The 55307-nt window shown below is 66.9% G+C and carries 62 protein-coding genes and 1 tRNA gene (2 of these 63 only partly in view); 19 read left to right on the top strand and 44 right to left on the bottom strand.

Features of this window, described 5'->3' with window-relative positions; genetic code table 11:
- The 10 genes from EH231_RS11900 to EH231_RS11945 all read right to left on the bottom strand — a co-directional run.
- A protein-coding gene (locus tag EH231_RS11900) for a DUF4185 domain-containing protein (protein WP_090435070.1) crosses the window boundary here: on the bottom strand, positions 1–505 show its start. It extends 1130 nt beyond the left edge of the window; only the first 505 of its 1635 coding nucleotides appear in the window; its start codon is at positions 503–505; the stop codon falls past the left edge of the window.
- Between the two features lie 9 nt (positions 506–514).
- The gene (locus EH231_RS11905) at positions 515–829 is read right to left on the bottom strand and encodes a hypothetical protein (RefSeq protein ID WP_090435067.1); all 315 of its coding nucleotides are present in this window, start codon (positions 827–829) and stop codon (positions 515–517) included.
- 125 nt (positions 830–954) lie between these two features.
- Positions 955–1536 carry an NADPH-dependent FMN reductase gene (locus EH231_RS11910; protein ID WP_090435064.1) on the bottom strand — a complete coding sequence of 194 codons (582 nt, stop codon included), beginning with the start codon at positions 1534–1536 and terminating at the stop codon, positions 955–957.
- Between the two features lie 6 nt (positions 1537–1542).
- Positions 1543–2529, bottom strand: coding sequence for a cyclase family protein (locus EH231_RS11915; protein ID WP_124712477.1), 987 nt, complete (start codon positions 2527–2529; stop codon positions 1543–1545).
- Between the two features lie 14 nt (positions 2530–2543).
- Positions 2544–3401, bottom strand: a complete 858-nt coding sequence (locus EH231_RS11920) for a coniferyl-alcohol dehydrogenase (RefSeq protein WP_090435062.1) — start codon at positions 3399–3401, stop codon at positions 2544–2546.
- 14 nt (positions 3402–3415) lie between these two features.
- Positions 3416–4723 carry an LLM class flavin-dependent oxidoreductase gene (locus EH231_RS11925; RefSeq protein WP_090435058.1) on the bottom strand — a complete coding sequence of 436 codons (1308 nt, stop codon included), beginning with the start codon at positions 4721–4723 and terminating at the stop codon, positions 3416–3418.
- Complete coding sequence (locus EH231_RS11930; RefSeq protein ID WP_124712478.1) at positions 4720–6534, bottom strand: FAD-binding protein; 1815 nt, start codon at positions 6532–6534, stop codon at positions 4720–4722. The genes EH231_RS11925 and EH231_RS11930 overlap by 4 nt, the downstream gene beginning before the upstream one ends.
- The gene (locus EH231_RS11935; protein ID WP_241177936.1) at positions 6531–7454 is read right to left on the bottom strand and encodes a 3-carboxyethylcatechol 2,3-dioxygenase; all 924 of its coding nucleotides are present in this window, start codon (positions 7452–7454) and stop codon (positions 6531–6533) included. Before EH231_RS11935 ends, EH231_RS11930 begins: the two co-directional genes overlap by 4 nt.
- Entirely contained in the window at positions 7411–9093 is a 1683-nt protein-coding gene (locus EH231_RS11940) for a bifunctional 3-(3-hydroxy-phenyl)propionate/3-hydroxycinnamic acid hydroxylase (protein WP_124712480.1), read from the bottom strand. Before EH231_RS11940 ends, EH231_RS11935 begins: the two co-directional genes overlap by 44 nt.
- On the bottom strand, positions 9090–10001 hold the full coding sequence (locus EH231_RS11945; RefSeq protein WP_124712481.1) for an alpha/beta fold hydrolase: 912 nt from the start codon (positions 9999–10001) through the stop codon (positions 9090–9092). The genes EH231_RS11940 and EH231_RS11945 overlap by 4 nt, the downstream gene beginning before the upstream one ends.
- A gap of 130 nt (positions 10002–10131) precedes the next feature.
- Here EH231_RS11945 and EH231_RS11950 point away from each other — a divergent pair, with 130 nt between their 5' ends.
- The 3 genes from EH231_RS11950 to EH231_RS11960 are packed head-to-tail and all read left to right on the top strand — an operon-like array spanning position 10132 to position 13060.
- Positions 10132–10857: an IclR family transcriptional regulator gene (locus EH231_RS11950; protein ID WP_090435043.1), complete on the top strand. Its 726-nt coding sequence runs from the start codon at positions 10132–10134 to the stop codon at positions 10855–10857.
- A gap of 14 nt (positions 10858–10871) precedes the next feature.
- Entirely contained in the window at positions 10872–12485 is a 1614-nt protein-coding gene (locus tag EH231_RS11955) for an FAD-dependent oxidoreductase (protein ID WP_090435040.1), read from the top strand.
- Between the two features lie 17 nt (positions 12486–12502).
- On the top strand, positions 12503–13060 hold the full coding sequence (locus EH231_RS11960) for a TetR/AcrR family transcriptional regulator (protein WP_241177938.1): 558 nt from the start codon (positions 12503–12505) through the stop codon (positions 13058–13060).
- Here the strand turns inward: EH231_RS11960 and meaB are convergent.
- Together meaB and EH231_RS11970 are read right to left on the bottom strand one after the other, a co-directional pair.
- Positions 13049–13930, bottom strand: coding sequence for a methylmalonyl Co-A mutase-associated GTPase MeaB (meaB, locus tag EH231_RS11965; protein ID WP_090435303.1), 882 nt, complete (start codon positions 13928–13930; stop codon positions 13049–13051). The two genes, EH231_RS11960 and meaB, sit on opposite strands and share 12 nt — an antisense overlap.
- A gap of 11 nt (positions 13931–13941) precedes the next feature.
- Positions 13942–15102: a thiolase family protein gene (locus EH231_RS11970; protein ID WP_090435034.1), complete on the bottom strand. Its 1161-nt coding sequence runs from the start codon at positions 15100–15102 to the stop codon at positions 13942–13944.
- 79 nt (positions 15103–15181) lie between these two features.
- Here EH231_RS11970 and EH231_RS11975 point away from each other — a divergent pair, with 79 nt between their 5' ends.
- Together EH231_RS11975 and EH231_RS11980 are read left to right on the top strand one after the other, a co-directional pair.
- Entirely contained in the window at positions 15182–15946 is a 765-nt protein-coding gene (locus EH231_RS11975) for an SDR family NAD(P)-dependent oxidoreductase (protein WP_090435031.1), read from the top strand.
- Between the two features lie 12 nt (positions 15947–15958).
- Positions 15959–16699 carry an SDR family NAD(P)-dependent oxidoreductase gene (locus EH231_RS11980; RefSeq protein WP_124712482.1) on the top strand — a complete coding sequence of 247 codons (741 nt, stop codon included), beginning with the start codon at positions 15959–15961 and terminating at the stop codon, positions 16697–16699.
- An 88-nt stretch (positions 16700–16787) separates the two neighbouring features.
- Here the strand turns inward: EH231_RS11980 and EH231_RS11985 are convergent, their stop codons facing one another.
- From EH231_RS11985 to EH231_RS12000, 4 genes are read right to left on the bottom strand one after another with little or no spacing between them, the layout of a single operon-like run.
- A complete protein-coding gene (locus EH231_RS11985) occupies positions 16788–17552 on the bottom strand; it encodes an enoyl-CoA hydratase/isomerase family protein (protein ID WP_090435024.1) in 765 nt (254 codons plus the stop codon).
- Between the two features lie 4 nt (positions 17553–17556).
- Positions 17557–18645 carry an acyl-CoA dehydrogenase family protein gene (locus tag EH231_RS11990; protein WP_090435021.1) on the bottom strand — a complete coding sequence of 363 codons (1089 nt, stop codon included), beginning with the start codon at positions 18643–18645 and terminating at the stop codon, positions 17557–17559.
- Complete coding sequence (locus EH231_RS11995) at positions 18632–19462, bottom strand: acyl-CoA dehydrogenase family protein (RefSeq protein WP_090435018.1); 831 nt, start codon at positions 19460–19462, stop codon at positions 18632–18634. The genes EH231_RS11990 and EH231_RS11995 overlap by 14 nt, the downstream gene beginning before the upstream one ends.
- Positions 19440–20810, bottom strand: coding sequence for a class I adenylate-forming enzyme family protein (locus EH231_RS12000; RefSeq protein ID WP_090435016.1), 1371 nt, complete (start codon positions 20808–20810; stop codon positions 19440–19442). Before EH231_RS12000 ends, EH231_RS11995 begins: the two co-directional genes overlap by 23 nt.
- A gap of 143 nt (positions 20811–20953) precedes the next feature.
- Here EH231_RS12000 and EH231_RS12005 point away from each other — a divergent pair, with 143 nt between their 5' ends.
- Entirely contained in the window at positions 20954–21265 is a 312-nt protein-coding gene (locus EH231_RS12005) for a 2Fe-2S iron-sulfur cluster-binding protein (protein WP_044522194.1), read from the top strand.
- On the opposite strand, the gene EH231_RS12010 is transcribed toward EH231_RS12005, so the two are convergent.
- From EH231_RS12010 to EH231_RS12025, 4 genes are read right to left on the bottom strand one after another with little or no spacing between them, the layout of a single operon-like run.
- Positions 21250–22335 carry a CaiB/BaiF CoA transferase family protein gene (locus tag EH231_RS12010; RefSeq protein WP_090435010.1) on the bottom strand — a complete coding sequence of 362 codons (1086 nt, stop codon included), beginning with the start codon at positions 22333–22335 and terminating at the stop codon, positions 21250–21252. The genes EH231_RS12005 and EH231_RS12010 overlap by 16 nt on opposite strands.
- 28 nt (positions 22336–22363) lie before the next feature.
- The gene (locus EH231_RS12015; RefSeq protein WP_090435007.1) at positions 22364–23320 is read right to left on the bottom strand and encodes an LLM class F420-dependent oxidoreductase; all 957 of its coding nucleotides are present in this window, start codon (positions 23318–23320) and stop codon (positions 22364–22366) included.
- Complete coding sequence (locus EH231_RS12020) at positions 23317–23718, bottom strand: cobalamin B12-binding domain-containing protein (RefSeq protein WP_044522188.1); 402 nt, start codon at positions 23716–23718, stop codon at positions 23317–23319. Before EH231_RS12020 ends, EH231_RS12015 begins: the two co-directional genes overlap by 4 nt.
- 2 nt (positions 23719–23720) lie before the next feature.
- Positions 23721–25322: a methylmalonyl-CoA mutase family protein gene (locus tag EH231_RS12025; RefSeq protein WP_124712483.1), complete on the bottom strand. Its 1602-nt coding sequence runs from the start codon at positions 25320–25322 to the stop codon at positions 23721–23723.
- Between the two features lie 267 nt (positions 25323–25589).
- Here EH231_RS12025 and EH231_RS12030 point away from each other — a divergent pair, with 267 nt between their 5' ends.
- From EH231_RS12030 to EH231_RS12040, 3 genes are read left to right on the top strand one after another with little or no spacing between them, the layout of a single operon-like run.
- Positions 25590–26438 (top strand): SDR family oxidoreductase, encoded by an 849-nt coding sequence (locus tag EH231_RS12030; RefSeq protein WP_090435001.1) that lies wholly within the window; start codon positions 25590–25592, stop codon positions 26436–26438.
- A complete protein-coding gene (locus tag EH231_RS12035) occupies positions 26435–27949 on the top strand; it encodes a class I adenylate-forming enzyme family protein (RefSeq protein ID WP_090434998.1) in 1515 nt (504 codons plus the stop codon). Before EH231_RS12030 ends, EH231_RS12035 begins: the two co-directional genes overlap by 4 nt.
- Complete coding sequence (locus EH231_RS12040) at positions 27946–28257, top strand: hypothetical protein (protein ID WP_090434996.1); 312 nt, start codon at positions 27946–27948, stop codon at positions 28255–28257. Before EH231_RS12035 ends, EH231_RS12040 begins: the two co-directional genes overlap by 4 nt.
- 13 nt (positions 28258–28270) lie before the next feature.
- Here the strand turns inward: EH231_RS12040 and EH231_RS12045 are convergent, their stop codons facing one another.
- Entirely contained in the window at positions 28271–28906 is a 636-nt protein-coding gene (locus EH231_RS12045; protein WP_124712484.1) for a TetR/AcrR family transcriptional regulator, read from the bottom strand.
- Between the two features lie 90 nt (positions 28907–28996).
- Between EH231_RS12045 and EH231_RS12050 the strand changes: the two genes are divergently transcribed.
- Positions 28997–29431, top strand: coding sequence for a nitroreductase family deazaflavin-dependent oxidoreductase (locus EH231_RS12050; protein ID WP_234927234.1), 435 nt, complete (start codon positions 28997–28999; stop codon positions 29429–29431).
- A 47-nt stretch (positions 29432–29478) separates the two neighbouring features.
- On the opposite strand, the gene EH231_RS12055 is transcribed toward EH231_RS12050, so the two are convergent.
- The 8 genes from EH231_RS12055 to EH231_RS12090 form a co-directional block, all read right to left on the bottom strand.
- Complete coding sequence (locus tag EH231_RS12055; protein ID WP_124712485.1) at positions 29479–30216, bottom strand: SDR family NAD(P)-dependent oxidoreductase; 738 nt, start codon at positions 30214–30216, stop codon at positions 29479–29481.
- Between the two features lie 70 nt (positions 30217–30286).
- Entirely contained in the window at positions 30287–31366 is a 1080-nt protein-coding gene (locus EH231_RS12060; protein ID WP_124712486.1) for a phosphotransferase, read from the bottom strand.
- Positions 31363–32565 carry a cytochrome P450 gene (locus EH231_RS12065; protein WP_124712487.1) on the bottom strand — a complete coding sequence of 401 codons (1203 nt, stop codon included), beginning with the start codon at positions 32563–32565 and terminating at the stop codon, positions 31363–31365. Before EH231_RS12065 ends, EH231_RS12060 begins: the two co-directional genes overlap by 4 nt.
- Positions 32566–32679: 114 nt before the next feature.
- Positions 32680–33666, bottom strand: a complete 987-nt coding sequence (locus EH231_RS12070) for a LacI family DNA-binding transcriptional regulator (protein WP_090434978.1) — start codon at positions 33664–33666, stop codon at positions 32680–32682.
- Positions 33663–35000, bottom strand: coding sequence for an MFS transporter (locus EH231_RS12075; protein ID WP_420891962.1), 1338 nt, complete (start codon positions 34998–35000; stop codon positions 33663–33665). Before EH231_RS12075 ends, EH231_RS12070 begins: the two co-directional genes overlap by 4 nt.
- An 82-nt stretch (positions 35001–35082) precedes the next feature.
- Positions 35083–35616 (bottom strand): alkyl hydroperoxide reductase AhpD, encoded by a 534-nt coding sequence (gene ahpD / locus EH231_RS12080; protein ID WP_090434975.1) that lies wholly within the window; start codon positions 35614–35616, stop codon positions 35083–35085.
- Positions 35617–35618: 2 nt separating this feature from the next.
- On the bottom strand, positions 35619–36206 hold the full coding sequence (locus EH231_RS12085) for a peroxiredoxin (protein ID WP_090434971.1): 588 nt from the start codon (positions 36204–36206) through the stop codon (positions 35619–35621).
- 119 nt (positions 36207–36325) lie between these two features.
- Positions 36326–36988 (bottom strand): nucleoside/nucleotide kinase family protein, encoded by a 663-nt coding sequence (locus EH231_RS12090; protein ID WP_090434969.1) that lies wholly within the window; start codon positions 36986–36988, stop codon positions 36326–36328.
- Between the two features lie 100 nt (positions 36989–37088).
- Between EH231_RS12090 and EH231_RS12095 the strand changes: the two genes are divergently transcribed.
- From EH231_RS12095 to EH231_RS12105, 3 genes are all read left to right on the top strand, one after another.
- Positions 37089–38522, top strand: coding sequence for a neutral zinc metallopeptidase (locus EH231_RS12095; RefSeq protein ID WP_090434965.1), 1434 nt, complete (start codon positions 37089–37091; stop codon positions 38520–38522).
- Positions 38523–38549: 27 nt separating this feature from the next.
- Entirely contained in the window at positions 38550–39095 is a 546-nt protein-coding gene (locus EH231_RS34250) for a DUF4333 domain-containing protein (RefSeq protein WP_241177940.1), read from the top strand.
- A gap of 92 nt (positions 39096–39187) precedes the next feature.
- The gene (locus tag EH231_RS12105) at positions 39188–41020 is read left to right on the top strand and encodes a fatty acyl-AMP ligase (protein ID WP_090434959.1); all 1833 of its coding nucleotides are present in this window, start codon (positions 39188–39190) and stop codon (positions 41018–41020) included.
- 95 nt (positions 41021–41115) lie between these two features.
- On the opposite strand, the gene EH231_RS12110 is transcribed toward EH231_RS12105, so the two are convergent.
- Both EH231_RS12110 and EH231_RS12115 read right to left on the bottom strand, forming a co-directional pair.
- Positions 41116–41484: a SpoIIAA family protein gene (locus EH231_RS12110; protein ID WP_090434956.1), complete on the bottom strand. Its 369-nt coding sequence runs from the start codon at positions 41482–41484 to the stop codon at positions 41116–41118.
- A gap of 55 nt (positions 41485–41539) precedes the next feature.
- Positions 41540–41959: a hypothetical protein gene (locus EH231_RS12115; protein WP_170856513.1), complete on the bottom strand. Its 420-nt coding sequence runs from the start codon at positions 41957–41959 to the stop codon at positions 41540–41542.
- 146 nt (positions 41960–42105) lie between these two features.
- Between EH231_RS12115 and EH231_RS12120 the strand changes: the two genes are divergently transcribed.
- The gene (locus tag EH231_RS12120) at positions 42106–42855 is read left to right on the top strand and encodes a potassium channel family protein (protein ID WP_234927236.1); all 750 of its coding nucleotides are present in this window, start codon (positions 42106–42108) and stop codon (positions 42853–42855) included.
- 26 nt (positions 42856–42881) lie between these two features.
- On the opposite strand, the gene EH231_RS12125 is transcribed toward EH231_RS12120, so the two are convergent.
- Positions 42882–42965, bottom strand: a tRNA-Leu gene (locus tag EH231_RS12125).
- An 89-nt stretch (positions 42966–43054) separates the two neighbouring features.
- Between EH231_RS12125 and EH231_RS12130 the strand changes: the two genes are divergently transcribed.
- Entirely contained in the window at positions 43055–43795 is a 741-nt protein-coding gene (locus EH231_RS12130) for a hypothetical protein (RefSeq protein ID WP_170856512.1), read from the top strand.
- 14 nt (positions 43796–43809) lie between these two features.
- Here the strand turns inward: EH231_RS12130 and EH231_RS12135 are convergent, their stop codons facing one another.
- The gene (locus EH231_RS12135) at positions 43810–44505 is read right to left on the bottom strand and encodes a DUF6882 domain-containing protein (protein ID WP_124712488.1); all 696 of its coding nucleotides are present in this window, start codon (positions 44503–44505) and stop codon (positions 43810–43812) included.
- A 79-nt stretch (positions 44506–44584) separates the two neighbouring features.
- Between EH231_RS12135 and EH231_RS12140 the strand changes: the two genes are divergently transcribed.
- The gene (locus tag EH231_RS12140; protein WP_090434942.1) at positions 44585–44968 is read left to right on the top strand and encodes a hypothetical protein; all 384 of its coding nucleotides are present in this window, start codon (positions 44585–44587) and stop codon (positions 44966–44968) included.
- Entirely contained in the window at positions 44965–45327 is a 363-nt protein-coding gene (locus EH231_RS12145) for a DUF3817 domain-containing protein (protein WP_090434939.1), read from the top strand. The genes EH231_RS12140 and EH231_RS12145 overlap by 4 nt, the downstream gene beginning before the upstream one ends.
- A 22-nt stretch (positions 45328–45349) precedes the next feature.
- Here the strand turns inward: EH231_RS12145 and rdgB are convergent, their stop codons facing one another.
- From rdgB to clpS, 11 genes are all read right to left on the bottom strand, one after another.
- Positions 45350–45955: an RdgB/HAM1 family non-canonical purine NTP pyrophosphatase gene (rdgB, locus tag EH231_RS12150; RefSeq protein WP_090434936.1), complete on the bottom strand. Its 606-nt coding sequence runs from the start codon at positions 45953–45955 to the stop codon at positions 45350–45352.
- Positions 45956–46735, bottom strand: a complete 780-nt coding sequence (gene rph, locus EH231_RS12155; protein ID WP_003880216.1) for a ribonuclease PH — start codon at positions 46733–46735, stop codon at positions 45956–45958.
- Positions 46736–46752: 17 nt separating this feature from the next.
- Positions 46753–47520: a cyclic nucleotide-degrading phosphodiesterase gene (locus EH231_RS12160; protein WP_044524100.1), complete on the bottom strand. Its 768-nt coding sequence runs from the start codon at positions 47518–47520 to the stop codon at positions 46753–46755.
- A gap of 64 nt (positions 47521–47584) precedes the next feature.
- The gene (gene murI / locus EH231_RS12165) at positions 47585–48409 is read right to left on the bottom strand and encodes a glutamate racemase (RefSeq protein WP_090434933.1); all 825 of its coding nucleotides are present in this window, start codon (positions 48407–48409) and stop codon (positions 47585–47587) included.
- Positions 48410–48413: 4 nt separating this feature from the next.
- Positions 48414–49088: a rhomboid family intramembrane serine protease gene (locus tag EH231_RS12170; protein WP_090434930.1), complete on the bottom strand. Its 675-nt coding sequence runs from the start codon at positions 49086–49088 to the stop codon at positions 48414–48416.
- 10 nt (positions 49089–49098) lie between these two features.
- The gene (locus EH231_RS12175) at positions 49099–50070 is read right to left on the bottom strand and encodes a cysteine synthase (RefSeq protein WP_090434928.1); all 972 of its coding nucleotides are present in this window, start codon (positions 50068–50070) and stop codon (positions 49099–49101) included.
- A gap of 6 nt (positions 50071–50076) precedes the next feature.
- A complete protein-coding gene (locus EH231_RS12180) occupies positions 50077–50352 on the bottom strand; it encodes a MoaD/ThiS family protein (RefSeq protein ID WP_075923712.1) in 276 nt (91 codons plus the stop codon).
- Positions 50353–50382: 30 nt separating this feature from the next.
- Positions 50383–50796 carry a M67 family metallopeptidase gene (locus EH231_RS12185; RefSeq protein WP_090434925.1) on the bottom strand — a complete coding sequence of 138 codons (414 nt, stop codon included), beginning with the start codon at positions 50794–50796 and terminating at the stop codon, positions 50383–50385.
- Positions 50797–50808: 12 nt separating this feature from the next.
- The gene (locus EH231_RS12190; protein WP_090434922.1) at positions 50809–51828 is read right to left on the bottom strand and encodes a P1 family peptidase; all 1020 of its coding nucleotides are present in this window, start codon (positions 51826–51828) and stop codon (positions 50809–50811) included.
- 5 nt (positions 51829–51833) lie between these two features.
- Positions 51834–52412: an oxidative stress transcriptional regulator AosR gene (gene aosR / locus EH231_RS12195; RefSeq protein WP_090434919.1), complete on the bottom strand. Its 579-nt coding sequence runs from the start codon at positions 52410–52412 to the stop codon at positions 51834–51836.
- A 6-nt stretch (positions 52413–52418) separates the two neighbouring features.
- Positions 52419–52733: an ATP-dependent Clp protease adapter ClpS gene (clpS, locus tag EH231_RS12200; protein ID WP_090434916.1), complete on the bottom strand. Its 315-nt coding sequence runs from the start codon at positions 52731–52733 to the stop codon at positions 52419–52421.
- A 65-nt stretch (positions 52734–52798) separates the two neighbouring features.
- Here clpS and EH231_RS12205 point away from each other — a divergent pair, with 65 nt between their 5' ends.
- Positions 52799–54109, top strand: a complete 1311-nt coding sequence (locus EH231_RS12205) for a nicotinate phosphoribosyltransferase (protein WP_124712489.1) — start codon at positions 52799–52801, stop codon at positions 54107–54109.
- On the top strand, positions 54106–55307 hold the 5' portion of the coding sequence (locus EH231_RS12210; protein WP_124712490.1) for an ATP-dependent DNA helicase. The gene runs 895 nt beyond the window's last position; the window shows 1202 of its 2097 coding nt (coding positions 1–1202); its start codon is at positions 54106–54108; its stop codon lies beyond the right edge, outside the window. The genes EH231_RS12205 and EH231_RS12210 overlap by 4 nt, the downstream gene beginning before the upstream one ends.

Genomic DNA, 55307 nt, shown 5'->3' on the forward strand with positions numbered 1-55307 from the left:
CTCCAGCAGTGACCCCTGTAGCGGTCGAAATCGCCTGTGCCAGATCACCGTCCACCGTAGCGCCAGCGGTGAGAATCCTTGCGATCCGCGCCTGCAGGTCGGTGACCTTGTCAGAAACTTTCTGCGCTGCCTCGGAATCCAGATGCGTTGTGTCCGGTGGTATTACCTGATTCGTATCGGCGTTAATCTGTACTGCAGGCGCCTCGGCGGCGTAGTTCAGCAAGTCCCGAACGTTGTTCGCCACCGTCTCAGCTTCAGTTTCGCAGCGGTCCATTGCGTTTGCCGCTGTCGTTAGTTGTTCAGAAGTGGCTTCGTGAAGTGCAGCCACCATCAACATCGAATTCATCGCGGTACTGGCCGCCTGGCCCTGCCACGTCGAGAGTGTGCCCAGGGAGCGGTAGAACTCTGAGGAATTTTTGTGGTTGCCCGCCATGTCACGCGTGCCCTTTGTCAGCTCAGCAATCTCTGGCGCGAGGAAGAGCAGCTCTCGAAGCGTCAGCGACACTGCAACGCCTCACAGGTCAGAACTGGCATCTTCAATCCCTGCGGCGCAACCGCCATCAGTTTGCTCATAACCGATCGCAGCTTCGCGGTGGCCTTCTGCATGCTTTGTGAACTGCGCCCCAAAGTGGATGCCGTCGTCCACCCAGGCAGTCAGCAACTCCGGCAACGCCGCGGCGGCCAGACCAGATCCCAGTGCAGCCTGACCTACCCGTGCCGATGCGCCCCGATGCGTCTCTGCGAAACCAGCGGCGTGGCTGTCTAACCCCTGCGCCGTAGCGTGCAGGTCCGCCGGATTCACCTGCAACGGTTCATTCGGCTCCGACATCGAAATATCCCCCGTTTAGCAACTAGATGCAGCCGAAGAATACACCCGCTGAGGACTCCGGTTACGCAGTTGTTTGAGGCCGAGAGTGCAGCATCGGATATGTCACATCCGGAGCCGGAGCGGAATTACCGCACATCTCCGCCTGCCCGGCCGAACGTGAGCAGCTGGGTGGCCAGCATGTCGAGTTGACCGCGCACCGTACCGTCGGCCAATTCACCTGTTTCGGACCAGATCTTGTCCGCGGAGTTGATCGCCACCCCCAGCGGGGTGGGCCAGGCCCGCAACGCGTGACCGATGGACCGCAGCTGCCCCAGTGTTCCCACCGCGGCCTGCCAGCCGTAGGCGCAACTGATGCAGCCCCACGGGGTGTTGTCCAGGTAGACCCGCGGGTCCTCCCGCAGATCCTCGATGTAGTCCAACGCGTTCTTGACCAGACCGGAGATCGCACCGTGATAGCCCGGCGAACCCACCACCACGGCGTCGGCGTCGCGGAGCGCGGAGACGAACTCCAGGGCCGCGGGCGTGCGCTCCAACGAATGCGGTGCATACATCGGCAGTTCCAGGTCAGGCCCGGCGAACATCCGGGTCCGGCCGCCCTGCCGTTCCACGGACTCCAGGCAGTACCGGACGGCGCGCTCGGTCGAAGAGTGGGCGCGTAGGGTGCCGCCGAGCCCGACCACGAACGGCACCTTCTCAGTTGGCGTCATCTTTCCTCACTTGATCGCAATGGGATTCACCGGCGAACCGACAGCACCGGTGATGCGCAGCGGCGGGGCGATGAGCTGGAACTCGTAGACGCCGTCGGCCGCGCAATCGGCCGCCAGTGCGCCGAGGTCCCAGTACTCACCGAGCATCAGGCCCATGTCCCGCAGACACAGCATGTGCATCGGCAGGAATGTGCCTTCGACACCGTTGGCCGGGTCGGGGTCCTCGACCATCAGGTTGTCCGCCGCCACCGCCGCCACCTGGTGGTCGTGCAGCCACGACGCGCAACGCCAATCCAGCCCCGATCCCGGTTCGGCCCCGTCACCGTTCGTCAAAAATCTTGTCCACCAACCGGTGTGCACCACCACGATGTCACCGGGCGTGACGGTAACGCCCTGCGCCCTGGCCACCTCGTCGAGCTCGGCCGGCGTGATCGGATTGCCCGGTTCCAGGAACTGCTCGGCGCCGCGGTGACGGACCACATCCAGCAGTACGCCGCGAGAGGTGATGCCCTTGCCGTCCACTTTGTCGATACCGCAGTGGAAGGCGCCGAAGCTGGTGACCGAATCCGCCGGGAATCCGTTGTAGAGCTTGTCCTCGTAGTAGACGTGCGACAACGCATCCCACTGAGTGGCGGCCTGCAGCGGCATCACGATCATGTCGTCGTTGAAGCGGAACGGGTTGTCCACGAAGAACTCGCTGACCTGGTGGGCCACCGAGTTACGCAGCCACTGCGGGCCGTACTGCGCCAGTGTGTTGGCGTCGCCGCCGTCCACCGTCATCACATGGGTCGGGTTCTGCCGGAACTGGAACGCCCCCTGCGGGCCGGCCGAGGAGAAGTCCCCGCCGAGCGAGAACACCTTGCCCTTGGTGACCAGTGACGCACCCTGCACGACCTTGTCGGGGGTGATCAGGTTGAGCGTGCCCAGTTCGTCGGCATCGCCCCAGCGGCCCCAGTTGCGCACATCGTCGGCGACCTTGCGAAAGTCGCTCATCGTCCCGGCCAAGCTCAGCTCCTCTGCACCGAGTCGTCGGCGGTGTCGCCGACCGTTCCGTCTACAGCATCGACCAGAGCCGCCTCCCGCTGGGCCAGAATGCCGCCATCGGCCCAGATCACCTGCCCGGTCACGTAACTGGCGGCCGGGCTGCCCAGGAACGCCAGCAGCGACGCCTGTTCGGCGGCCTCGGAGTTGCGGCCGAGCGGGGTGGTGAACGAATCGAGGTACTGCTGACCGTAGGCCGAGCGCAGCTGGTCGAGGATGGGGGTATCTGTGACGCCCGGCCCCGTGCAGTTGATCCGGATGCCGCGGGCACCGAGTTCGGTGGCCCGCCACATCACGTAGAGAATCGTCGCCTCCTTGGACAGCCGGTAGCCACCGTCGGCCAGAGCATCGGGATGGTCGGCGCACCACCGCAACCCTTCGTCGACCGATCGCGTCCGGATCAATCCCGCTGTGGTGGCACGGTTTTCGCGGTAGGCCGACGCTGCCAGCGAGGACACCGAGGTGATCGATCCGCCCGGCGCGATGCGCTGTTCCACCGCCTCGGTGAACTGTCGCGTTCCCAGGAAGTTGATGCGCACCACGAGCAGTGGATTGCCGATGCCGGAGGACACGCCGGCCACATTGAACAGGGCGTCGACCGACCCGTCGACCGCGCCGGCGGCACGGTCGACGGACTTCGGGTCCGCCAGGTCGAGTTCGATGAACTCATCGGGCAGGTGATCAGGTGGCCGGATGTCCAGGCCCGTCACCCGGGCACCGAGCTCACCCAGGGCACGGGTGACCTCGGCGCCGATGCCCGACCCGCAGCCGGTGACCACGACGTGTTTGCCGTCGTAGCGCACCAACTCGCTCAGTAGGGTCACGTGTGCGGCTCCGCTCAACCCGAGGTTTCCCGAGCCGTCTTCTCGGCCTGGGCCGCCTTGACCCGGCCCTCGTTGATCTCGGCCATCGCCTCGGGAATCTCACCTGCGGTGAATTTGTCGCGACCGGTGGGCAGCCCACCGAAGGCGTAGGTCTCGTCGAACAACGGGGCGTCCGACGGACGGCGGCGCGACTCGACCTTCTCGATCACCGGCTCCAGGCGCTTGGCCTTGTCCGCCACCGCCTTTGCGTCCCGCTCGATGAACTCGGGCAGGATCTCCTTGCCCATGATCTCGATTGACTCCATGGTGCCCTCGTGGCTGCGCGGGTTGAGCAGCAGGATGATCTCGTCGACCCCGCTCGCCTCGTAACCGCGCAGGAATTCGCGCACGGTGTCGGGCGAACCGATGGCGCCGCGGCCGGGACCATAGGCCAGCGACGGGTCCTCCTTGACCGCCTGCTCGTACCGCTCCCACACCTTGGTGCGGCCGGGGGTGTGCATGCCGGTCAGGTAGTAGTGCATGATGCCGAACGAGAAGAAGCCGCCGCCGATGCCGAGCCGCTTGAGCGCCTCTTCGTCGGACTTGGCCACCATCATCGACAGGTCGCCGCCGATGGCCAGGATGTTGGGGTTGATCGCCGGCGTGATCGGAGCACCCTGTTCTTCGAATTCCTTGTAGTACCCGTCAACCCGCTCCTTGAGCGCCTCGGGACCGGTGTAGGCGAAGCTCAGCGCACCGATGGCCTTCTGGGCCGCCATCTGCACCGACGACGGGCGCGTGCACGCCACCCAGACCGGCGGGTGCGGTGACTGCAGTGGCTTGGGGATCACATTGCGGGCAGGCAACTCGACGTGCTCGCCCTTGAACCCGGTGAACGGGGCTTCGGTCATACAGCGGATGGACACCTCGAGGGCTTCCTCCCACATGGTCCGCTTGTCGGCGGGATCGATGTTGAAACCGCCGAGCTCGGCGACCGAGGATCCCTCACCCGTGCCGAACTCCACTCGACCGCGCGACAAGTGGTCCAGGGTGGCAACCCGCTCGGCGATCCGCGCGGGGTGGTTGATCGGCGGCGGCAGGTGCATGACACCGAAGCCGAGCCGAATATCCTTCGTCCGCTGGCTGGCCGCGGCCAGGAACATCTCCGGTGCGGTGGCGTGGCAGTACTCCTCCAGGAAGTGATGCTCGGTCAGCCAGACAGTCGAAAAGCCGGCCTTGTCGGCGGCCTCCACTTCGTCCAGGCCGTCCTGGAACATCTGGAGTTCATCGTCGTCGGACCACGGGCGCGGCAGCGCGAACTCGTAGAACAGCGAGATCTTCATCGATTTCCTCCTGAGGGGTTACTGACGGTGTCCTGGATTTGTTGGTTGGCTGCTTGTGAAACTGGTTGCGCGACAGCCTGTTGGGCACTCCGGTCAGCGATGTGTCTGGCCGCCACGTACCCGAATGTCATCGCAGGCCCGATCGTCGCGCCCGCACCGGCGTAACTGCGGCCCATGACCGCCGCCGAGACGTTGCCCACCGCATAGAGCCCATCGACGGTGGTCTCGTCGGCGCGCAGCACCCGGGCGTGTTCATCGGTGCGCAGGCCGCCCGAGGTGCCCAGGTCGCCGAGGATGATCTGGAACGCGTAGTACGGCGGCTTGCCGAGCGGGCGCAGATTCGGGTTCGGCAGGGTCGGGTCGCCGTAGTAGTTGTCGTACGCGCTGTCACCGCGGTTGAAGTCGTCGTCGTGCCCGCCGTGCGCCAGCTGATTGAACCGCTCGGCAGTGGCCCGCAGGTTCTGCGCGGGCACACCGATCTTTCCGGCCAGCTCCTCCCAGCTGTGCGCCTCGACCACGACACCCGAATCCAGCCAGGCCCGTGGCACCTGGCGCCCGGTGGGCACCGGAGCGAACGGAATCTTGGGGATGGGCAGGTGCCCGGCCACGACGTACCGGTGGAACGAGTCGATGTCGGTGACCAGCCAGCACGGGATGTGCCCGATGCCGGACTGCTGGCCCTCGATCATGGCGTGGGCGAAGTCCATGTAAGGGGCGGCTTCGTTGATGAACCGCTTGCCGTCGCCGTTGACGACGAACTGCGACGGCATCATGCGCTCGTTCAGCATGAACTGCAGCCGGCCGTCGGGCCAGCAGATCGCCGGGAACCACCACGCCTCATCCAGCAGTTCAATGGCGCCGCCGGCCTTTTGACCGGCCCGGATGCCGTCACCGGTGGCAGCCGGATTGCCGAAGCTCCAGTCCTTTTCGAGCACCGGCAGATGTTCCTTGCGCCACGCCATGTCATGGTCGAACCCGCCCGAGGCCAGGATCACGCCCCCGGTGGCCCGGATCCGCAGCGGCTTGCCGTCACGCTCGACGACGGCGCCGAGTACCGCGCCGTCCGCACCGGTGATCAGCGAGGTCATCGGCGCATCCAGCCACAGCGGGATGTCGTGCTGCTTGAGCGCCAGCCGCATCCGCGCGGCCAGCGACTGGCCGATGGCGGCCATCCGGTCACCGAGCACCCGGGCCCGCACCATCCGCCAGATCAGCTTGAGCAGCACGGCCTTGCCGCGCCAGTTCTGCCGGATCTGGTAGAAGAGCCGAAGATCCTTGGGGGCGAACCAGATTCCCTTGGGCGCCAGGGCCAGCGGGGCGAGCAGCTCCTGCTCGTGCTCACCGAGCTTGCGCAGGTCGATGGCCGGGACGTTGATGGTGCTCCCCTGCGCCGAGCCGCCGGGCAGTTCCGGGTAGTAGTCGGCGTAGCCGGGTTTCCAGACGAACTCGAACCAATCACTGTTGTGCTCGAGGAAGTCCATCATCTCCGGCGCGGCCTCGACATACTTGCGGAGCCGGGCGTCGCTGACCGTGCCTTCGGTGATCTGCTTGAGGTAGTCGAAAACCCCGTCCGGTGAGGGCACATAGCCGGCACGACGCTGCGACGGCGCCCCGGGTACCCAGATCCCGCCGCCCGACAACGCGGTGGAACCGCCGAAGTGGGAGGACTTTTCGATCACGAGGGTATCGAGACCGGCCGCGTCGGCTGCCAACGCAGCCGTCATGCCGCCGCCGCCGGAGCCGACGACGAGCACGTCGACCGTTTTGTCGAACGTCTGCTCGGCGGTGTGTGCACTGGTGTCTGAGGTCATGCTGCGATTCCTACCGCCGTCCTGATTGCGAATCCTGCGATCAATTCCGGTGCCGCCCGGTAGAAGTGATTCCCCGTCCGGTACGGCCCGTTGACTGCCAGCGCCGCGAATGCGGCCACCCAGGTGCGGATCTCGTGCGCCGAATTGCCCCCTTCGGCGGCGATGAAGGCGTTGGACCAGCTGTCCAGATCCGTCAGCCGGCCCTCGTCGAAGATCTCCAGCAGACTGTGGTCCCAGTCGGGATTCAGCGGCCGAAGCGCACTCTGCCCATGGGCGAAGTCGTGGGCGGCCTGGCTCACCGCGGACTGCCGGGCCATGCGCTGTTCAGCGGTCATCGGGACTCCGTGCACGATCCGGTCCAGGGCAGCCGGCGGTGCGGTGGCCAGCGTCGGCACCGGTGGGTCGTGCGACAGCCCACCGGAACCCAACACCAGCACCCGCTTGTCGAGGGTTGCCAGGTAGGCGCCCACCGCCGCCCCCAGCGCGCGGGACCGCGACAGCGGACCCAGCGGGGTGGCAACGGAATTGATGAAGATCGGCACGATGGGACGCGCGGTCGCCTCGCCGAACAACTCCTGCAGCGGCTGCACGGTGCCATGGTCGACGTCCATGCTCGTCGAGACGGCGACGTCCACCCCGGACTCCCACACCGCCTCCGCGCACTGCTGGGCGATGTCACCGGCAACGTTCAGCGCACCCAGGTATGTCCCGTAATCCCCCACTCCCGTTGCGGCGGTACCGATGCAGAACGGGGGCATCAGCCGGTAGAAGAACCCGTTGTAGTGGTCGGGCGAGAAGGTGACGACCAGTTCGGGGTCGTAGTCGGCAACAAACGCGCGAGCACTCCCGACCGCTGTTCTGATCTCGTCGAGGAGATCAGCCGACGGTCCCGGAAGATTCAGCAGTGGGCTGTGGGACATACAGCACAGGGCTACTGGCATCGTTCGCACCTCCCTCCAGCACATGCAGTACGTCGAACAGGGCATTGCTCAGTTCCGGGGCACGCTGGGCGATGTCGGCACCGGCTATGCAGCGGTCCGGGCGCAGCACCAGCACAGATTCCGCGTGCACGTCGAACCAGGCTTTGAGCGCACCCGTGCGGTCACCGACGATCACCACGGAGCCGTCGTCGCTGTCCGCGTCGTGCCCGGTCCAGAACAACTGGGTCTGCGGGCGGGCCGCGATGAACTTCGCCCCCAGGGCTTTCCAGCGCTGATAGGCCCGCTCGCCGAGCAACGCGCGTGGATTGTTGTTCCAGCACAGCACCGCGAAGTTCAGCCCGATCACATCGTCGAGCAACACGTTCGACTGCTCGCGGGTGTCCACCCGCGGCTGGATGAACAACGTGCCGGCCGGAGCATCGGGTGTCGGCGGCTTCGGATGGTAGACCGCACCCTGGTCGTACCGCGGCATCGGCTTGAACCGCATCTCCAGCACGTAGCGCTTGAGCGCCGGAACCACCGACGCACCGCGAATCAGCTTGTCCCGCACCACCGCGATCTTGCGGTTGGTGGGCGAGATGACCCGCCCCACCAACGTCGACAGGTCGATCATGGCCCTGGCGTGCTTGCGGCGCTCGGTGTCGTAGGTGTCCAGGAGTGCGTCGCCGGCCTGCCCGTTGACCACCGCGGCCAGCTTCCAGCCGAGGTTGGCCGCGTCCCGGATGCCGCTGTTGTAGCCCTGGCCCTGCCACACCGGCATCAGATGCGCGGCATCGCCGGCCAGCAGGAACCGGTCCTTCCGGAAGTTCCCGGCGATACGGGAATGGTGGGTGTAGACCCGGCGACGGATCACGTCGACCTTGTCGGGATGCGGTACGAACGGAGCGAGCAGCCGCGCGACGAATTCGGGATCCTCGGCCTGCTCGTCGGTTTCGTCGGCGTGGATCATGAACTCGAACCGGCGGATGCCGTGCGCGATCGAGATGGAGGCGTACGGCCGATCCGGGTCGGCACCGACCTCGCTGTTCGGATGTCCCAACGGATCGTTGGCCAGATCGACCACCACCCAGCGGGTCGGCGAAGTGGTGCCGTCGAACGACACCCCCATCAGGCGGCGGGTGGCGCTCCGGCCGCCATCGCACCCCACCACATAGCGCGCCCGCACCGCGGGCACGTCCGGACCGAACTCGACCGTCACTCCGTCAGCCGTCTCGACCGCCGCTTCCATCCGGCGACCCCAGGCCACCTGCACATGCTCGAACCGGTCCATCCCGACCAGCAACTGCGCGTCGACCAGCGGCTGGACGAAGCCGTTGCGCTTGGGCCAGCCGAATCGTGCGTCCGGAGGCGCCATTTCGGCCAGCAGCCGGCGGTGACCGTCGTAGAACCGCAGGATCTGGTTGGGCACGGTGTGCGGCAGGACCGCCTCGACCAGTCCGATGGACTGGAACGTCCGCAGCGATTCGTCGTCGAGTCCGACTCCCCGGGGGTAGTCGATGAGGGTGTCGCGTTCTTCCACCACGAGCGTTCGGACACCCTGGATGCCAAGAACATTCGCCAGGGTCAGGCCGACCGGCCCGGCCCCGACGATGATGACGTCGACCTCTTGGTCGGTCACGCCGGCTTCCCCAGCAGGAATTCCAGATGCAACCGGTTGAACGTCTCAGGGTCTTCGTATTGCGGCCAGTGCCCGCAGTCCGGCATCACCTCGAACCGGGCACCGGGGATCATCGACGCGATGCGCCGGCCCTCGCTGACGTCGGCGGTCGGGTCATCACTGGTCCACAGCACCAGAGTGGGCGCAGTGATCGCTCCGTATTCCTTCTCCCCCAGCAGGTTCCGCGCGCGGATCTCCGGGTCCTGCAGTGCCATGATGTCGCTCATCGCGGCGACGAAACCGGGCTGGCGGTACACCGCCTGGCGACTCGCCACGATGTCGTCGTAATCCTTCGTCTTGTCGGCCATCAGCCACTTGATCCTGGCCTGCACGGTCTCCCAGCTCGGGTTCTCCGCGGCCGCCATGGACAGCGTGATGATCCGCTTCATCACCTCGGGGTCGGCCTGTGAACCACCGGCGGTGTTGAGCACCAACCGATCGACGCGGTCCGGGTGATCGGCGGCGGCCCGCGCGGCCACCCAGCCGCCCAGCGATTCACCCGAGATATGGGCACGCTGCGCACCGATCGTGTCGAGGAAGGCGATCAGATGGTCGACGTAGTGCGCGACCTCCAGCGGATGGCCGGGCTTGTCGGTGTAGCCGTGCCCGAGCATGTCGATCGACCACGTCGAGAAATGCTCGGCATGAGATTCCAGATTGCGCACATAGGCCTCGGCATGTCCGCCCGACCCGTGCAGCAGAACCAGCACGGGCAGCTTCGGGTCACCGGCATGCAGGTAGCGGGTGCGGATGCCGCCCACATCGAGGTAACCCTGCGAGAACGCCACGCCCTGCAGGTCAGCCCAGACGCTCTCGTGCTTGGTGGCCGAAACGGAACCGGATGCCGGCCCGGCGGCAGTGCTTGTCATGTTCCCCTCTCCGACGGTAAAGAGAATGATATTCTCCAAATTTGTAAGCACTTTGCTCATATAGCGCACATCAGAGTGCATTATTATCAGAGCATCACTCTCGCGGTTCTATCTGTCAAGGAGGGGCGCGATGCCGGCCAAGGCAACCCAGCCGCAGGCACAAACGAAGACCGACAGCACCCCCAACGGGGTGCCGGGTTCACAGACGCTGGCGCGCGGATTGAGCGCGCTCGCGGCCATCGCCGCGGCCCCGACCGGGCTCACCGTGCAACAGGTCGCCGACCACGTCGGCGCCCATCGCACGATTGCCTACCGGCTGCTGGCCACCCTGAGCCAGTTCCGGTACGTGACAAAGGGTGAGGACGGCCGCTACCGGCCGGGTGCCGGGCTGGCGGCGCTCGGTTCGTCCTTCGACAACAACATGCGCCAGCTCAGCGTCCCGACCCTGCGCGCACTTGCCGACGAGCTCGGCAGCACGGTGTCGTTGCTGGTGGCCGAGGGCGATCAGCAGGTGGCGGTCGCGGTGATCGTCCCGACGCAGGTGTTCTACCAGCTGTCCTTCCACGAGGGCAGCCGCCATCCGCTCGAGCGCGGCGCCGCCGGAGTGGCACTGCTGGCGAGCATGCCGCCGCGTCCCGGCGAACGCGAACTGGTCCGCGAGACCCGCGAACAGGGTTGGGTGATCACCCACGGCGAGATCGAACCGGACACCTATGGCCTTGCGGTGCCCGTGCGCCGGCGTCTGCCGTCGCCGCCCACCTGCATCAATCTCATCTCGCACCGCGAAGACGTCGTGCTGAGCGGCAAGGACGCGGTGGTCCGGGCAGCAAACGAACTATCAGCAATTCTGTACTGAAAGGCGATGCGCACATGACGGATTGGGACAACGAGGTCGACGTCGTCGTACTGGGCAGCGGTGGCGCAGGGCTCACCGCCGCGCTGACCGCGTCGGTCAACGGCGCCTCGGTCGCGATCTACGAGAAGGCGCCCACGGTCGGCGGCACGACCGCGGTCTCCGGCGGCATCGTCTGGATCCCGGCCCACGACCGCAGCGCCGACGGGCCACTGCCGGTCGCCGACGCGATCGACTACCTGCAGGCCCAATCGTTGGGCTACATGGATGCCGATCTGGTCGACACCTTCGTGCGGACCGGCCCGGCAATGCTCGACTTCGTCGAGGAACACAGCGAGCTGCGTTTCGCCGTCGCCGAGGGCTTTCCCGATTACAAGCCCGAGCTCCCCGGCGGGCGCCCGGGCGGCGGCCGCTCGCTGAGCGCGGGCCCGGTGGATCAGGGCAAGCTCGGCGCCTGGCGAGACCGGATCACCTCGTTCCCAGCGGATTTCAGCAACGTCGGCATCGACGCGGAGACTCGCGCCCGCATTCACGCCGTCTACGACGATCCCGACGCCGACCTCTGTGTCGCCGGCACCGCACTGATCGCCGGTCTGCTGCGCGGCCTGCTCGATCGCGACATCCAGCCGGTCACCGAGGCCCGCGCGATCGAACTGGTCGGTGACGCCGACAGTATCGCCGGGGTGCGGATCAGTGTCGATGGCGCCGACGTGACCGTGCGCGCCCGCAGCGGCGTCGTGCTGGCCACCGGCGGATTCGAGTGGGACGCGAAACTGGTCGAGGCCTACCTGCGCGGCCCCATGCGCGGCGCGGTGTCCCCGCCCAACAACACCGGCGACGGGCTGCGGATGGCGATGGCACACGGCGCCGACCTGGCCAACATGGGTGAGGCGTGGTGGGTTCCGATCGTGCAGATCCCCGGTGACACCATCGACGGTCATCCCCGTAGCCGCAGCGTGCGACTGGAACGCACCCGGCCGCGCAGCGTCATCGTCAACCGGGCGGGCAAGCGCTTCCTCAACGAGGCAGGCGAATACAACTCGATGGCGGGCGCCTTCCAGTACCTCGACCCCAAGATCGGCTACGCCAACGACCCGGCCTGGATCGTGTTCGACTCCGTGCACCTGCAGCGCTACGGCTTCCTCGGCGTCGAACCCGGCGACGCGGTGCCGGACTGGTTCTGCGAATCGGCCACCCTCGCCGAACTCGGCGCCAAGACCGGTATCGACGCCCAGGGCCTGGCCCAGACCCTGAACCTGTGGAATGACAATGTCTCCCGCGAGGTCGACCCGGACTTCGGCCGCGGATCCAGCGCGTACGACGGTTACTGGGGCGACAACTCGGCCGCCACCCCGGCAGGCCAGACGCTCGGGCCCCTCGACACCGCGCCGTTCTACGCGGTTCCCGTCAAGATCGGCGCGATGGGCACCAAAGGCGGCCCGCGCACCGACCGCGACGGCCGGGTCCTGCACGTCAACGGCGCCCCGATCCCCGGCCTGTTCGCCGCGGGCAACGCCATGGGCGGGGTGACGGGCAAGGCCTACGGCGGGGCCGGCGGCACCCTCGGTCCCGCAATGGTGTTCGGTTACCGCAGCGGCTATGCCGCGGCTACGGGCAAGTCGGTGAGCTGATCGGCTACGGTCGAGACGTGCTCGGGAACCCGCGCAGCGCAGCTCAGACCCGCATTCTCGATGCGGCGCTTGAGCTGATCGCCGAGCACGGGGTCAGCGGCACGTCGTTGCAGATGATCGCCGACGCACTCGGCGTCACGAAAGCCGCTGTCTACCACCAGTTCAAGACCAAGGAAGCCATCGTCATCGCGCTCACCGAGCGTGAACTCGGCCAGCTCGAGGATGCGCTGGAGGCGGCCGAGGCCGAGGGCTCGCCCACCCGGGCTCGGGAAGTCCTGCTCACCCGGGTGATCGACATGGCTGTATCGCGTCGACGTGCCGCCAGCACACTGCAGTTCGATCCGGTCGTGGTGCGACTGCTCGCCGAACACGAACCGTTTCAGCAGTTCATCGACCGGCTCTACTCAGCCATGCTCGGTGACCAGTCCGGCGACGGGGCACGGGTCCATGCGGCGGTGTTGTCCGGCGTGATCAGCGTCGCGGTGATGCACCCGCTGGTGACCGACCTCGACGATGACACCCTGCGCGCCGAGTTGCTGCAGACTATGCGACGCGTCCTGGCCCTACCCGGCTGAATCCGCGATCAATTGCGCCGCAGCACTGTACGGATCGGTGGTGCCGTCGGCCACGGCGGCAGCCAACCCGTCCAGCTCACCGTGATTGCGAAGCAAGGTCTGGGCTAGCGACAGGATCTGGGTCCTGGCCCGCGCGGCGCGGCGCGCCGGGGTGTCGGATCGGTGGTGAGCGTCGATGGCATCGACCAGATCGGCCAGCCCCTCCCCTTGAGCCGCAACGAGTTTGAGCACCGGAACAGTCGCCTCGGCCCGAAGGTCACGCGCAGTCTGATCGGCACCCTCGCGGTCGGCCTTGTTCACCACCACCAGGTCGGCGACCTCCAGCAGTCCGGCCTTGGCGGCCTGCACGGCGTCACCGGCACCGGGGTTGAGGATCACCACGGTCGGGTCGGCGATGGCGGCGATCTCGATCTCGGACTGCCCTACGCCCACCGTCTCCAGCACGATCAGGTCGTAGGCCAGCGCGGCCAGCAGCCGGATCGCCGCGGGTACCGCGGCAGCCAGCCCACCCAGATGCCCACGGGTCGCCACCGATCGGATCAGCACATCGGGATCGTTGATGTGGGCGGCCATCCGGATCCGGTCCCCGAGTAACGCACCGCCGCTGTACGGCGACGACGGATCCACCGCCAGCACCGCGACCCGCAGACCGCGCTCTCGGTAGGCGCCGACGAGCGCGCCGACCGTCGTCGACTTTCCGGCTCCCGGCGGCCCGGTGACCCCGATGACGCGCGGAGATGCCGGGCCGAGCACCGCGAGAACCTCGTCGCGACGGTCGCTTTCGACCAGGCTCAGCAATCGCCCGACGGCACGCTGGGACCCGCCGCGCGCCGCGGTGATGAGCTCCTCGATGCTGGGTGGGCTGGTCATCACAGTCGACATTACGGTGCAGGCACCTCGATGACCGTCGCCGAGCCCATACCGCCCCCGGCACACATGGCGGCCACGCCGATACCGCCACCGCGCCGGCGCAACTCATGGACCATCGTGGCCAGCATGCGCGCCCCGGTGGCGGCCACCGGATGGCCCAGCGAGCAACCGCTGCCGCTGACGTTGACGATCTCCGGGTTGATGTCGAGCAGCTTGATAGTGGCCACGCACATCGACGCAAAGGCCTCGTTGATCTCGAACAGATCCACGTCCGACAACGAAAGGCCTGCCCGGCCAAGTGCTTTGGTGATGGCTTCGACGGGGGCCAGCCCGGTCGAGGCCGGGTCGACGCCCACCGAGGACCAGGACTTGATGGTCGCCAGGGCCGGCAGCCCGAGCTTGTCGCTGGCGATGGTCAGCAGTGCGGCCGCGTCGTTGGCGCCGCACGCATTTCCCGCGGTGATCGAGAACCCGTCGATCTCTGGATGCAGCGGCTTGAGCGCCGCCAGTTTCTCCAGTGTGGTGTCACGACGCGGATGCTCGTCGGTATCGAACAGCCCATGGGGAGTTTGGATGGGGACGATCTCCTCCTTGAACCTGCCCTCGTCGATCGCCGCGACCGCCTTGAGGTGCGAGCCCAATGCCCACTGGTCCATCTCCTCGCGGCTCACCCCGGCCTTTACCGCGGCGTTCCAACCGACTGTGATCGACATGTCCATATTGGGTGCGTCCGGCCGGTCGGGATGCGTCGGCGGGAACCAGTTGACCCACTCGGCGTCCTTGGCACTGCTTGTCGCGCGGACGAACCGCGGTGAGGTTGAGGCCGAGTTCACCCCGCCGGCCAGGATCAGCCGGTCCATCCCGGCGCGGATGCTGGCGGCCGCACTCTGCACGGCCGCCTGACCGGCCGCGCAGTGCCGATTGATCGACGCTCCCGGGACCGTCGTGAGACCGGCGGTGATCGCGGCGTGGCGGGCGATGACGCCTCCACCGTAGAGACCTTCGCCCAGGATCACGTCGTCGACTGGGACCGTGCCGCGCCCGGCCAGGTCATCGACCGCAGCGCGCACCACATGGTCAGCGAGCGCGTAGGCGTCCGTATCGCGCAACGTGCCCTTCTTCGCTGTGCCGATAGGAGTACGCAGCGCGGACACGATGACGGCTTCAGGCATTGATCTGCTCCCTGGTTCACCCGGTAAGAGAATGCTATTCTCGCAGTCAGAGAGTCTCAGTTGCAAGAAGGGGAACCGTATGCAAATCGCCGGTAGTTCCGCGATCGTCGTCGGCGGTGCGGGTGGCCTGGGTGAGGCGACCGTCCGCCGCCTGCAGGCGGCGGGAGCCAAGGTGGTCGTCGCGGACCTCGCCGACGAGAAGGGCGCCAGCCTGGAGAAAGAGCTGGGTGTGCGCTATGTGAGCACCGACGCCACCTCCGAGGAGTCGGTACTCGCTGCCATCGCCGAGGCCGAAGCGCTTGCCCCGCTCCGCATCTCCGTGGACACCCACGGCGGGCCCGCCGCCGGCGGCCGATTGGTCGGCAAGGACGGGTCCCCGCTGGACCTCGACGGGTTCAAGAAAACCATCGAGTTCTATCTGACCGCGGTGTTCAACGTGATGCGCTTGTCCGCCGCGGCGATCGCCAAGACCGAACCGCTGGAGGAAGGCGGTCGTGGCGTCATCGTCAACACAGCTTCGATCGCCGGGTTCGAGGGCCAGATCGGCCAGCTGCCGTACTCGGCGGCCAAGGGCGGCGTGCTCGGCATGACACTCGTCGCCGCACGCGACCTGTCGCCTCTGGGCATCCGGGTCTGCACCATCGCCCCCGGCACCATCAACACACCCGCCTACGGCAAGGCCGCCGATCAGCTCGAGCAGTACTGGGGTCCGCAGGTGCCGTTCCCCAAGCGCATGGGCCGCTCGGTCGAGTACGCCCAGTTGGCTCAGAGCATCATCGAAAACGACTATCTCAACGGCGAAATCATCCGCCTGGATGGGGCATTGCGCTTCCCGCCCAAGTAATAGTCTTTCGCGATGAACCTGACCGGAAAGGTCGCCTTCGTCGCCGGTGCCAGCCGCGGCATCGGCGCGACGATCGCTGCCGCACTGGCCGCCGAAGGTGCCGCGGTGGCCGTGGCCGCGCGCTCCGAACAGCCGGGCAAGCTGCCCGGCACCATCGGCTCGGTGGCGGCGGACATCAACGATGCGGGCGGGCGGGCGATACCGGTCGCCTGTGATGTCACCGACGAGGATTCGGTCAACAAGGCTGTCGCCGCGGCGGTTTCGGAGTTCGGCGGTATCGACATCCTGGTCGCCAACGCCGGTGTGCTGTGGCTCGGCCCGGTCGAGACGACACCGCTCAAACGATGGCAACTGTGCCTGGACGTCAACCTCACCGGAGTGTTCCTGGTGACCAAGGCCGTCATCCCGCACGTTCGCGAACGCGGCGGCGGTTCGCTCATCGCGATCACCACCACCGGAGTCGACATGGTCGAGCACGGTGCCAACGCCTACTGGGTGTCCAAAGCCGCGGCCGAACGTCTCTATCTCGGCCTGGCCGCCGATCTGCGTGATGACAACATCGCGGTCAACTGCCTCAGCCCATCACGCGTGGTATTGACCGAGGGATGGCAGGCCGGCGGCAGCGGGCTGCAGATCCCGCCGGAGATGGTCGAGCCGCCCGAGGCGATGGGACTCGCGGCGGTACGCCTGGCCGGTCAAGATGCCGGCGGCGTCACCGGTACCGTGCAGCGCTCCGAGGCCCTCACCTTCTAGTTGCACCGAGTTGCCCCGCGAGCGACCGTGTCTGTACGCCAACACGCCGTAAATTGCGTACATTAGCGGTCGCTCGCGGGGCAGAACATCAGTTCTTGGCGATCAGGCCGTCCACGATCCGATTGAAATCGGCAGTGCCGAACGAGACGTACTCGGCGAGGTTGGCGTAGTCCAGCGACGCCATCACCTGTTGCTCCAGCTGGATGTTCATCAACCGCTTGGTGGCTTCGACCGCCTGCTTGGGCAGATCGATCAGCTTCTTCGCACACGCGATCGCCTCGGCCAGCGGGTCCTCGACCACATGATTGGCCAATCCCAGTTCGACTGCCCGCTGAGCCTTGATCCGCACGCCGGTGAGCGCAAACTCCTTGGCCTGCAACAGGCTGATCTGCGAACCCCACACCAGCGGGCCACCGTCGGCGGCGACCAGCCCGATCTGTACGTGCGGATCGGCGAAGTGTGCGTTCTCGGCCATGTAGACGACGTCCGACAGCGCGGCCAGGCTGCAGCCCAGCCCGACGGCCGGGCCGTTCACCGCGGCGACGACCGGGATGCGGCAGCGCACCATGCCGATGACGAGGTCGCGTCCGTGCTTGATCGTCTTCTGGCGCAAGGCTTCATCACGCCGCAACTCGTCGAGATAGTTGAAGTCGCCGCCCGCGGAGAACGCCCGGCCGGCACCGGTGATCACCGCGGCACGCGCGTCGGCGTCCTCGTTGAGCGCCTCCCACAACCGCGCGAGCCCGACGTGCAAGTTGTCGTTGACCGCATTGAGCGCATCGGGGCGGTTCAGCGTGATGATGCGCAGCGCGCCGTCGGCCCGCACATCGATTTCGTCTGGCATTCCGTACATGTATCTAGACTCCCAGCCCGAGGATTCGTGACGCGATGATGTTCTTCTGGATCTGCGATGTGCCACCCATGACGCTCTGGGCGCGGCTGTAGAGATACGCGCTCAGCAGCTCGGGATCGCTGGTACCGGTCACCGCCAGCGCGGCATGCCCGACGGATTGCTCGACCCAGGTCATCAGCAGCTTGTCCAACGAGCCCTCCGGGCCGTGCTTGAGCCCGTCGAGTTGTTCGGACAGCCGCCGTCGCACATGCAGCCGCAGCATCTCGGCCTGCACACCCGCCCACGCGAGGTCTTCGGGCACCTTCCCATCGACCCGAGAGGCCATCTCGCGCACCAGCTTTCCGTAGCGCGCCGAATAGCCGAGGGTGGACGGTTCACGCTCATGGCTGACCACCGTCATGGCAAGGCGCCAACCGTCGCCCGGCTCGCCCACCATGTTCGAGGCCGGCACCACCGCACCGTCGAACGCCACCTGACCGAACTCCGTGGTGACACCGTTGATCATCTGCAACGGCCGCTGCTCGATGCCGTCCTGGTGCATCGACACGATGAATGCCGAAATGCCCTTGTGCCGGGCCACATTCTTGTCGGTGCGGGCCAGCACCAGGCACCAGTCGGCCACATCGGAGTAGCTGGTCCAGATCTTGTGCCCGTTGATGATGTAGTTGTCGCCGTCGCGCGTCGCCGTCGTGGTCAGCGAGGCGAGATCCGAGCCGGCGCCGGGCTCCGAAAAGCCCTGGCACCAACGCTCGGTGCCATTGATCATCCCCGGCAGGAACCGCTGCTGCAGCTCCTTGCTGCCGTGATGACCCAGGCCGACCACCAGATAGCCGAGGCTGGGCCGCGGCGGCGCACCGGCGCGGGCCAGCTCCTCGTCGACGATGACGTCGTAGACCGGCGGCAGGTCCTGCCCGCCGAACTCCTCAGGCCAGGATGTACCGAAAAACCCTGCGGCATAGAGGGCCTGATGCCACTCCCCCATCCGGGCCCAGTAATCGTCGCCGGAGGCCTTGAAGGACGCGGCGTTGTCGGCCAGCCAGGTCCTCAGGCGGTCCCGGAAGGCGGCTTCCTCAGGTGAATCACGAAAGTCCAAGATCAGTGACCTCCAAGTCCTCTAGCTTGACGGGCCACAGCTCGGTGGCCACCAGAACCCGGCGCAGATACACATGCGCCAGGCATTCCCAGGTGTTTCCGATTCCGCCGTGCACCTGGATCGCGGTCTCGCAGACGGTGCGCGCGGCGCGGGCGCAGTAGACCTTGGCGATCTTTCCTGCCCGGACAGCTTCCTCGGCCGGCAGCTCGTCGACGGCCCATGCCGCGTGCCGCAGCACGCTGATCGATCCCTCGATCAGGGCGAGCCCCTCGGCCAGCAGGTGCGCGACAGCCTGGTACGACCCGATCGTCGAGCCGTACTGCTCACGGACTTTCGCGTAGTCGACGGCCAGCGCGTGCGCCCCGCGGGCGGCACCGACCAGGTCGGCGCTGGTGGCGGTCAGCGCGAGCGCCTGCCAGCGCAGGGCGTCCTCGCCCGACAGCTCACCGAGCTCGGCGGGCGACTCGACCGCGCCCACCGTGCTGCGGGTCAGATCCACACCGGCAGTGGCGGCTTCGTCGGCGCCGACCTTCACCTCTCGATCGAGCCGACAGGCGAGATCGTCGGCGAGCACCGGCCCGAGGAACGGCACGTCGACCAGACCGCGTCCGAACTCCTCGGCGATGATCGCCACTTCCACGCCGGACGCACCGTCGGAACGCAGCGTGCGCCACTCGGTTGCGGCGACCGTGCTCTCCAACCGGGCGATCCGGCCCTCATCCGACAGCTCTCCGACCGCATCCGGTCCGAGATCGTCGGCCAGTTTCGCTGCGGCCTCTCGCAGCTGCTGCTGTTCAGACGTCAGACGAACGTCCATGCCGCTCCTTCAGCACTCGTCGCAATACCTTTCCGGAAGGTAACCGGGGTATCTCGGTTACGAACTCAACGCGGCTGGGCCGCTTGTACGAGGCCAGCCGCTCACCGACGAGGTCGATGAGCTCCTCTGCCGACACCGCAGAATGTGTCGTCACGGCGGCCACGACGGCCTCGCCGTCGGCCGCGTCGGTCACACCGAACACCGCACAGTCGGTGACCGCAGGATGGCCGTGCAGCACCGCCTCGACCTCGGCCGGTGCCACCTGGAAGCCGCGGACCTTGACCATCTCCTTGGAGCGGTCCGTGATGCGCAGGTATCCGTCGTCGTCGAGGTAGCCGATGTCGCCGGTGCGGTACCAGCCGTCGCAGAATGCGCCCGTGGTGGCGTCCTTCGGCAGGTATCCGGCCATCACCGAGTCCGACCGAACCTGGATCTCACCGTCCTCGCCGATGCGGACGTCGACCCCGCGCACCGGGGTGCCCACGGTGTCGATGTGGGTGGCATCCAGCGGATTACACGCGATCACGGGGAGCTCGGTGGTGCCGTAGGCGGTCAGCCACCGGACCCCGGTACGTTCGGTGACGGCGTCGGCGACACTGCGGGTCACCGGGGTGGCGCACCACATCACGTAGCGCAGCGACGACAGATCGTAGCGGCCGAGATCGGGGTGCGCGGCCAGCGCCAGAGCAATTGGCGCCACGGCCATTTCGATCGTGATGCGATCGGATTCGATGTGACGCAACATCGTGTCGACATCGAACCGGCGGTGCAGGCGCATCCAGGCGCCGGTGTCGAGCACCATGGCGATGTTCAGCAACCCCAGGATGTGCGACGGCGGCGTCATGATCTGCATGCGGTCGGCGCTGGTGAACCCCAGCGCGTCACGCCAGTGGTCGATGGCCGCGGCGAACCCGCGATGGGTGTGGCGCACCGCCTTGGGCAGGCCGGTGGTTCCCGAGCTGAAGACGAACAGCGCATCACTGTCCGGGTCGGGCGTATCGAACCGCCGCAGACCCGGCGTGACGGGCTCGTCGAGATGCAGCATCGGCATCTGTGCGGCCAGCACCTCGTGATCGCCCACCGCATGACTGGGCGCGGTCAGCGCCAGGACGTGGGCGACCTCGGCGGCCTTCCAGGCCGGGCTGATCAGCACGGCCACCGCACCCAGGCCCCAGATCGCGCGCAGGGCGACGACGAACTCGGGACGGTTGGACGACATCATGGCGACGCGATCACCCGGCCTGACGCCCCGGTGCTCCAGCTCCGTGGCCATCCCGCTGGTCAGCGCATCGAGTTCGGCCAGGGTGTACTCGCGGTCATCGAAGGCGAGCACGGCAGAGGTGCGCACACGAGGAGCAGTTGTGATCCCAGTCAAGATTCACAACCCCTTTCCCCAGGCTCCGCTGGGCGTCGAGCACACCGAGAAGATACTATCAGCTAGCGAGAATGGTATTCTCTTCATATCAGAACGTACTTGCACAGGGGAGTCACATGACGGCAGATCCGACGGTCGGTAGCGAAGCGGACGGCAAGGTCACGATCGTCTTCGATCGTGAGCAGTTGTCCGTACCCCGCCGACAGGGCGAAACACTGCTGGAGAGCGCGCGCCGCGCCGGGATGACGCCTCCGTTCTCCTGCGAGGCCGGCAACTGCGGCACCTGCATGGCCAAACTCCTCGAGGGGACCGCCACCATGCGCGTCAACGATGCGCTCGATGACGACGAGGTGGCCGAGGGCTACGTACTGACCTGCCAGGCGATCCCGGACTGCGATTCAGTGACGGTCTCCTACGACGAGGATTGAGCATCTGATGACGGCGCCGCCGATCCCTCCAGGGGTGCGGCGGCGTACTCATCGAATGCCGGCGCCGGCCGGTAGTCCGGCGCATAGCCGGCGACGTGCACGGGGCTACCCACCAAGCGGAGATCGCCCGCGCTGACGAGCATCTCGGGCGTCGCGTCCAGCGCCTGCGGCAGGGTACGCACCGCGGCAGCCGGAATCCCCAGCGGCTTGAGCCGTGACTCCCAGCCCGCGGCGGTATCGGTCGCCAGCGCGGCGGTCACCACGTCCAGGACCTCGTCTCGCCGAGCCGCCCGCTCGGCCATGGTCTCGAAACCGTCGACCCCGGCCTCACCGGCAAACGACTTCCAGAACCCGTCGTGGGTGATGAACAACGCCAGATAGCCATCGGCCGTCGGGAACAGTTGCGCGGGGACGTAATACGAATGCGCCCCGAACGGATGGCGGCGCGGTTCGGCACCGTCGTTCAGATAGGCCGAGGCGCGGTAGTTCAGCTGCGAGAGCATGACATCACGCAGCGAGACATCCACCTGGCCGCCGTTGCCGGAGACGATCATCGCCAACAGGCCCAGTGCCGCGGTCAGCCCGGTCGAGTTGTCCGCCGAGGAGTAGCCCGGCAGGGTTGGCGGGCCGTCGGGATCGCCGGTCATCGCGGCCACTCCGGTGGCGGCCTGGATGACGTAGTCGAACGCCGGGTCGTCTCCCCCGTCCAACCCGAATCCCGTCATCGCGACACAGACGATCGTGGGATTGAAGCGTCGCAGGTTCTCATAGGTGAGGCCCAGCCTGCGGATCACCGAAGGCTTCATGTTCACCAGCAGGGCGTGCGAATCAGCCACCAGTCCAGCGAGTTTCGCCTGACCGCCCTCGGAGGCGAGGTCGATGCAGATGCTGCGCTTACCCCGGTTGAGGCTGGCGAAATAGCTGTCGCTGACCTGACGGGAGATCTCCCCGCCGGGTGGTTCGACCTTGATCACCTCAGCGCCCAGGTCTGCCAGCATCATGGTGGCGTACGGGCCGGCCAGCATGACGCCGACCTCGATGATGCGGATGCCCGCCAGCGGCGCGGTCATTTCACCGAGACTACGGTTTGTGACGGGATCATCGCACAGCCTTGGCGAGTTCGGCGATCACCTCACGCGTGCGGTACTTCGACGCGATCAGCTCGTCGCGGTTGTCGCCGATCGGCAACAGCCGCACCGACAGGTCCGTGACACCCGCATCGGCGAACTGCTTGAACCGCTTCAGGATTGATTCCTCGTCGCCCGCGGCGAGCAGATCGCCGACGTTACGGGCCTCGCCGCGGTCCAGCAGCCGCTGGTAGTTGGGCGAGGTCTCGGCTTCGGCGAGGACGCGGTTGGCGCGGTCCTTGGCTTCCTCGATCTCGGAGTTGGCGCACAGCGTGACCGGGATGCCTGCGACGATGCGCGGCGCGGGCTTACCGGCTTCGGCAGCCGCCTTGTTGATCTTCGGGGCGATGTGCTCGCCGATCGCCTTCTCGTCGGCCATCCACAGCGACGTGCCGTCGGCGTGCTCACCGGCGATCTGCAGCATCACCGGGCCCAGCGCGGACACCAGCACCGGCATCGGGGTGTCGGCGCCCAGCACCGTCGGGTTGTGCACGGAGAAGGAATCATTCTCCACGTCAACGTCTCCGGGTCCGGAGATGGCTGCGTTCAGCACCTGCAGGTAGTCCCGGGTGTAGGCGGCCGGCTTGTCATAGGGCAGGCCCAGCATGTCGCGGACGATCCAGTGGTGCGACGGCCCGACACCCAAGACCAGACGGCCATCCGAGATGGCGTGTACCGACAGCGCCTGCCGCGCCAGCGCGATCGGGTGTTGCGCCTGCAGCGGCACCACCGCGGTGCCGAGTTCGATGCGCGACGTGTTCGACGCCATCAGCGCCACCATGGTGAGCAGGTCGAAGTCGTTGGGCACCTGCGGCATCCACGCACTGTCCAGTCCGGCCGACTCGGCCCACTGGATGTCGGAGATCAACTTGGAGACCTTGCGGGCCATGTCGCCGCGCTCGGCCCCGATCATCACGCCCAGCCTCATGACTCCGAAACCTTTTCTGTCAGCGCACGAACATCGGTTACCAGGGTGTCGAGCGACGTCCCCGTCGGGAACACCGCTGCCGCACCGGCATCCAGCAGTTTCTGGACATCGGACTGCGGGATGGTGCCGCCGACGACGACGGCGATGTCACCGGCATCGGCTGCCCGCAACGCCTCCACGGTGCGCGTGGTCAGCGCGACATGCGCACCCGAGAGGATCGAAAGACCCACCAGTGCGACGTCTTCCTGCAACGCGATCGACACGATGTCCTCGATGCGCTGCCGGATACCGGTATAGATGACCTCGAATCCGGCGTCACGCAGCGTCCGCGCGACGATCTTGGCGCCGCGGTCGTGGCCGTCGAGACCCGGTTTGGCAACGAGTACACGAGTCGCCATCGCTAGAACACCACCGGCTGCTGGAACTCGCCCCACACCGACTTCAAGGTCGACACCATCTCTCCCACTGTGCAATACGCATTGGCGCAGTCGATCAACCGGTGCATCAGGTTGTCCGCCCCCGGTCCACTGCCTTCGGCACCTCTGGCCAGGGCAGCCAGAGTCTCTTTGACCGCAACGTCGTCGCGCTCGGCCTTGACCTTGGACAGCCGCTTGAGCTGCAGATCGCGGCCCTCAGCATCGAGCTCGTAGGTGTCGATATCGGGCGCCGGCTCGTCGGTGACGAACTTGTTTACCCCGACTACCGGACGTGCCCCCGACTCGACCTCCTGATGGATCTTGAACGCCTCGTCGGCGATCAGGCCTTGCAGGTAGCCGTCCTCGATGCAGCGGACCATGCCGCCGTGCTTCTCCAGGTCGTCCATGATCTCGATGATCTTGGCCTCGGTGGCGTCGGTGAGCGCCTCGACGAAGTACGAACCGCCAAGCGGGTCGGCGACTTTGGTGACACCGGTTTCGTAGGCCAGGATCTGCTGGGTCCGCAGGGCCAGCGTCGCCGACTCCTCACTGGGCAGGGCGAACGGTTCGTCCCACGCCGCGGTGAACATCGACTGCACGCCGCCCAGCACCGCGGCCAGAGACTCGTAGGCCACGCGCACCAGGTTGTTCTGAGCCTGCGGCGCGTACAAAGAGGCCCCGCCCGCCACACAACCGAACCGGAACATCGAGGCTTTGTCGGTGGTCGCACCGTAGCGCTCCCGCACGATCGTGGCCCAACGACGCCGGCCGGCACGATATTTGGCGATCTCCTCGAAGAAGTCACCGTGGGTGTAGAAGAAGAACGAGATCTGCGGGGCGAACTTGTCGATCGTCATGCGGCCGCGCTCGACCACCGTGTCGCAGTAGGTGACGCCATCGGCGAGCGTGAAGGACATCTCCTGCACCGCGTTGGCGCCCGCGTCGCGGAAGTGCGCACCCGCCACCGAGATCGCGTTGAACCGCGGCACCTCGGCGGCACAGAACTCGATGGTGTCGGCGATCAGCCGCAGCGACGGCTCGGGCGGCCAGATCCAGGTCCCGCGCGACGCGTATTCCTTGAGGATGTCGTTCTGGATGGTTCCGGTCAGCTTCTCGCGCGGCACGCCCTTCTTCTCCGCGGCGGCGACGTAGAAGGCCAGCAGGATGGCCGCGGTGCCGTTGATGGTGAAGCTGGTGCTGATCTTGTCCAGCGGGATGCTGTCGAACAGGATCTCGGCGTCGGCCAGGGTGTCCACCGCGACGCCGACACGACCGACCTCCTCGCCGTACTCTTCGTCATCGGAGTCGTAGCCGCACTGGGTGGGTAGGTCCAGCGCCACCGACAGACCCGTCCCACCCTGATCGAGCAGGTAGCGGTACCGGCGGTTGGATTCCTCGGCGGTGCCGAAACCCGAGTACTGCCGGAAGGTCCAGGTCTTCCCGCGATAGCCGGACGCGAAGTTGCCGCGCGTGAAGGGATAGGTCCCGGGCGCAGGCGGCTCGACCGCACGGTCGCTCGGTCCGTAGACGGGCGCCAGCGGGATCCCTGATGGAGTCTCTACCGGAGGCACAACTTGCTCGCTCATCAGTGGATAACGTACTTGCTAAAAATGAGAATGCCAATACCGCAGGGTGGAAATGTAGGTCCTGTACTGGCCGGGAGCCCTCCGACCTGCACTCCGAGGACCGGCGGCGACATGGGCGAACAGGTCTGGTGGACACCGATTCTTCGGGCGCCGAGCCCGACGATTACGACACTTGCTAAAAATGAGAATGCCAATACCATTTGGGTACGGTTGACAGACCGTTGACGAAAGCGCAACAGCGGATTGCTGCGCTCGACGAGGAGGACCATGTCCAGCCAGCAAGAGTCATTCACCGATCGCACGCTGGTCGTATCCGGCGGCAGCCGCGGTATCGGGCTGGCGATTGCGCTCGGCGCCGCTCGCCGCGGGGCGAATGTGGTGCTGCTGGCCAAGACCGCTGAACCGCATCCCAAGCTTCCTGGCACCGTGCACACAGCCGTCGCGGAGGTAGAGGCCGCCGGCGGCAAGGGTGTCGCGGTAGTGGGCGACGTGCGCAAAGAAGAGGACGTGGCCCGCGCGATCGAGACCGCGGTCGAGCACTTCGGCGGCGTCGACATCGTGATCAACAACGCCAGCGCCATCTCCACCGACCCCACCGAGGCGCTGTCGGCCAAGAAGTTCGACCTGATGATGGACATCAACGTCCGCGGCACGTTCCTGCTCACCAAAGCCGCGCTGCCGCACCTGCGCAAGTCGACCAACGGCCAGGTGCTGACGCTGGCCCCGCCGATGAACATGAACCCCTACTGGCTGGGCGCGCACCCCTCCTACACCCTGTCCAAGTACGGCATGACGTTGCTATCGCTGGGCTGGGCCGCTGAATACGCGGATGCGGGAATCGGTTTCAGTTGCCTGTGGCCCGAGACCTACATCGTCACCTCCGCTGTGACGAACCTGGCCGACGGGCAGAACCTGGCGCAGTCGTCCCGCAACCCGGAGATCATGGCGGACGCGGCCGTCGAGATCCTGTCGCGTCCCGCTGCCGAGGTGAACGGACAGACCTTCATCGACTCGGAGGTGCTCACCGCTTCCGGCGTCACCGACCTCTCCCGCTACGGCGGCGGGGATAATCCGATCATCGACATCTTCATCGACGCACCGGGACAGGGCCTATGAGCATCTCGCTACTGCTGGAGATGGCGGTCTCGGGCGGAGGAGACCGCACCGCAGTGGTGTCCGACGATCTCCGCCTGACCACCGAGGAACTCAGCACCCTGGCCGACGGCGGCGCCGGTGTTATCGCGGCATCCGGGGCCGCCCACGTGGCCTATGTCGGCACCGGCGGCGCAATGCTGCCGTTGCTGCTGTTCGCCTCTGCCCGTGCCGCCGTGCCGTTCACCCCGCTGAACTACCGACTCAGCAAGGACGGCCTGCACGAACTGATCGAGCGGCTGCCCGAGCCACTGGTGGTCACCGACGCCGAATACGCCGATGTCGTCGCCGGGGTGGGCAAGCAGGTCATCACCTCGGAGGAGTTCCTGGCCGCGGCGCGCCTATACGAACACCGCCCGGAATCAGACCCAGTGTTCGCCGACCCCGACGCCGTCGCGGTCGTGCTGTTCACCTCGGGCACCACCTCACGCCCCAAAGCCGTCGAGCTCACCCACAACAACCTCACCAGCTACATCACCGGGACAGTCGAATTCGCATCGGCGGCAGAGGAGGACGCCGCCCTGATCTGCGTCCCGCCGTATCACATCGCCGGGGTCAGCGCGGCCATGTCAAACCTGTACGCCGGCCGGAAGATGGTCTACCTGCGACACTTCGACGCCGGCAAATGGGTCGATCTGGTCCGCACCGAGGGCGTCACGTCGGCCACCGTGGTGCCGACCATGCTGGACCGCATCGTCACTGCCCTCGAAGCGGCCGGCCTCCAACTGCCCACCCTGCGCAACCTCGCCTACGGCGGCTCGAAGGTCGCGCTGCCCCTGGTCCGCAAGGCCCTGCAGCTGCTGCCGAACGTCGGCTTCGTCAACGCCTACGGATTGACCGAAACCAGTTCCACGATCGCGGTTCTGGGCCCCGACGATCACCGCGAGGCACTGGCCGCGAAGGATCCGGCCGCCGCTCGGCGGCTCGGTTCGGTGGGCCAGGTGGTGCCCGGGATCGAGGTCCAGATCCGCGCCGAGGACGGCACTGTGCTGGGCGCCGGCGAGACCGGAGAACTCTTCGTGCGCGGTGAGCAGGTGTCCGGCCGCTACACCGACATCGGGTCGGTGCTCGATGCCGAAGGCTGGTTCCCCACCAAGGATGTCGCCATGCTCGACGGAGGCGGCTACCTGTTCATCGGCGGGCGGTCCGACGACACCATCATCCGCGGCGGGGAGAACATCGCCCCGGCCGAGATCGAGGACGTGCTCGTCGAACATCCCGAGGTCCGCGACGTCGCCGTCGTCGGCCCGGAGGACCCGCAGTGGGGACAGATCATCGTGGCCGTCGTGGTACCCGTCGAGGGCACCTCACCCGACCCGGACGCGCTGCGCGATCATGTGCGCAAGCAGCTGCGTGGTTCACGCACCCCCGACCGGGTGGTGTTCCGTGATGAACTACCCACCAACCCGACCGGCAAGGTTCTGCGCCGCCAACTCGTAGACGAACTCGCACCAGCCTCTAAGGAGTCAGCATGATCAAGAACGGCACCCGCCTGCAGAGCCAGGTGTGCGACACCCAGGTCATCGTGGTGCGTAGCGCCGACAGCCTCGACGACCTCCGCGCGGGTGGTGTCGCGATGATCGCACTTGACCAAGGAACGCCTGCAAAGGATTCCGGTCTCACCATCGACCCCGCATTCTCCGACGGCAATCTGATGGGCAAGCGCTACGTCGACGAGGGCGGGGCCGAGGTGCTGGTCACCAAGGCCGGCGCCGGCACGCTGTCGGTCGGGACCACCGCCCTCAGCCTGAAGGAAGCCAAGCCGCTCCCGGCCAGCGACTAGGTCGGCATCGGGGCTAGGACTGCATCAGCCTCGCGGCGACGGCCGCCGCCTCGGCCGCGCCTGCGGGCAGTGGGGTCGCCGCGGCGGCGCGTAGACCGTCCAGCAGCAAGGCAATCTGGCGGCGGGCCACCGCTGGGGCGTCCGGGCCGCCATGGTCGGCCAGGCAGGCATTGAGCCAAAGCGCTGTGAACAGGTCGTCGACGGTGACGTCAGCACGCAGCGAACCATCGGCCTGAGCGCCGGCGATCAACCGTGAACCGAGGTCCAGACTGGCCTGGCAGATCTGCTCGATCGCCGGCGAGGCGTATCGCGAGGTGCACATGGCATCACTGAAGGCATGGTCGCCGGCCTGCAGGTCACACAATCCAAAAATATAGGTGGCGAGGCGATCCCAAGCTGAGTCGGCGGACAGCGCGCGCTCAGACAGATCCTCCAGCGTCTGCGCGAGCAGGGCGGGCAACGCTGCGTCGATGAGGTCCTCGCGAGTCGCGAATCGGTTGTAGAGCGTGCCGATACTGACCCCCGCGCGCGCCGCGATCGCTTCCAGCGGAGCGCCGAGCCCGCGCTCCTGAAACTCGGCCTGCGCGGCTTGAAGCAGTTTCTCGCGATTGCGGCGCGCATCGGCGCGTAACGCGCGTTGTGCAGGCATCGCACCTCCAGAACTAACTTGACACCCGCCCTCAATATAGCGTTAGGCTGGGCCGCATAACTTGAGCACATTCCTCAACTTGGAGAAACAGTGAAGCTGCCCTGGTACATCAAGCCCGGCAACAAGGCGATCATCGCGCTGTCCCGGCTCGGACTCCGTTTCGGCGCAAAAGGTCCCGTGATCCTCACGGTCACCGGACGTAAATCCGGGCAACCCCGCGCGACACCGGTCACACCGATGTTCGTCGACGGCAAGCAATACGTCGCGGCGGCACCGGAGGCCGCGTGGATCGCAAACGTGCGGGCCGACCAGGCCGCGACGTTGAGCCGAGGGCGTCGAGTCGAGCAGGTACGGGTGGTCGAACTATCCGACGAGGACGCCAGGCCACTACTTCGCCTGCTACCCAGCCTGATTCCCGGCTGGGTAGGCTTTCTCCGCCAGGGCGGACTGGTGGTCGACGGTGGCCCCGAGGAGTTCGAGGCGCTACTGGGGCGGATGCCGATCTTCCGGATGGATCCCGCGTAGGTCCGCCATGCCGCGTCCGCCGCGCGCTCGGATCCTCAAGACCTACCTCAGGGGTGACGGCTGGTCACTCCCCCATCCACGACGAGTTGCGTACCGGTGATGAACGACGCCTTCGGTGACATCAGGAACGCCACGGCGGCCCCGATCTCGTCAGGCTGCCCGAGCCGGCCCAGCGGCGCGGCCTGTTCGAAGCTCGCACGGATCTCCTCGACGTCCAACGCGATCTGGAGCATCGGGGTGTGGATGAAGCCCGGGCACACGGCGTTGACGCGAATTCCCAACGGGCCCAACTGCGCAGCCATTGACCGCGTCATACCGAGCAAGCCTGCCTTGGAGGCGCAGTAGGCCGGGATGAACGGGTTGGCGGCCAGGCCCTCGATGCTGGAGATGCCGACGACCGCGGGCGATCCACCATCTTTCGCGGACCTCTCCAGGTGCGGCAACAGCAACTGCACCAACAGCGCCTGCGCACGCAGATTCACGTCGAGCACCGCGTCCCACGACTCCTCGGTGAAGGCGCCCACCGGTTCGGGGAGCACGCGGCCCGCGGCGTGCACCAGGCCGTCGATCCCGTCGAGCGCCTGCGCTGCCTCGTCAACCGCCACCGACAGTGCAGCGGTGTCACACACGTCGATCACCGTCGAGGGCATGCCCAATCCTTCGGCCACCTCGCGGACCTCGGGCGCTATGTCCCACAACGCGACCCGTCGGCCGTCTGCGATCAGCGCCTCCGCGCTGGCCCGGCCGATCCCCGAGGCTGCACCTGTCACCACCACACCTGTCATGCCGGACACCGTAGTGGCTCGGCGGGTGTCCAGATCGAGGATTCCCGTCAGGCGGTCGGTTTGCCGGAGGTCACTGACCGATGAGATCGGCCAACGCCTGCGCGGTCTGCAGATCCTCGTAGGCCGCTGAATACCGTTGAGCCAGCGCCAGAGCGATGTCGGGCCGCTGCCACAGCTCGCCCGCGCTGGCGGTGGCCAGCCAGGTCATGAGGCCGTGGGCGACCGAAGCCCGGTAGCGCAGCCAGATCTCGTCGGGTGACGGCAGTTCGTCGGCGGGCAGTCCGAGCTCGTCGCGGTACTCCTCGAGCAGCTGGCGTTCGGACACCCGGCGGTCTTCCGTGGTCAGTGCGCCCTGCAGGAAGTAGCCGAGGTCCAGGGAGAAGTTGCCGTGACGGGCCACCTGCCAATCGAGGAACCCGACATCCCCATCGGGCAAGAGGTAGGTGTTTCCGATGTGCGGATCGCCGTGCAGCAGCGTCTGGGAGGTGGCGGGCAAGGTGAGGGTCTGGATGAAGGGCTTCCAAATCCCTTCCACCAGGTGGTCGATCGTCAACGCATGAACTGAGGCTGGGGCGTCGTCGCCCAACCGCGCGAGTGCAGCAGGTAGGGGCGCCCACTGCATACCGTCCCAGGGCACGAAGGGCTCCAGCCACTCCAGACCGGGACGCCGCACGCGCTCGCCCCAGAACGCACCGTGCAACCGGGCAAGGCCGCGCACGCCGTGCGCAGCCTGCTCCACGGTCAGCGGCCGGGTGGCGTCGCGCGGATCGGCGGCGCGAGCGGTCAGATCCTCCATGACCAGCATGAAGTCTTCGTCGCCCTCGTCGATCGGCGCGGCGTACACCGTCGGATGTTCCAGCGGCAGTTCAACTTTCGAGTTGAACAGCCTGGGTTCGTGCAGCAGGCCGCTGGTGTACTTGATCATCTCCTTGTGGCCGGGGTCGACTGCCTTGGCGAACACCCTGGAAGGCCCAGACGGCCCTGGCTTGTAGGTGACCGACAGGCGCGCACGACGGTTGGTGCCGTCGTCGCGCATGTCGACGGTCACGCGGTCCACCACGGCATCCGGGTGATGGTCGGCCAGCGCTGCCGTCAACCACTCGGGCGTGACCTGTGCCCAGTCCTTGGGGACGGTCAGCCCGGCTGTCATCGGATCACAACCGGCATCGAATCCCAGCCACGGACAGTGGAAGTCGGCGAAAGTATGGCGTTGTCGAGATCCACATCCCACTCCGGGAAGCGCTTGAGCATCTCCTCCAGCGCGATCCGGCCTTCGAGACGCGCGAGGGCCGAGCCCAGGCAGTAGTGGGTTCCGACACTGAACGCCAGGTGCTGGCGTTGTTCGCGGTGGATGTCGAAAACCTCACCGTCGGGCGGGAACTGACGGCTGTCGCGGACGGCCGCACCGATCAGCATCATCATCACGCTGCCCTCGGGAACCGTCTGGCCGTAGAACTCGACGTTACGGGTGACGTAGCGGGCGACGTGCGGGGCCGGCGGCTCGAACCGCAGCAGTTCTTCGATGGCCTGAGGGATGAGCGCGGGGTTCTCGACCAGCTGGCGCCGCTGCTCCGGATGCTCGGCCAGCACCTTTGCCGCCCAACCGATCAGCCGCGTGGTGGTCTCGTTGCCGGCACCCGCCACCACGTTGATGTAGATGAGCAGTTCCTCGCGGGTGAGCTTGCGGTCGACCCCGTGCTCGTCGGTGAACTCGACGTTGAGCAGATCGGTCATGATGTCGTCGGACGGATTGTCCTTGCGCCAGTCGATGTAGGTCTCGAAGATCGAGCCGTCGACCAGACCCTCCTGAGCCGCCTTCATCGGCTTGCCCGCCTCGGTGCGCAACTGGTCATTGCCGTGGTCGCGGATCATTTCCTGGTCGTCCTCGGGGATGCCCAGCAGCGCACTGATCACCCGCATCGGCATGATCGCGCCGAAATCCTTGATGAAATCGACCTTGCCCGCGCCCACCAGCGGATCCAGCGACTGCGCGCAGAATTCCCGGATCTTGGGCTCCAGCGCATTGATCTTGCGTGGGGTGAACATCCGGGCCAGCAGCTTGCGATGCACGGTGTGGATCGGCGGATCCTCGAAAATCAGTGCGCCCGAGGGGATGTCGATGTTGGCCTTGATCAGTTCGATGATCGCGCCGCGGGCCGAGCTGAAGGTCTCGTGGTCGACGAGCCCCTTGTTGACATCGGCGAAACGGCTCAACGCGTAGAAGTCGTGCTGCTCGTTGTAGTAGAGCGGCGACTCCTCGCGGAGCCGGGCGAACGTCGGATACGGGTTGGCGTTGATCTCGACGTCGTAGGGATCGAAATACACGTCACTGGTGGTGCTCACACTCACGGCGGTCCGCCTCTCTGAGGGCTGCGGAGAGTTACTTACCCGCGTAAGTTACACGTCGGGACGGCCACCGGACAAGGCCGCCTCGCCTTACGGTCTGCTGTTCACATGTAATGCTCAGGTGCTGTCGCGCACGATGAGCGCGGCAGGGTCACTACCGTCGGCGTCAGCGACCGTCGGATATCCGAGTTCGGCCATCATGGCCGGGACCGCGGCATCGACGATGGTCTTGGCGTCGAATGCGACTGAGGTCAGCGGCGGGGAGCTCACCGCACCCAGCGGTATCGCGTCGACCCCCATGACCGCGAGATCGTCAGGGCAGCGCAAGCCGGCCCGGCGTATCCCGTGCAGCACCACGAACGCCGTTTCATCGCTTTGCGCGCACACGGCCGTCACACCCGTTGCCACCCACTTCGACACGACCGCGGCCGCATCGGACCCATCGGTGGCCACGCTGTCGACCTCGATCTCGGGCAGGCCTTGCGCGCCGGCGGCCACCCGAAGACCCGACAACCAGTAGTCACCCAGCGGCCGGAGCACCTCAGCGCCGGAATAGGCGAAGCCCAGGCGCGTGTGGCCGCGCGCCATCAGGTGCTCCACCCGCATCGCCCCGACGGTCAGGTGCAACGACCCGAGCGCGCGCAGCTTCTCGCTACCCAGGTAGATCTGCGGAATCCTCGCCGCCTCGACCGCCGCGGCAGCGGCACCCGTGAGCGGGAAGACGCCGGCAACGGCCACCGGGTTGAGGTTCGCCACCGCGTCGACGATGTTCTGGCCGTCGTCCGTCTCCAGCTGCATCGACAGCACGATGCCGTGCCGGCCGAGCGCAGTGGTGAGGCGACTGCCGACCTCCAGAGGCAGTTCGCCGAGATCGGTGCGCGGCACGATGTAGAGCACCACACCGCTGCCGCCGACCGCGAGGTTGCGGGCCGCCAGGTTGGGCCGGTAGCCGAGTTCGGCCGCAGCCTTGCGCACCGCCTCCTGGGTCTGCTCCGAGATGCGTTGCCCTTGAACATTGTTGAGCACGTAGCTGACGGTCGCCGTCGAGACGTTGGCCAGCCTGGCAACGTCTGCTTTCGTCGGGCGTCCTCGTGTCGTGCTCACGGTCTCATCGTGGCACGTTGCTGACCAGTTGGGTTATCCACACCCGAAAGTGGCCGCCCCGCGCTCTCGCGCAAGGTCAAGACGGTGACCAGCGAGACGATGCCCGCGACAACCAGGTACAGCGCGGGCGCCAGGTTGTTGCCGGTCGCTGCGGTGAGCCAGGTGACCACATACGGAGTGGTCCCGCCGAACAATGCCACCGCGATGTTGTAGCCGATCGAGAAACCGCTGTAGCGCACGCGGGTGGCGAACAGTTCGACGCCGGCCGTCACGGCGGTCGCCACGTATACCGACTCGATCGCGGCCAACACACAGTGCCCGGCGATCGCCGCCGCCACCGATCCCGAATTCATCAGCAGGAACAGCGGATACGCGCACACTACGAACCCCACCGAGCCTGCGATCAGCAGGGGTTTGCGCCCGATCCGGTCCGACAGCGCGGCCAGCGGCAGGATCAGGATCAGCGCGACCAGGCTGGCCAGGGTGATCGAGACGAACGCCTGCGTCTTGCTGAAGTGAAGTGCCTTGATGAAGTACGTCGGCAGGAAGGTGAAGACGACGTAGTAGCCGACGTTGAACACGATGAAAAGGCCGATGACTTGCAGGATCGCCCGGCGGGCGGTGCCGACGGCTTCACGCAGTGGCGACGTGGCGACCCGATCGGCCTCGTCGAGTTTGGCGAATTCGGGCGTGTCATCCAGTCGCAGCCTGATGTAGAGGCCGACCAGGCCGAGCGGTGCGGCCACCAGGAACGGGATACGCCAGCCGTAGTTCTCCATCGCCTCCGGCGGCAGAAATGCCTGCAGCACAGTGACGGTGACCGAGCCCAACAGGAAGCCCAGCACCCCCGACCACGCGATGAACGTGACGGTGAGCCCGCGCCATCGAGTGGTCGCGTATTCAGCGAGATACACGGCCCCGCCGCCGTATTCACCGCCGGCCGAGAACCCTTGCAGGCACCGCAGCAGGAGCAGCAGCAATGGTGCGGCCACGCCGATCGTGGCATAGGTGGGCAGCAGGCCGATGCCCAGAGTGGCGGCCGACATCAACAGGATCACGACAGCGAGTACGCGCTGTCGCCCCAGCCGGTCCCCCAGCGGACCGAAGACGAAGCCGCCGAGGGGGCGCATGAAGAACGCGGCGGCGAAGATGGCGAAAGTGTTGAGCAGTGCGGCGGTTTCGTTGCCCGACGGGAAGAAGTTGGCCGCGATGTAGGTCGCCAGAAACCCATAGATGGCGAAGTCGAACCATTCCACCGCGTTACCGATGGACGCGCCGGTGATCGCCTTGCGCACGACGGGATCGATGCTGGTGTTCGTCCTCGGTGCCGTCAACAGAAAACTCGCCTCTCGGATCGCGAGAGGCGAGTTTATCTGTTGGGTTATGCGCTTAAGCCTCTTTCTGGAGGCTTGAGCATCAGACCGCGGCGAGTGCGTCCGCGGTGAGCAGTGCCTGGGCCACCCCGGAGACGATCGACGCCAGCCGAATGGCTTCGAAGATCGTCGTGCGGGACACCTCGGCGTCACGCAGCACGGTCTCGTGTGCCGACAGGCAGTGCGAGCAGCCGTTGATCGCCGACACCGCCAGCGACCACAGCTCGAAATCCGCCTTGGGCACACCGGGGTTGGCGATGATGTTCATCCGCAGCCCGGCCCGCAGATCGTCGTAGCGACCGTCGAGCTGACCCTTGGTGCGATAGAAGACGTTGTTCATCCCCATGATCGAGGCGGCGCCGAGGGCGCCGTTGTAGGCCTCGGCGCTCAGCACGTCGAGGGCGTCCTCGGAGATCTCCTTCAGCAGGCGCGCCGACTTGGTCGCCGCGGCGGTGGCCACCAGGGCGCCCCACAACTGCTGCTCGGTGAGCTCGGTCGACTTCACGATGCTGCCGAAGTTGAGCTTGAGGTCCTTCGCGTACTCCGGAAGGGCTTCCTTGATGTTGTCGATGCTCACGGTCAGACCGCCTCGGCCAACAGCTCACCGGCGTTCAGCGTCGGATCGCCCTTCTTCCAGTTGCAGGCGCACAGCTCGTCGGACTGCAGCGCGTCGAGCACACGCAGCACCTCGTCGACGTTGCGCCCCACCGAGCCCGCGGTCACGGAGACGAACTGGATCTCGTTGTTGGGATCAACGATGAAGGTGGCACGGTCGGCCACACCGTCGGCGTTCAGAACGCCTGCGGCCGCCGAGAGCTCACGCTTGAGGTCGGAGACCATCGGGAACGGCAACGTCTTCAGGTCCTCGTGCTGCGCACGCCACTGGAAGTGCACGAACTCGTTGTCCACCGAGACGCCGATGACCTTGGCGTCGCGATCCTCGAAGTCCTCGTTGAGCTTGCCGAACGCGGCGATCTCGGTCGGGCACACGAAGGTGAAGTCCTTGGGCCAGAAGAAGATGATCCGCCACTTGCCCTCGTCGTCCTTGTTGGTGACGCGGGTGAAATAGTCATCGGGCTGCTTGGCGTCGACCTTGGACAGATCTCCGCCAACCACGGCCGTCAGGTCGTATTCCGGGAACTGAGAACCAATCGTCAAAAGCGCCATCGCAACCTATCCAATCTCGCATGTTTTTTCTGGAATGATTCCAGATTTACACATCGATTCTGGCCGTCGGCCGACCGTTATAGCAACTCGATCAGGCGTGATTATCCACACAAACGACATCAGTGTGAGTTGGGCATCACTGGGCCAAGCACGGTGTCGACCGATACCGACAGATCGGCCCGCACCGCGGTGCCGGCCACCAACCGCGCGTTGGGTTCGTCGACCTCGGCAACCCAGCGCCGCGCCTCATCTGCCCGTTTGCCGAACGTAATGTGACGGGCCACCAGACGCGCGACACGCACATCGTCTTGTACTGCGCAGTACCAGATTTCGTCGATCTCAGCGGCCACAGCCGACCAACCGGGATCGTCGAGCAACAGGTAGTTGCCCTCCGTGAGCACCACGGCCGCATCCGGGAACACCGGGATCGCGCCGGCGACGGGCTGCTCGATGTCACGCTCGAAGCCCGGCGCGTAGACCACCTCGGTCCGCGCACGGATGCGGCGCAGCAACGCCGCGTAGCCGGCAACGTCGAAGGTGTCGGGCGCCCCCTTGCGGTCCATCCGGTCCAGCCGGCGCAGCTCCACATCGGCGAGGTGAAATCCGTCCATCGGCACATGGGCGACCGCGTCGGCACCGAGACGTACCCGCGCGGCCGCGACCAGCGCCTCCGTCAGCGTGGATTTGCCCGCGCCCGGCGCCCCGGCGATCCCGATGACCGAAGTCCCCGGCTCCGCCGCGTAGGCCAGGACCCGGGCCAGCAGACCGTCGAACGTGCTCATAACGGGTGCCATTGTCGCGCAGGTCATCGAACGGCCCGTGCCGAACGTCGCCACGAGCAGGTAGAACTGGCTGAGGCGGATCGCACGGAAGGCGGCTCAATTGGCGAGGTTTCGCTGGTGGCTCGGTCTGGTCTGCTGTGCGGCACTCCTGGCCGGCTGCGGGAACGCCACAGTGGTCGGCGGCCGGGCGACCTCGATGTTGTTCCTGCCCGACCGCGTCGGCGGCCTGCCGGTGACCGACGGCCACAGCGGCATCCGGCCCGACGCACCCGGACCCACGCGCCAGGCCGAGAACACCGACGGCGGCCAGATCGACGACCTGGCCCTGCTCGCCGTCGACGACATCGAGGATTTCTGGTCGCAGAACTACACCGGCGGCTCGCTGCCGGGAACCTTCACCCCCGTGTCCCGGCTCGTCTCGTTCAACTCCGACCTCTCCCCCGGGCTCGACATCTGCGGGGAGAACACCGTCGGGCTGACCAACGCCTTCTACTGCCTCAAGAGCGACGTGATGGCCTGGGACCGCGGCGTGGCGATTCCCGTCGCGGCCCAGTATTTCGGCCAGATGGGTGTGGTAGGTGTGATGGCCCACGAGTACGGCCACGCCGTCCAGCAACAGGCCCGGCTGATCAACGAGAGCACGCCCGTACTGGTGGCGGAACAGCAAGCCGACTGCCTCGCCGGCGTCTACCTGCGCTGGGTGGCCGCGGGTAAGTCACCGCGCTTCGAGTTGAGCACCGGTGACGGCCTCAACCACGTCCTGGGCGGTCTGATCTACATCCGCGATCCCCTGATGACGCGGATGGACGCCACGCTCACCGGCAACGAACACGGGTCGGCGCTGGACCGGGTCAGCGCGTTCCAGATCGGCTTCAGCGGCAACGTCGACCAGTGCGCGGCCATCGACTCCGACGAGATCAAGAAGCGCCGCGGCGATCTGCCCAAGTTCCTCGACTTCTTCGGCGGAGCGCAGAGCGCGAACAGCACGATCACCGCCGATCTGCTGGGCAAGACCATGCAGTCGCTGCAGCAGGTCTACGCACCGGCCAACCCACCGAAGCTGAGCACCGAGCCCACCGCATGTCCCGACGCGGGACCGTCGCCACCGGCGTCCTACTGCCCGGCGACCAACACCATCGTGGTGGACCTGGACGGGATGAAAGCGTTGGGGGAAGCCAGGAACGAGAACGACGAACGCGAGCTACTGCAAGGCGACAATTCGGCGATCTCCGTTCTCACGTCGCGCTACGCGCTGGCCGTACAACACGAAAAGGGCCTGGTGCTCGACACTCCGGTGGCCGCCATGCGCACGGGCTGCCTGACCGGCGTGGGGCAGGCCAGGATGGCCGAGGAAGGTCACCCGATCACGTTGTCGGCCGGTGACACCGACGAGGCGATCAGCGGCCTGCTCACCAACGGACTGGCTGCCAGTGATGTCAACGGCCGGGTGCTGCCGGCCGGGTTCACCCGCATCCTGGCCTACCGGTACGGCCTGCAAGGCGATGATGCGCAGTGCTACCAACGGTTCGCGTGATCCGATGAGCCGAGTCGAGGAGAGCCGATGAGCGGTCCCGAGCAGCCGTGGTGGGCACGGCCCGGCGGCGCACCCCTGCCCGGCGGCACGCCGCCACCGGGAGCTCACCCAGCCCGGCCCCCGCGGACGCCGCCACCCGTCCGAGGACCGGCACCGCTCCCAACGCCGCAACACCACGGCCGGCCCGCTCCGCGGCCGCCGCGACCACCACAGCCGCCACCGCCGCCCAAGCCCAAACCTGCCGACCGGCGTCTGCTCATCGGTGCGGCCGTCGCCGTCGTTGCGCTCGCGATGGTCGGCACCGGTGTGTGGGCGTGGAGCCGTGTGGATGCCGACAGCACCCGCCTCGACGTCCATCAGGCCGAGTCCGGGGTAGCGCAGATCCTGTCCGACCCCATCAACGGCTACGGGGCCAACCGGATCGTCGCGGTGGCTTGCAACAACGGCGAGGATCCGATCGTGCGAGCCGGGGAAACCTTCACATGCGCGGTCGAGATCAACGACACGCTGCGCCGGGTGATCGTGGAATTCACGGACAATAACGGGACTTATGCAGTTGACGGGCCCAGATAGAGAGACGCACGACACATTTTCGGTACCCGGTGACAACCCACACCCGACCACGCTGCCAGGCTTTATTAGAGCCGCTATTAGTCTTACGGGTTATGGGTCGGGATCCCGCTGCAACCAGTGCTGTTGATTCGTCGGCGTCGAACATCGAGAACTACGTTCGCGACGACGGCACGATCGTCGTACCCGACGGCGTCACACTGACGTCGTTCCTGGATCGCAACCGGCTCATCTTTGGCGATGAGCCGTCGTATCGCTTCCTGGACTACTCGACCGATCCCGACGGCCGCGCCGTCGAGCTGAGCTGGAACGCCCTGTGGTCGCAGGTGTGCGCTGTCGGCGCCCGACTGCAGCAGGTCACCAAGCCCCGCGACCGGGTGGCGATCCTGGCCCCGCAAGGTGTCGAGTACGTCGCGGCGTTCTTCGCGGCGGTGCACGCCGGCAACATCGCTGTCCCGCTGTTCGCGCCGGCCCTGGCCGGTCACGCCGAGCGACTGGCCGCGGTGCTGTCCGACGCCAAACCGACAGCGGTGCTCACCACGACGTCCGCGGCCGAATCGGTCCGCGCCTTCATCAAGACGCTGCCGGCCGCCGAGCGCCCCCGCGTGATCGCCGTCGACGCCGTCCCGGACACGCTGGCCGAGATGTACGTCAGCCCCGAGGTCGACATAGACGACATCGCCTACCTGCAATACACATCGGGGTCGACCCGAACCCCGGCCGGTGTCGAGATCACCCACCGCAACGTGTGTACCAACGTCATCCAGATGATCCTGGCCGGCGACCTGGACACCGGCATCCGCAGTGTCAGCTGGCTGCCGCTGTATCACGACATGGGCCTGATCATGATCATGTTCCCGGCGCTGTGCGGTGGCCACATCAGCCTGATGGACCCGATGGCGTTCGTCCGCCGCCCGTACCGCTGGATCAAGCGCCTGGCCGAAGAGGCCGCCCACGGTCGCACCTTCGCAGCTGCCCCGAACTTCGCCTTCGAGCTGGCTTCCGAGCGCGGCCTGCCGCCTGAGGGCGAGACACTGGACCTGACCAACGTTGTCACGCTCCTCAACGGCTCCGAGCCGGTGACCATGGCCTCGGTCGAGAAGTTCACCTCGGCATTCGCCCCGTACGGGCTGCCCGCGACAGCGGTCAAACCGTCCTACGGGATGGCCGAGGCGACGCTGTCGGTGGCCAGCATCGCACCGAGCGCCGCGGCCAGCGCCGTGTACCTCGACCGCGACCAGCTCAGCGCCGGACGCGCCGTGCCGATCTCCCCGACCGACGAGGGCGCCGTGGCGCATGTGTCCTGCGGCCAGCCGATCCCGAATCAGTGGGCGGTGATCGCCAGCCCCGACGGCGACGAGCTGGCCGACGGCAAAGTCGGCGAAATCTGGCTGCACGGCAACAACGTCGGCCAGGGGTACTTCGGCCGCGTCGATGAGAGCGAGCGGGTGTTCGCCAACAAGCTGCAGACCCGGCTCACGACGGGGAGCCACGCCGAGGAGGTGCCCGACAACGGCCATTGGCTGGCGACCGGCGACCTCGGCGTCTACCTCGACGGCGAGCTCTACCTCACCGGCCGGATCAAGGACATGATCCTGATCGACGGACGCAACCACTACCCGACCGACATCGAGACCACCGTCAGCGCGGCGTCCCCCGCCGTGCGCTCGGGCTATGTCGCGGCGTTCTCGGTGGTCGGAGACCGCGGTGAAGAACTGGTGATCGTGGCCGAGCGGGCCGCCGGAGCCGGACGTGCCGAGCCCGGCCCGATCGTCGACGCGATCCGCGCGGCCGTGTCACGCCACCACCAGATCCGGGTGGCCGACGTACGCATGGTCGCGGCCGGCGTGATCCCCCGCACGACGAGCGGCAAGCTGGCCCGAAATGCCTGCCGCGCTGAGTATTTGAGCGGGAAGTTCAACAAGTAGGGCTGGTTCGCCTATGTTTGGCGCCGAGTGCGACGGAAATGTCGCAACCCGGCGCCCCCAACGACGTTTGCGTTGATTTCGGCTTGCCCGCGGCCTCAGCCCGCCGCCCACTCCTTGGCCTCATCGAGCTCACCAAGCCCGAAGACCTTGAGTTCCCCCGGAATCATCCACGCGAAAGCGTGCATGGCGTGGGCGACCCACTCCATATCGGATACGACGGCGATCCGTTTGAACGCGGAGTGATGGCGCAGCAGCACACCGAGGCCCAGCTTCAAATCCTCTACGAGCCCGCCGCTTCCGAATCCCTCATAGTCCGGCGAGATGACCTCGACGATCCGGATCTCGCCGGTGTCGAGCAATTCGTCCATCGTCGGCCGGAATTCGCGCAGATCGTCACCACGCACTCGACCCGACACTCGGATACCGAACACACCCTCGGGCATGTCGGGAAGGACGTCAATCATCGGTTCTCCTCCCGTCTCACGCCTCGAGTCTGCACCCAAGCGGCAGTGCTTCGATTCAGGAACGCGAAGACTCCCAGAGACTTGATATCTCCGACGGCACGTTCTCGCTCTTGACGGCACTCCGTGTCCACCCGCCATGGCTTCCCGGAGCAATCCTGTAGACCCCTCCATCGCCCGAATACACCCACAGCTGTTCGGGTTCGGTGGGCAGCCAGGTCATCATCACGCCGTTGCGGGGGCTGTAGGAGGAATGGTCATGGAAGACCTCCTTGCCGGCCTTGTCGCGAACCACCGCGACCCAGGGCTTCACGCCGTCCTCGTCCGTCCCCTCCTCCGCGAACGCGGTGTAGGTGCCCGACGGGGACGCCTGGGAGTGTCCGGGGGTGATCGTCTGCCCGGACGCGTCATCGCCTTTACCGCAACCCGCGGCAATCGCCACCACTGCCAGAATCAACGCGACTATCCGCTTGCTCACGTGTGTCCGTTCCCCTTCCGCGCCCACCCGCGCGTGGTACGCCTCCGCCGCGCCTCGGCGAGATGGAACGATACGGTCTGGCCGCCGAGAGTGAAATCCGCCGGGTTGCCTCAGCCGATCGCGGATTTGTGTCGCACACTTTTGCGGTGACGATCCAGCAGCGCCTCGACAGGTGGGAGGCACGCGCCGAGTGGCCGCTGGCCTCGGTGGCAGCGGTGTTCCTCGCGGCGTACTCGGTGGAGGTGCTGGTGCAGCCGCACGGGTTGGCCGCCCGGGCCGTCGACTTGGCGACCCTGCTCACCTGGGCAGTGTTCACCGCGGACTATGCGGCCCGGCTGTATCTCGCCGACGACCGCAAGCAGTGGTTCCGGACCCACCTCGTCGATCTGGCGATCGTGCTGCTGCCGCTGTTGCGGCCGCTGCGGCTGCTCCGTCTCGTCGTGCTGATCGGCGTGATCCAGAAAGCCGTCGGCCACGCGATCCGCGGCAAGGTCATCCTCTACACGATCTCGGGTGCGGTGCTGCTGGTCTATGTCGCGTCGCTGGCGGTATTGCAGGCCGAGCGTGGGCAGCCCGACGCCCACATCACCAACTTCGGCGACGCGATCTGGTGGGCGATCACCACCATCACGACCGTCGGCTACGGCGACATGTACCCGGTCACCACGACCGGACGAGTCATCGCAGCGCTGTTGATGATTGGCGGGATCAGCCTGGTCGGTTCGATCACCGCGACGATCGCGTCGTGGATCGTGCAGACCGTGGCTGTCGACGACGCTGCCAGTGCAGCGGTGACGGCGGCCCACATCAATGAGCTACGCGCGGAGATCGCGTCGCTGCGTGAGGAGTTGCGGTCGCCGGCCGTCGAGGGCTCGGGAACCGACCACCGACCGTGAACCTGGATCACCAACGAGTTGAAGAGTGCGGGCGGTGGGACTCGAACCCACACGTTCTTTCGAACACGGGCACCTAAAGCCCGGGCGTCTGCCAGTTCCGCCACGCCCGCAGAGCCACGATCGTACAGCCCGCTTTATCAGCTTCGACTGTCGGTAGCCATCAATATCGTCGAGGCATCGCCTGACGAAGGGGTGCGTCGTGCGGTCGGCAGAAGAGTTCAACAAGGTTCAGCAGCTCATCAGAGCCGGCTTGAACGACTGCGCTATCGCCCGGCACACGGGCATACCCCGCAAGACCGTCTGGCAATGGCGCTGCAAACCCCGAATCCGTCCGAGGTCGACAACCGACGCTTCAGGACGCTGCACCGTCCACGACTTCTCCGCGCTTCCCGCCAAGGCATATTGCTACGTCCTTGGTATGTACCTCGGCGATGGGTGCATCTCCCGAGGCGCGCGGACATGGCACCTGAGGATCACGCTCGACACAAAGTACCCAGGCATCATCGACAGCTGCCGTGACGCCCTCGACATTCTGATGCCTGGTCAGCACGCGGCCCTTGTCCGTCGCAAAGACAACTGCGCCGATGTGTCGCTCTGCTCGAACCACTGGCCATGCCTTCTTCCGCAGCATGGTCCGGGCAGGAAACACACCAGACCGATTCGGTTGGAGCCTTGGCAGGAGGCACTTGTCAAGCGAGCCCCAGAGGACTTCGTGCGCGGCCTGATTCACAGCGACGGTTGTCGCGTGATTGCGGACGATCGCGGCGTCAAGAGCATCCGCTATCACTTCTCGAATAGGTCTGACGACATTCGGGCCCTCTATTGCGCCGCGCTCGATGAGCTCGGGATTCCGTGGACCCGCCCCAGCAAGTACGACGTTGCCGTGTACCGCAAAGCCGCCACCGCTCGCCTCGACGAATTCATCGGCCCTAAGGTCTAGTGGCAGTGGACGCACTACCCGGACGGTAGGACCTGACCCGACATGTTGATCAGCCGGTCGTGCTCGTCGAAGAGCAGTTCGGCGTGGCCGTCGGGCAGCACGACCCGCAGACCGCCCGGAATCTGTTCGACCGACACTTCCCGCAACGCCGCCCATACGTACACGCTGCGGGGTGCGACCGGCATGGCCTGCAACGCCTCGCCGACACAACGCATCAGCCGGGGCGCGCTCGGCGCGGGCAACTGAAGCCGATCGTCGGTCAGCACGATCACGCCGACGATCCCATCCTCGAGCGCGAAGGTATAGCAGGGCTTCAACCCGAGATTGAGCGACGCGACGGCGCCCATCCACCACGCGAACTCCCGCGGCGTCGCGTCGCCGAGCGGCACCTCCGCATCACGCAATTCGGCAATACCGTTCAGCTCACCGCGGTCGCGGAGCACGGCGCTTCCGTATTCGTCCGGACGCGGGAAATCGGGGTTCGCCCATCCCCACTGCCACATCCCCCGTTCCGCCGAGGCAGCGCCGAGCAGCTCGCCCCGTGCGACGAAAGGTGCCACGCCGCTCGTCGAGGCCAGCGAAAACTGATGGGTTTCGGCATCAAAGCTCCAGCCGCCGTCATACGGGGTGCCTTCGCCGACGAGGTCCGAGAGATAGGCCTGCGCCTCGGCTTGAACGATCGCGGCGTCGAGCAGCATTTCTTCGAGCACGCGAAAAGCCTAAGTGCCACTCGCGGCCCATCCGGGCACGTATTTTCGACCCCCGCGACCCGCGCCGTACCATGGACGAATGTCCACTACACGGCGTAGGAGACCAGCGCTCATCGCACTGGTCTTCCTTGGCGCGGCCGGCTGCCTCGCACTGGCCTGGTGGCAGTGGACCCGCTACGAATCCGCCTCGGGCACCTTCCAGAATCTGGGCTATGCCCTCCAGTGGCCGATGTTCGCCGGGTTCTGCTTCTACGCCTATTACAAGTTCGTCCGTTATGAGGAGGCACCGCCGGAGCGGGATAACGGTGAGCTCACCGAGATCCCCGCGGGCCTGTTGCCCGAACGCCCCAAGGCCGCAGCGGCCGACGCCGACGACCGAGAAATGTCCGAGTACAACGCCTACCTTGCCGAGCTGGCCAAGTCCGACGCCCAGCCCGAGAAGAAAGACAGGACCGACAGATGACCGCACCAGAACCGGGCGCCGAGGTCACGCCGCCTGTTTCGATGCCCAAGGAGACCATCCGCAAGGCCCTGCTGGGCTACCGCGTGTTGGCCTGGACGACGGGCATCTGGCTGATCGCGCTGTGCTACGAGATGGTGCTCAAGTACATCGTCCAGGTGGACAACCCGCCGAGCTGGATCGGCATCGTGCACGGCTGGGTGTACTTCATCTACCTGCTGTTCACGGCCAACCTCGCGGTCAAGGTCCGCTGGCCCATCGGCAAGACGATCGGCGTGCTGCTCGCGGGCACGATCCCGCTCCTGGGCATCATCGTTGAGCACTTCAACACGCTCGACCTCAAGAAGCGCTTCGAACTGTAAGCGCGGACAGTCAGCGGGCCCGCTAGGACCCGGCCAACTCCCGCAGCGCTGGCACCAACAACGCCAGCGCCCGGCCGCGATGCGACGCCGCGTCCTTCTCGGCGGGTGACAGCTCGGCGGCGGTCGAAGTGGACCCCTCGGGCAGGAACACCGGGTCGTAACCGAACCCGCCGTCGCCGCGGGGTTCGCGGGTGACCGTGCCCGGCCACTCCCCGCGCACCACCGTGGAACCGGACGCAGACACCAACGCACACGCAGACACGAACGCCGCGCCGCGCCGTTCGTCGGGCACATCCGCCAGCTGCCCGAGCAGCAACGCGGTGTTCGCGCTGTCGTCCCCGTGGCGCCCGGCCCACCGCGCCGAGAGCACCCCGGGCATCCCGTTCAGGGCGTCCACTGAGATCCCGGAATCATCTGCCACACAAGCCAATCCTGTGGCGCGAAAGCCATCCGAAGCCTTGGCCAGTGCGTTCTCCTCGAACGTCGCACCGGTTTCGGGCGCCTCGTCGTACGCAGCCACGTCGGCCAGGGACACCAGGTCCAGCCCGGTGATCCCGGCGGCATCCAGCACCCGGCGCAGCTCGGCCAGCTTCTTGGCGTTACGGCTGGCTACAAGGAGGGACGGCACTCAGCTTCCAAACGCTTTCTTGGGCGCGGGCCCTTCCGGCAGCACGCCCGGGTACGGCAGTTCGAGTGCCTCGCGCTGGATCACGAACAACTGCTCGCAGGCACCGAGCGCGGCGTCGAGCATCTTGTCCAGCGTGGACCGCGGGAAGGTCGCGCCCTCACCGGTGCCCTGGATCTCCACGAGGGTGCCGGTGTCGGTGGCGACCACGTTCATGTCCACCTCGGCGCGGGAATCCTCGACGTAAGGCAGGTCGACGCGGACGCGCCCGTCGACCACACCCACCGACACGGCCGCGATCGCACACGACAGCGGGCGCGGATCGGAAAGCCGCCCGGCCGCAGCCAGATACGTCACCGCATCGGAGAGTGCGACGTAGGCACCGGTGATGGCCGCGGTGCGGGTACCGCCGTCCGCCTGCAGCACGTCGCAATCGATCGCGATGGTGTTCTCCCCCAGCGCGCCGAGATCGATGCACGCGCGCAGCGAGCGTCCGACCAGTCGGCTGATCTCCTGGGTGCGGCCGCCGACGCGGCCCTTGACCGATTCGCGGTCCGAGCGGTCGTGAGTGGCGGCCGGCAGCATGGCATATTCGGCGGTCAGCCAGCCCTGTCCGGAACCCTTACGCCAGCGCGGCACGCCTTCGGTGACCGAGGCGGTGCACATGACGCGGGTCTGGCCGAACTCCACCAGTACCGAGCCTGCGGGATGCGATGTGAAACCGCGGGTGATGGTTACCGGGCGCAGCTCGTCGTCAAGACGACCGTCTTCTCGCTTGGACACCCGCCAACCCTAGCGGGTCAGCGCCGGGTGACGTCGAAGGTCTCGCCGCACACCACGGCGTGAACCGGGCCGTCGAACTCGGCCTTGGCTTCGCTGATCACGTCCTCGCGTGAGGTCCACGGCGGAATGTGGGTCAGCAGCAGTTCACCGACGCCGGCTTCGGCGGCCGCGCGCCCCGCCTCGGTGCCTGACAGGTGCAGGTGGGGCGGACGTGAGGGGTCGTGCGTCCACGACGCCTCGCACAGGAAGACGTCGGCGCCACGGGCGAGGTCGACGAGCGCGTCGCAGTATCCGGTGTCACCGCTGTAGACCAGCGTCGCCCCGGACGGATCGGTGAAGCGCATGCCGTAGGACTCGGTGGGGTGACACACCAGTCGCGGCGTGATGTTGAGCGTGCCCATCTGCACCGGGGAGCCGTCCTCCCAGTGCCGCACCTCGAAGATGTCGGTGAAGTCGTCGATCTCGCCGCCTTCGGGCGACGACGCCGCACCCAGCCGGGCCCAGGTGTTGGCCGGCCCGTACATCAGGCCGCGTTCGGTGGCCGGGATCGGGTGATACCGGCGCCAGACGAACAAGCCGGGCAGATCGAGGCAGTGATCGGCATGCAGATGCGACAGCAACACGTTGACCGAATTCGGATCGGCGTAGCGCTGCAACGCACCCAAGACGCCACCGCCGAAGTCGACGACCATCGGAATCGTGTCTGGTGCGGTGACGAGATAGCCGGAGGCCGCCGAATCCGGGCCGACAACGCTGCCGGAACATCCCAGGATGGTCAATCGCACAGTGTCTAGCTTGCCATGCCCGATGTGCGCGTTGCCAAGACATCGCCGGTTTGGGCGACGGAGATCATTTTCCGACGCCCGCGTGACGCCGGACCTGCCGCGCCCCGTCCAGCCCCGGTCCCAGGAAGCGGGTGGCGAGCGTGGTGAACGCCTCCGGATCGCCGGTCGCCTCGAACACCCGTTGTGCCGGGCCGGATTCGTGGGGTTTCAGCAAATCGAGTTCGGTGAGCACCCGGAGCAGGTCCTTGGCCGTCTCCTCTGCCGAGGACACCAGCGTGACGTTGTCGCCCATGGCCAACTGGATCAGACCGGACAGCATCGGATAGTGCGTGCAGCCCAACACCAGGGTGTCCACCTCGGCGCGCTGCAGTGGCTCCAGGTATCCCTCGGCCAGACCAAGCACCTGGCGGCCGCTGGTGACCCCGCGCTCGACGAAGTCGACGAACCTTGGACAAGCAACCCCGAACACGTCGGTGTCACGGGCGGCCGCGAACGCGTCCTGATAGGCGCCGGAGGCGATGGTGGCGGCGGTACCGATCACGCCGATGCGTCCGTTGCGGGTGGCGGCCACCGCGCGCCGCACCGCGGGCAGGATCACCTCGACCACCGGCACCGGCGAGTAGCGCTCACGTGCGTCGCGCAGGCAGGCCGACGACGCGGTGTTGCACGCGATCACCAGAGCCTTGACGCCGCGGGCCACCAGGTCGTCGCCGATGGCCAACGAGTGCGCCCGGATCTCGGGGATGGTCAGCGGCCCGTAGGGACCGTTGCCGGTGTCCCCGACGTAGATGATGTCCTCGTCGGGCAGCTGGTCGATGATCGCGCGGGCCACGGTCAGTCCGCCGACGCCGGAGTCGAAGATGCCGACGGGGGCCAGGGGGTCGTTCATATGGTCACGCGCTCAGCCGTGGCTGGGCGGAATTCTTCTTCGCTTCCCGCGACTTGCGTTCCGGTCCGGACAAGAGGTACGCCGCCACCACACCGGCAAGGGCCCCACTCAGGTGGCCCTGCCAGGAAACCCCCGCATTGCCGGGCAGTACCCCGAACAGGACGCCGCCGTAGACGAACAGGACGACGACGCCGATCACGATCTCCCACACATTGCGGGTGAAGAACCCGAACACGATCAGGAACGCCAGCCAGCCGAAGATCAAGCCGGACGCGCCGATGTGAGTGCTCGTGCACTGCACGGTCACGTAGGGGCAGTGCAGACCGATGTTTCCGATCAGCCACGTGCCGAAGCCGCCGAGTATCCAGATGATGGCGGTCGCGGCGATGAACCGCCCCATCCCGGCCAGCGTCATGAGAAAGCCGAGCACCAGGGCGGGCACGGTGTTGGCGATCAGGTGCGGCCAGCCGCCGTGCAGCAGGGGCGCCCACAGGATGCCCCACAGTCCGTCGGTCTGCAGGGGCCGGATGCCGTCCTGGTCGAGCCGGTGGCCCATGGCGGTGTCGACGATCTCGATCACGTACAGCAGCGCGACGAAGCTGACGATCGTGACGCCGCCGACGATCCATGCCGGGCGTTTCTTCGGTGCGCTGGACGCGGGTAGACCCGGGTTCGTCATGCCTGCCCGCTCACGCCCATAGCTGCCCTTCCAACGCATCTTCTGCGTCATCAAGGCTACCGGCGTAGGCACCGGTGGACAGATACTTCCAGCCGGCGTCGGCGACCACGAACGCGATGTCGGCGCGCTCGCCGGCCTTGATCGCCTTGGCGCCCATGCCCAGTGCGGCGTGCAGGACCGCGCCGGTGGAGATGCCGGCGAAGATGCCTTCGCGAGTCACCAGATCGCGGGTGCGTTTGACCGCGTCGTAGGAACCCACCGAGAACCGGGTGGTCAGTACGTCGGGGTCGTACAACTCGGGGATGAACCCCTCGTCGATGTTGCGCAGCGCGTACACGCCCTCGCCGTAGCGCGGTTCGGCGGCCACGATCTGCACACCCGGTACCTGCTCGCGCAGGAAGCGGCCGGTGCCCATCAAGGTTCCGGTGGTACCGAGCCCGGCGACGAAGTGAGTGATCTCGGGCAGGTCGGCAAGCAGCTCCGGGCCGGTGCCGTAGTAATGCGCGTCGCTGTTGGCCGGGTTGCCGTACTGGTACAGCATCACCCACGAAGGGTTCTCCGCCGCAAGCTCTTTCGCGGTGGCCACGGCGGTGTTGGAACCGCCCTCGGCCGCGCTGAAGATGATCCGCGCGCCGTAGAGCTCGAGGAGCTGACGCCGCTCGATGGAGGTGTTCTCGGGCATCACGCAGATCATGTTGTAGCCCTTGAGCATCGCGGCCATGGCCAGCGAGATGCCGGTGTTGCCGCTGGTGGGCTCCAAGATCGTGGCGCCCGGGCTCAGCAGGCCGTCACGTTCGGCCTGCTCGATCATGCGCAGCGCGGGCCGGTCCTTGATCGAGCCGGTCGGGTTGCGGTCCTCGAGCTTGGCCCACAGCCGCACATGCGGCCCGTCCGGACCGTCTTCCCACCGAGGCGACAGGTGTTGCAGCCCGACCAACGGGGTGTTGCCGAGGGCCTGCAGCAGCGAGTCGTATCTGGTCATGGACCGTCAGGCTCCGCCCGCCACGGCGGGCAGAATCGTCACCGAGTCGCCGTCGGCGATGGTGGTGTCCAGACCGCCGGAGAACCGCACATCCTCGTCGTTGACGTAGATGTTGACGAAGCGGTGCAGCTTGCCGTTGTCGACCAACCGGTCCGAGATGCCCGAGTAGTTGGCCTCGAGGTCGGCGATCACCGCCTGCAAGGTGTCGCCGGAGGCGCTGACGCGCTTCTGCCCGTCGGTGTGCGGACGCAGGATGGTCGGGATCGAGACGGTGACTGCCATGGAAACTCCTTAGGTGTACTGCTCGGCTGCTCAGTATTCATCGACAACTGTGACAGGTTCCTCGGTGACGACCCCGTCGACGATGCGGTAACTGCGCAGCTCGTGCTCTTGCGGGTCGCGCGTGGAGACCAGCACGTAGTGCGCATCGGGCTCTTGTGCCAGCGAGATGTCGGTGCGGCTCGGGTAGGCCTCGGTCGCGGTGTGCGAGTGGTAGATGACGACGGGCACCTCGTCGGCCTCGTCCATCGAGCGCCACACCTTGAACTGCTCCATCGAGTCGAAGCGGTAGAAGGTCGGGGAACGCTCGGCGTTTACCATCTCGATGAACCGCTCGGGCCGATCAGAGCCCTCCGGTCCGGCGATCACCCCGCACGCCTCGTCAGGATGGTCGGCGCGGGCATGCGCAACCATGGCCTCGACGAGATCCCGGCGGATCACCAGCACGTCACAACTCCTTCATTCGAACGCTCCCGGCAACATGTCACGGTAGGTCGGTATTCCGGCCACCGGCTCGGCGGCCAGCAGCCCGACCAGCACGGCGCGGGCGAGCACCTCCGCCGCGGCCGCCCCGACCCGGGTGACCAGTGCCGTCTCCGGCGACATCGCCACCGGTGTGTTTTCGTCTGGCTCGACGGTCACCGCGCCGGTCGCCAGCGCAAACACCGTATCGCCATCCAGCGGGGTGTGACACGGCGAGATGGTCCGGGCCAGTCCGTCGTGCGCGGCGACGGCCACCCGACGGCACCCGGCAGGGCTGAGCTCGGCGTCGGTGGCGACCACCGCGATGGTGGTGTTCAACGGAGCCAGCTCGGTGTGTCGATCGCCGTAGGCGGCGAGCTGATCGGCGGGCGGGGCGATCAGCCCGAACTCCTCGATCAGCGCCGCCATCCAGGGCAGACCGGTGGCCGGATCCACCACGTCACCGGCGGCGTTGAGCACGACCAGGGCACCCACGGTCACCCCGCAGTCCAAGGTCACCGAAGCGGTGCCGACACCCCCCTTGAGGACTCCGGCCCGCGCACCGACACCGCCGCCGACGGTCCCGAGCGCGAACTCCGTTGAGGCCGCCGCCGCGGCCGCGTAGCCGAACTCCGCCGTCGGCCGGTTGGCCCAGCCGCCCACGGGCAGATCGAAGATCACCGCGGCAGGCACGATCGGCACCACCCCGCCGTCCATCGCCACGCCGCGGCCCTGCTCCTCCAGCCAGGTCATCACCCCGTCGGCGGCGGCCAGACCGTAGGCACTGCCACCCGTCAGCACCACGGCGTCGACGTGGCGCACGGTGTTGATCGGGTCGAGCAGGTCCGTCTCGCGGGTACCCGGGGCGCCGCCGCGTCCGTCGACGGCGCCGACGGTCCCCGGCGGGGCCAGCACCACCGTCGATCCCGACGCCCACCCCGAGCCCAACGTCGCGTCGGGGTCGATGCGGTGGTGGTGGCCGACCAGGATGCCGCCGACGTCGGTGATCGAACCCATCGGACTTATCTCCCCATCAGGCTGAGGACGAGGTACTCCTGCAGCACGGTCAGCCACTGGTAGACGTCGACGTGCCCGGCCATCGGATGCTCGGCGGGCAACTGCTCGGGACCCTGCGCGCCGATGTCGAGCATGGTGCCCAGCGCCAGACGGATGTCGTTGACCGCGGCGGCCCACGCCTCGGCGTCGTCCTCGGTCAATTCGAACTTGCCGCCACCATCGGGAATGGTGTCCAACAAACGTTGGGCCGCTTCGCGTTTGGCATCGATGATGGCAGGTTCGTGAAGTCCGCGCAGCGCGCTGTTGAGGCTCTCTGCAGTGCCCGAACCGGCGGGATGCTCAGTCAGCGGCCGATAGAAATCCGGGAGCAGACGCTTCATGGTGGCGTCCTCGGGCGCCTGCGGATTGCCGGTCTTCATGCCGGTGATCATCTCGAGTTCGTCTGTGGGCCCGGACGATCCGCGCTCCTCGAGCATCCCGAGCATCGATGTTCCCAGGCTCGCCAGCAATGCGGCCTCGTGGGCCTCCAACGCCGAGCGCAACCGCAGACCGTCGGCGGTCTCGACCCTTTTCCATTTGCGCACAGTCGATCAGCGGTCCTGTTGCATGGTGGCCCACAGCCCGGCGGCGTGCAGTTTGGACACGTCGGTCTCCATCGACTCGCGGCTGCCTGCCGACACCACGGCCTTGCCCTCGTTGTGCACCTGCAGCATGAGTTTGGTGGCGTGCGGCTCGCTGTATCCGAACAATTTCTGGAACACGTAGGTGACGTAGTTCATCAGGTTGACCGGATCGTCCCAGACGATGGTCACCCACGGGCTTTCGGTGGCTGTATCTTCCCGTGGCGCCGCCTCGACGCTGCGCTCCTCGCGGGTCCCCGGTCGGGCCTTCGCCGGTGTAACCATGGGCCCACAATACCGGCAGGGGTGCCGCGATATTGAAACAGCTGCGAACAGCTACGGTTGCTGGTGTGACCGTCGCGTTGCTCACCGACAAGTACGAGCTGACGATGCTCGCGGCCGCGCTGCGCGATGGCACGGCGCACCGCCGCACCACATTCGAAGTCTTTGCCCGCCGGCTGCCCGAAGGCCGGCGCTACGGCGTGGTCGCCGGCACCGGACGGTTGGTGGAAGCGTTGGCAGAGTTCACGTTCACCTCCCACGAACTCAGCGCACTCTCGGAGTTTCTGGACACGACGACACTCGATTTCCTATCGGCCTACCGGTTCAGCGGTGACATCGACGGCTACACCGAGGGCGAGCTCTACTTCCCAGGTTCCCCGGTGCTCTCGGTACACGGGACCTTCGCCGAGTGCGTGGTGCTGGAGACCCTCGTGCTCTCAATCCTCAACCACGACACGGCGATCGCGTCGGCAGCGGCCCGGATGGCCAGCGCGGCCCACGGCCGGCCGATGATCGAGATGGGCTCGCGGCGCACCCATGAGCTGGCCGCCGTGGCCGCCGCCCGCGCGGCCTACCTGGCCGGCTTCACCGGATCGTCGAATCTGGCTGCCCAGCAGCGTTACGGGGTACCCGCACTGGGCACCGCGGCGCACGCCTACACGCTGCTGCACACCACGCAATCTGGACCGGACGAGCAGGCCGCGTTCCGCGGCCAGGTGGCGGCCCTCGGCGTCGGCACCACCCTGCTGGTGGACACCTATGACATCACCGCGGGCGTGGCCAACGCGATCGCGGCGGCCGGCCCACAGTTGGGCGCGGTGCGCATCGACTCGGGCGATCTGGGTGTGCTGGCCCGCCAGGTGCGCCAGCAGCTAGACGACCTCGGTGCCACGAACACGAAGATCGTGGTCTCCGGAGACCTGGACGAGTTCGCCATCGCAGCACTTCGCGCCGAGCCCGTCGACAGCTACGGGGTCGGCACCTCGGTGGTCACCGGCTCCGGCGCGCCGACCGCGGGCATGGTCTACAAGCTGGTCGAGGTCGACGGGATGCCGGTGGCCAAGCGCAGCAGCCGCAAGGAGTCCCACGGTGGCCGCAAGCAGGCCGCTCGGCTCGCCAAGGCCTCGGGCACGGTCGTCGAGGAAGTGGTCTACCCGTACGGTCAGGAGCCGCTGGAGACATCGGGACTCGTCGCCCGCCCGCTCACCGTCCCGCTGGTGGCCGGTGGAGTCCCTGTCGCAGGACACCACCCCGCCACCGACCTGGCCGCCGCACGTGAGCGGGTCGCCGCAGGGCTGCACAGCCTGCCATGGGACGGGCTCAAACTGTCCCGCGGCGAGCCGGCCATCCCCACCCGCGTTGTGCCGATCCAGTCATGACGACCAAATCGAAGCCATCCCGCGAGGTGGCCAACGTGGTGACCAATCTCCTCAAGATCGCCGTCAAGGGGCTCGGCGGCGCCAGCCGTTCGGGCCAGGTGGAGATGGCCGAGGCGGTCGCCAACGCCTTCGAGTCCGGTGAGCACCTGGCCGTGCAGGCCGGCACCGGCACCGGCAAATCGCTGGCGTACCTGGTGCCGTCGATCGCGCGCGCCCTGCAGACCGAGCAGCCGGTGGTGGTCTCGACCGCCACGATCGCGCTGCAACGTCAGCTCGTGGACCGCGATCTGCCCCGGCTGGTGAACTCGCTGGCCGACGCGCTGCCCCGCAAGCCCACGTTCGCGTTGCTGAAGGGCCGGGGAAACTACCTGTGCCTCAACAAGATTCACAATGGAGCGGCCGACGAGCCGGCCGACCGTCCCCAGGACGAGTTGTTCTCGCCGATGGCGATCAGCGCCATGGGCCGCGATGTGCAGCGGCTGACGGAGTGGTCCTCGGACACCGAGACCGGTGACCGCGACGAGCTGACTCCCGGTGTGCCGGACCGGTCCTGGTCTCAGGTCAGCGTGTCGGCACGTGAGTGCATCGGGGTGTCGCGCTGCCAGTTCGGTACCGACTGCTTCGCCGAGCGGGCCCGGGAGAAGGCCGGTGCCGCCGACGTCGTCGTCACCAATCACGCGCTGCTGGCCATCGACGCACTCTCCGATTTCTCGGTGCTGCCCGAGTACGAACTGCTCGTGGTCGACGAGGCCCATGAACTGGCCGACCGGGTGACCGCGGTGGCCACCGCCGAACTCTCGGCGACATCCATGGCGGTGGCACACCGCAGGATGGCGCGATTGGTGGATGACGAACTGGCGCAGCGCTTCGAGGCCGCCGTCGCGACGTTGTCCTCGATGCTGCACGAACTCGACGCCGGTCGCATCGACGTGCTCGACGAGGAACTGGGTACCTACCTGACCGCATTGCGCGACGCGGCCAATGCGGCGCGCACAGCGATCGACACCACCCCCAGCGACCCCCAGGCCGCCTCGGCGCGCACCGAGGTCGTCACCGCACTGAACGACGTCAGCGACACCGCCACCCGGATCCTCACCTCGTTCGTGCCGCCCATCCCCGATCGCGTCGACGTGGTCTGGGTGGAGCAGTCCGAGGGATCGAACGCCGGAAACACAGGGGCTCCTCGACCCGGGCGGTC

The organism is Mycolicibacterium nivoides, from assembly GCF_003855255.1.
Lineage (GTDB): Bacteria > Actinomycetota > Actinomycetes > Mycobacteriales > Mycobacteriaceae > Mycobacterium > Mycobacterium nivoides.

Excerpts from the sequence above, each read along its gene's own strand:
- EH231_RS11905 (WP_090435067.1), bottom strand. The coding sequence starts at position 829 with ATGTCGGAGCCGAATGAACCGTTGCAGGTGAATCCGGCGGACCTGCAC.
- EH231_RS11910 (WP_090435064.1), bottom strand. The coding sequence starts at position 1,536 with ATGACGCCAACTGAGAAGGTGCCGTTCGTGGTCGGGCTCGGCGGCACC.
- EH231_RS11915 (WP_124712477.1), bottom strand. The coding sequence starts at position 2,529 with ATGAGCGACTTTCGCAAGGTCGCCGACGATGTGCGCAACTGGGGCCGC.
- EH231_RS11925 (WP_090435058.1), bottom strand. The coding sequence starts at position 4,723 with ATGAAGATCTCGCTGTTCTACGAGTTCGCGCTGCCGCGCCCGTGGTCC.
- EH231_RS11930 (WP_124712478.1), bottom strand. The coding sequence starts at position 6,534 with ATGACCTCAGACACCAGTGCACACACCGCCGAGCAGACGTTCGACAAA.
- EH231_RS11935 (WP_241177936.1), bottom strand. The coding sequence starts at position 7,454 with ATGTCCCACAGCCCACTGCTGAATCTTCCGGGACCGTCGGCTGATCTC.
- EH231_RS11945 (WP_124712481.1), bottom strand. The coding sequence starts at position 10,001 with ATGACAAGCACTGCCGCCGGGCCGGCATCCGGTTCCGTTTCGGCCACC.
- EH231_RS11950 (WP_090435043.1), top strand. The coding sequence starts at position 10,132 with ATGCCGGCCAAGGCAACCCAGCCGCAGGCACAAACGAAGACCGACAGC.
- EH231_RS11955 (WP_090435040.1), top strand. The coding sequence starts at position 10,872 with ATGACGGATTGGGACAACGAGGTCGACGTCGTCGTACTGGGCAGCGGT.
- meaB (WP_090435303.1), bottom strand. The coding sequence starts at position 13,930 with ATGACCAGCCCACCCAGCATCGAGGAGCTCATCACCGCGGCGCGCGGC.
- EH231_RS11970 (WP_090435034.1), bottom strand. The coding sequence starts at position 15,102 with ATGCCTGAAGCCGTCATCGTGTCCGCGCTGCGTACTCCTATCGGCACA.
- EH231_RS11975 (WP_090435031.1), top strand. The coding sequence starts at position 15,182 with ATGCAAATCGCCGGTAGTTCCGCGATCGTCGTCGGCGGTGCGGGTGGC.
- EH231_RS11980 (WP_124712482.1), top strand. The coding sequence starts at position 15,959 with ATGAACCTGACCGGAAAGGTCGCCTTCGTCGCCGGTGCCAGCCGCGGC.
- EH231_RS11985 (WP_090435024.1), bottom strand. The coding sequence starts at position 17,552 with ATGTACGGAATGCCAGACGAAATCGATGTGCGGGCCGACGGCGCGCTG.
- EH231_RS11995 (WP_090435018.1), bottom strand. The coding sequence starts at position 19,462 with ATGGACGTTCGTCTGACGTCTGAACAGCAGCAGCTGCGAGAGGCCGCA.
- EH231_RS12005 (WP_044522194.1), top strand. The coding sequence starts at position 20,954 with ATGACGGCAGATCCGACGGTCGGTAGCGAAGCGGACGGCAAGGTCACG.
- EH231_RS12010 (WP_090435010.1), bottom strand. The coding sequence starts at position 22,335 with ATGACCGCGCCGCTGGCGGGCATCCGCATCATCGAGGTCGGCGTCATG.
- EH231_RS12015 (WP_090435007.1), bottom strand. The coding sequence starts at position 23,320 with ATGAGGCTGGGCGTGATGATCGGGGCCGAGCGCGGCGACATGGCCCGC.
- EH231_RS12020 (WP_044522188.1), bottom strand. The coding sequence starts at position 23,718 with ATGGCGACTCGTGTACTCGTTGCCAAACCGGGTCTCGACGGCCACGAC.
- EH231_RS12025 (WP_124712483.1), bottom strand. The coding sequence starts at position 25,322 with ATGAGCGAGCAAGTTGTGCCTCCGGTAGAGACTCCATCAGGGATCCCG.
- EH231_RS12030 (WP_090435001.1), top strand. The coding sequence starts at position 25,590 with ATGTCCAGCCAGCAAGAGTCATTCACCGATCGCACGCTGGTCGTATCC.
- EH231_RS12035 (WP_090434998.1), top strand. The coding sequence starts at position 26,435 with ATGAGCATCTCGCTACTGCTGGAGATGGCGGTCTCGGGCGGAGGAGAC.
- EH231_RS12040 (WP_090434996.1), top strand. The coding sequence starts at position 27,946 with ATGATCAAGAACGGCACCCGCCTGCAGAGCCAGGTGTGCGACACCCAG.
- EH231_RS12045 (WP_124712484.1), bottom strand. The coding sequence starts at position 28,906 with ATGCCTGCACAACGCGCGTTACGCGCCGATGCGCGCCGCAATCGCGAG.
- EH231_RS12055 (WP_124712485.1), bottom strand. The coding sequence starts at position 30,216 with ATGACAGGTGTGGTGGTGACAGGTGCAGCCTCGGGGATCGGCCGGGCC.
- EH231_RS12060 (WP_124712486.1), bottom strand. The coding sequence starts at position 31,366 with ATGACAGCCGGGCTGACCGTCCCCAAGGACTGGGCACAGGTCACGCCC.
- EH231_RS12085 (WP_090434971.1), bottom strand. The coding sequence starts at position 36,206 with ATGGCGCTTTTGACGATTGGTTCTCAGTTCCCGGAATACGACCTGACG.
- EH231_RS12090 (WP_090434969.1), bottom strand. The coding sequence starts at position 36,988 with ATGAGCACGTTCGACGGTCTGCTGGCCCGGGTCCTGGCCTACGCGGCG.
- EH231_RS34250 (WP_241177940.1), top strand. The coding sequence starts at position 38,550 with ATGAGCGGTCCCGAGCAGCCGTGGTGGGCACGGCCCGGCGGCGCACCC.
- EH231_RS12105 (WP_090434959.1), top strand. The coding sequence starts at position 39,188 with ATGGGTCGGGATCCCGCTGCAACCAGTGCTGTTGATTCGTCGGCGTCG.
- EH231_RS12110 (WP_090434956.1), bottom strand. The coding sequence starts at position 41,484 with ATGATTGACGTCCTTCCCGACATGCCCGAGGGTGTGTTCGGTATCCGA.
- EH231_RS12140 (WP_090434942.1), top strand. The coding sequence starts at position 44,585 with ATGTCCACTACACGGCGTAGGAGACCAGCGCTCATCGCACTGGTCTTC.
- EH231_RS12145 (WP_090434939.1), top strand. The coding sequence starts at position 44,965 with ATGACCGCACCAGAACCGGGCGCCGAGGTCACGCCGCCTGTTTCGATG.
- murI (WP_090434933.1), bottom strand. The coding sequence starts at position 48,409 with ATGAACGACCCCCTGGCCCCCGTCGGCATCTTCGACTCCGGCGTCGGC.
- EH231_RS12170 (WP_090434930.1), bottom strand. The coding sequence starts at position 49,088 with ATGACGAACCCGGGTCTACCCGCGTCCAGCGCACCGAAGAAACGCCCG.
- EH231_RS12175 (WP_090434928.1), bottom strand. The coding sequence starts at position 50,070 with ATGACCAGATACGACTCGCTGCTGCAGGCCCTCGGCAACACCCCGTTG.
- EH231_RS12180 (WP_075923712.1), bottom strand. The coding sequence starts at position 50,352 with ATGGCAGTCACCGTCTCGATCCCGACCATCCTGCGTCCGCACACCGAC.
- EH231_RS12190 (WP_090434922.1), bottom strand. The coding sequence starts at position 51,828 with ATGGGTTCGATCACCGACGTCGGCGGCATCCTGGTCGGCCACCACCAC.
- clpS (WP_090434916.1), bottom strand. The coding sequence starts at position 52,733 with ATGGTTACACCGGCGAAGGCCCGACCGGGGACCCGCGAGGAGCGCAGC.